Below are 55,071 nucleotides of genomic sequence, written 5' to 3' on the forward strand. Positions count from 1 at the left end.
TCCGACCCAGGAGGCCAACTGGAAACACGCCATGACCACCCGACCACGCGCGCGCATCACGCTGGGCGACCTGACCCCGCGGCAGGACTACTGGATCCGCATGCGAGGGGTGGGCGTCAACGGCAACGGGCGCTGGACCGATCCGGTGAACATGCTCGTGATCTGATCGACGTCATGGGGTGGTGGCCCGGGCGGGTGGTCCTTGCTGTGTGATGATTCTTCGACGACCCGCACAGGCCCCACGAACAGCCAATCGGCTTGGCCGCGTTGACACGCGACGCGCGTGCGCCGGCCAAGCCCAGGGAGTGACATGAACGACAAGAGCCGCCTCAGCGAGAGCGACATCTGCGACAAGTTCATCCGCCCAGCCATCGAGCGCGCAGGCTGGAACGGCATGGACCAGATCTACCGCGAGTACCCGCTGCGCGCCGGCCGCGTGGTGGTGCGCGGCCGCAAGGCCCGCCGCGACGCCTCGACGGTGCTGCGCGCCGACTACGCGCTGTTCTACAAGCTCAACATCCCGCTGGCAGTGGTCGAGGCCAAGGACGCCAGCCACGCAGTCGGCGCCGGCATGGCGCAGGCTATCAACTACGCCGCTTTGCTCGACGTGCCCTTCAGCTTTGCCAGCAACGGCGACGGCTTCATCTTCCGCGATGCCACGCTGGCCGATGGGGTGCTGGAGCGCTACCTGACGCTCGATCAGTTCCCGTCGCCGGCCGAACTGTGGGCCAAGTACTGCGCCTGGAAAGGCTGGACAGCCGAGGTGCGCAAGGTCGCCGAGTTCGACTACGCGCCAGCCAAGACACCGCGCTACTACCAGCTCAACGCCATCAACCGCACGGTCGAGGCGATTGCACAAGGGCGCCAGCGCGCGCTGCTGGTCATGGCCACCGGCACCGGCAAGACCTACACCGCCTTCCAGATCATCTGGCGGCTGTGGAAGAGCTGCGCCAAGAAACGCATCCTGTTCCTGGCCGACCGCAACATCCTGATCGACCAGACCATGGTCAACGATTTCCGCCCCTTCAAGGGCGCGATGGCCAAGCTGAGCCCCAATGCCAAGGGCGTCGAACGCGTCGATGCGCAGGGCCGGGTGGGTGTCGAGGACGTGACGCTGGCCGTCAACAGAACCACCAAGCAGGTCGACACGAGCTACGAGATCTACCTGTCGCTCTACCAGGCGGTCACCGGCACCAGCGACGAGAGCAACATCTACAAGCAGTTCTCGCCCGACTTCTTCGACCTCATCATCGTCGACGAATGCCACCGCGGCAGCGCCGCCGAAGACTCGTCGTGGCGCGAGATCCTCAGCTACTTCAGCAGCGCCACCCAGGTCGGCCTGACCGCCACGCCCAAGGAGACGCAGGACGTTTCCAACAGCGACTACTTCGGCGAGCCGATCTACACCTACAGCCTCAAGCAGGGCATCGAGGACGGCTACCTCGCGCCCTACAAGGTGGTGCGCATCGATCTCGACCGCGACACCTTCGGCTGGCGCCCGACCGAGGGCATGACCGACAAGCTCGGCAACCTGATCGAAGACCGCGTCTACACCGGCGCCGACATGAACCGCCGCCTGGTGCTGGAGCGCCGCGACGAGGTGGTGGCCGCCAAGATCACCGAGTATCTGAAGGCGACCGATCGCGAAGCCAAGACCATCGTCTTCTGCGAGGACATCGACCACGCCGCGCGCATGCGCCAGGCCCTGAGCAACGCCAATGCCGACATCTGCCAGACCCAGCCGCGCTACGTGGTGCAGATCACCGGCGACAACCCCGAAGGCAAACGCGAACTCGACAACTTCATCGACCCGGAGAAGACCTACCCGGTGATTGCCACCACGTCCAAGCTGATGAGCACCGGCGTCGATGCGCAGACCTGCAAGCTCATCGTGCTGGACCAGAACATCAAGTCGATGACGCTGTTCAAGCAGATCATCGGCCGCGGCACCCGACTGCGCGAAGACCTGGGCAAGACCTGGTTCACCATCCTCGACTTCAAGCGCGCCACCGAGCTGTTCGCCGACAAGGATTTCGACGGCGAGCCGGTGCAGGTCTACGAGCCCAAGGGTGACGAGCCTGTCGAACCGCCCGAGGTGGCGGATCCGGGCGATCCGGCGGGACAGCCCGATGCCGGTGAAGAAGGTGCAGGCGATCCGCCAACCGGAACCGATCCGCCGCTCGGCCCCTTCGGTGGCGGCGACGATGCGCCACCTCGCAAGTACGTCATCGGCGGCCAGGTCAACGTGCAGGTGGCTCGCGAGCGGGTGCAATACCTCAACGCCGACGGCAAGCTCGTCACCGAGAGCCTGCGCGACTACACCCGCATCAACCTCGCCAAGCGTTTCGACTCGCTCGACCAGTTCCTGCAGACCTGGAACAGCGCCGAGCGCAAGGCCGTGCTGATCGATGAACTGGAGCGCCAGGGCGTGTTCCTCGACGCGCTGGCCGACGAGGTGGGCAAGGACCTCGACCCCTTCGATCTGCTGCTGCACGTCGCCTACGATCAGCCGCCGCTGACACGCCGCGAGCGCGCCCGCCGCGTCAAGCAGCGCAACGTCTTCACCGACTACGGGCCGATGGCGCGCAAGGTGATCGACGCGCTGCTCGACAAGTACGCCGACGAAGGCATCGCCACCATCGAGGGCCAGTCGGTCTTCAACGTGCAGCCCTTCAACCAGTTCGGCAGCGCCACTGAAATCATCAAGAGCTTCGGCGGCCGGCCCCAATACCTGCAAGCCCTGAACATCCTGGAGCGCGAGCTTTACGCGCCCGCTCATTCCTGATCCCTGATTTCTCCTGAACCCGATCCCGCATGTCCAATCTCTCTGCTGTCATCAAATCCATTCAAGACGTCATGCGCCAGGACAGCGGCCTTGACGGCGACGCCCAGCGCATCTCGCAGCTCACCTGGCTGCTGTTCCTGAAGGTGTTCGACGCGCTCGAAGAAGAACTCGAACTGACCCGCGACGGCTACAAGAGCCCGATCCCCGAGCGCATGCGCTGGCGCAACTGGGCGGCCGACGCCGAGGGCATCACCGGCGATGCGCTGCTGAGCTTCGTCGACAACGAACTCTTCGTCACGCTCAAGGGCCTGAGCGCCGACCCGCTGCGCAACCCGCGCGGCTACGTGGTGCGCGGCGTGTTCGAGGACGCCTACAACTACATGAAGAGCGGCCAGCTGCTGCGCCAGGTGGTCAACAAGCTCAACGGCATCGACTTCAACCGCCAGAGCGAGCGGCACCAGTTCAACGACCTGTACGAGAAGATCCTCAAGGACCTGCAGAGCGCGGGCAATGCCGGCGAGTTCTACACGCCGCGCGCGGTCACGCAGTTCATGGTCGACATGGTGAACCCGCAGCTCGGTGAACGCGTGTTCGACCCGGCCACCGGCACCGGCGGCTTCCTGGTCTGCGCCATCGAGCACCTGCGCCGCCAGGTGCACAACACTGAGCAGGAGGCGCAACTGCAGAACAGCATCCTGGGCGTGGAGAAGAAGCAGCTGCCGCACATGCTGTGCGTCACCAACCTGATGCTGCACGGCATCGAGGTGCCCAGCCAGGTGCGCCACGACAACACGCTGGCCCGGCCGCTGCGCGACTACGGCGCGGCCGACCGGGTCGACGTGGTGCTGACCAATCCGCCGTTCGGTGGCATCGAGGAGCCGGGCATCGAACAAGGTTTTCCGGCCGACGTGCGCACCAAGGAAACCGCCGACCTGTTCCTGGTGCTGATCAAGCAGCTGCTCAAGCACAACGGCCGCGCCGCGCTGGTGCTGCCCGACGGCACGCTGTTCGGCGAAGGCGTGAAGACGCGCATCAAGGAGCAGCTGCTCGCCGAGTGCAAGCTGCACACCATCGTGCGCTTGCCCAACGGCGTGTTCGCGCCCTACACCGGCATCAAGACCAATCTGCTGTTCTTCACCAAGGGCGCGCCGACGCAGGCCATCTGGTACTACGAGCACCCCTATCCGGCCGGCGCCAAGAGCTACAACAAGACCCGGCCGATCCGCATCGAGGAGTTCGACGCCGAGAAGGCCTGGTGGGGCAGCGAGGCCGACGGCTTTGCCGCGCGGGTGGAAAACGAACGCGCCTGGAAGGTCGACATCGCAGTCATCAAGGCCGCCAACTTCAACCTCGACCAGAAGAACCCGCACGCGCCCGACGCGGTGAGCCACGACCCCGACCAGCTGCTGGCTGACTACACCCGGCTGCAGGCCGAGTCGCAGGGGCTACGCGACCAGCTCAAGGCCATCCTGGCGCAGTCGCTGGGGGCGCGGGCATGAGTGCGGTGCTGGAGGCGCGTGAACCGCGCGCGAGCTACCTGGCCGCGTTGCAGCCGCCCCTGGTGCGGCAGTTCGATCTGCTGGCCACTGCGCCCGGTGGCGTGGCGCGACTGCGCGAATTGATCCTGACGCTGGCGGTGCAGGGCAAGCTGGTGCCGCAGGATGCGAGCGACGAGCCGGCGAGTGTGCTGCTGCAGAAGATTCGGGCGGAGAAGAATCGGTTGATTGCGGCGAAGGAAATCAAGCGAGATAAGCCGCTGGCACCGATAAGCGATGAAGAAATATCGTTTGATGCCCCACGTGGGTGGGAATTGGTTCGTTTGGGCGACTTGGTGAATGCCAGTGAAGCGGGCTGGAGTCCAAGTTGTGCTGGTTCTCCACGCCGTGCCGGGCATTGGGGTGTATTGAAAGTCAGCGCAGTTTCTTGGGGGAAATTTGATCCCGAAGCCAACAAAGAATTGCCCGCTGATCTGCAGCCGAAACCAGAATACGAAGTGCGGTCCGGCGATTTTTTGCTATCTCGGGCCAACACGGAAGAACTTGTCGCGCGTTCAGTTGTCGTTGGTGCTGTCGATCCGCGTTTGATGCTCAGCGACAAGATCATTCGGCTGGACGTTGCAAATCCAATTCATCGCGGTTTCCTCAACTTTTGCAACAACGAAAAAAGTGCTCGTACCCATTACGCAGCTAATGCGTCAGGCACAAGCAGTTCGATGAAAAACGTTTCGCGCGAGGTTGTTCTGAATCTTCCAATCGCGTTGCCACCCCTCGCCGAACAATCCCGCATCGTCACCCGCGTCGAAGAACTGATGCGGCTGTGCGATGCGCTCGAAAGCCAACGCCAGCTCGAAACCGCGCAGCACGCCCAACTGCTGAACACCCTGCTGGGCACGCTGACCGACAGCGCCTCGCCCGACGAACTGGCCGCCAACTGGCAGCGCGTGAGCGATCACTTCGACCTGTTGCTCGACCGCCCCCAAGCCGTGGACGCGCTGGAGCAGACCATCCTGCAACTCGCCGTGCGCGGGCTGCTGGTGCCGCAAGACCCGACCGACGAGCCGGCGAGTGTGTTGCTGCAGAAGATTCGGGCGGAGAAGGATCGGTTGATTGCGGCGCGCAAGATCAAGCGGGACAAGGCGTTGCCTATTATTTCTGACAAAGATGGACTCGATGATCTGCCAGAAGGATGGGTCGTGGTTCGGCTGGGTGCAATTATGGAGCTTGTATCTGGTCAGCATCTTGGTCCCGCTGAGTATGCAGAGGGTCTTGACTCTGGGATTCCATATTTAACCGGCCCAGCTGAATTTGGTCCCCAATCGCCCAGCCCAACCAGATCAACTGTAGAGCGGCGCGCCATTGCGATTTGGGGGGATATTCTCATCACAGTTAAGGGTTCCGGCGTTGGAAAACTCAATGTGGTTGCGCATTCGGAGATTGCGATAAGCCGCCAATTGATGGCGGTTCGCTCGATTGGCGTGAATGATGCGTTCCTCTTTATTGTGCTCAAAACGCTTGAGATTAAGTTCCAGATGCAGTCAGTCGGCATAGCTATTCCTGGCATTGGTAGAGAGGATGTTTCTCACTCAATTCTTGGCCTACCACCCCTCGCTGAACAAGCCCGCATCGTCGCCCGCGTCACCCAACTCCGCAGCCACTGCGCCGACCTGCGCCAACGCCTGTCAGCCCGTCAGGCCATCCAAAGCCATCTGGCCGAGGCGCTGGTGGAGGTTTGAGTCATGCCCCTCATCAAGAACGCGTTATCCATCACCATCGCCATCGAAGCAGAAGGCGTCAACGAGCTGTGGCTCGACGATGCCGACAAGATGAGGTCCGACGACTTGCTCTCCGAGCTTTTGGCCCATATCGACAAGGCGCTCTGAGCATGGTCTACGAATCCCTGCCCAACCTGAAGCCAACATGCTCGGCGATGGCCTGGACCGGGAGCCATCTTTGAGCGGCGACCGCTACGTCTTTCATGTCGGCCCCGATGGCTCGGAGCCTGATGGCGGCGAAGATATTGAGGGCGCCCTCATTCTCCCAGCGGACTTTCCATATCCCGAATTGCTGGCGCTCGGCGATTTCATCGCGGCCGCCGATGTCTTGACCCCGGGTTACATACCACCGCCAGTGGGCCTGTGCCATCCGGATGGGTTCATCTACGAGAAGAACTTCGAAGACATTAAGACTGTCTTGCTGCCCGACCGGAACGTCGCGTCGCGCTTCGCGCAAATTGCAAAGGGCGCCCTCGTTGACGATGCTGTCCGACCAGTCGCCGCGCTGCTGGCGTTCTCACATTTCCTCGACATCGAGGTTGAGCCGTCCGTTGCCTTCCACGAGCTAGCCCACAAGCAAGGCAACGCGATAGCCAATGAAGAACTCGCATGGCTGCGGCAGGCCGACAACGCAAGTGCCCACGCAAAAATGGATGTGGCCCTCGGGCGCGTTGAGCGTCTCGTCGGCCTCGCGCAGCCTGCGTCTATTAGCGAGCTTGATCTCGCCTTCCCGCTGCGTCGCTGGCGACGTAACTACATCGTGACGTTGAAGATCGGCGAGCTTGAGCTGGCTGGCCTCCCGCACCTGGACCGCATATTGGCGCTCCTAGACTGGATGCATCGGGATTTCATCGTCGCCGGGCCAGCAGCCATGCTTGCGTGCATATATTTCGCTCCTAATTCGCCGCCGCGCAAGGGTCTGCTCAAACAATTGCAATCGGCCGACCGAGCTCGGGCCATCGAGGGGGCGAAGAACGCCGCATGGGACATTACCCACCTCAGCGATTTCGTACATCGCGTCAACGAGGCGGCCGACGGATCGACTCGATACCTCTTCGCAAGCCTGGACAGAACTCTGCACTACATCGCACGAAGTCTCTTTGACTTTGGGGCCGACGGCATCCGGCAGGACAACATCATCTGCGAACTCGGCAAGTGGTGGCCCCAAGAGCACGCTCGCGCCATCGCCGAGCGAATGGCTGACTTGTTTGAAAGCATCGACCAGCAGGAGCGAGTGGCGCGGCGCCCGCAAGCCGCTGGGTTCGTTGACAGCTTGATCCATAGCGGGGAGGCGGCGCTCCTGCAATGGTCTCCGACATCAGGCGCCGACAAGAAGCCCAACACCTCAAAAGAATCATGATCGCTCTACCATGAAAATCACCGAACTGACCCGCCGGGACATCATCGACTCCATTGCCTCGGAAACGGCCAGTTGGTCTGGGCGTCTCGAAGAACCCGAGTTTCTGGGGCGGCTGTTCGATCTTCAAAATCTGCCCTCGACTGACAGCCGCTTTCCGGACGCGGCGGGCGACATCTGGCAGCACCGCGTCAACAACTACGACTGGGATGCCGACTGGGTATTTCACGACAACCGCTTCAACCTGGCCCATGGGGACGACGATGCGTTTCTCCGGTTTCTCTGCGAGATGCTGCATCCTGTCGTCCGGCCCGACGCCACCGAGGCCGAGCGGCTGCGCCAGATGTTCAACCAGTTCCTTCGGGAGGATGGATTTGAGCTGGCCGAGCGCACACGCATCTCCGGCCGTCCCGTCTATGTCGGCCGCTTCATTGGCATCGGGCAGACGCCAGGCTTGGCGGCGGCCCGCGAGACGCTCGCGGGAACCGACCCTGGATATGTGAGCCAGCAAATCACGCGTATGGAATCCGCCGTCAGCAACGACCCCGGCCTGGCCATCGGTACTGCCAAAGAACTGGTCGAAACCTGCTGCAAGACGATCTTGATCGCGCGGGCTGTCGAATTCTCGAAGAGCGCGGACATTCCTGAGCTGGTGAAGCTGACCGCCAAAGAGCTGGACCTGACGCCAGCCGACATCCCGGAGCAGGCCAAAGCAAGCGAAACCATCAAGCGCCTGCTAAGCAACCTCGCCAGCATCACGCAAGGCGTCGCAGAGCTGCGCAACCACTACGGGACAGGGCACGGCAAGGCCGCCGGAGCCAAAGGCCTTCAGCCGCGCCACGCCAAGCTCGCTGTCGGCGCCGCTTCAACGCTGGCGGTCTTTCTGGCCGAGACCCACAACGAACGCGCACCCTAACGGCGCCAGGCCTGGACTGGACGCGGAGCCACCCGAATATCATTGAGAGCTGACCTTGCCCCTGGAATCCATATCCCATAGCCGAGTCACAGCCCGCCACGACACATGCTGACCATGAGCACCGCCGCGCCCGCACTGCCCCGCCGCAAGCTGCCCATCGGCATCCAGACCCTCGCCAAGCTGCGCGAGGAGGGCTGCTACTACGTGGACAAGAGCGGCCTGGTGATCGACCTGATCGAGTCCGGGTCGTACTACTTCCTGAGCCGGCCGCGCCGCTTCGGCAAGAGTCTGCTGGTCGATACCTTCAAGGAGCTGTTCGAGGGCAACCGCGCGTTGTTCGAGGGTCTGGCTCGGCTACCCCAACCGCGAAGTCGAGGTGAGCCTGAACCGCGTGCTGCTGCCCAGCTACGGTGTGCCCGAGCGCGTCGTGCTGCAGTCGCGGCTGTCGCTGCTCGATGCCCTGATCCAGATCGACCCCCTGGCCATCGAAACATCGCTGCGGGCGCTCTTTGCCGGCATTCCGAGCGACTGGTATCGCCGCAACCCGTTGGCCGGCTTCGAAGGTCACTACGCCAGCGTGTTCTACAGCCACCTCGCCGGGCTGGGGCTGGATCTGCGGGTCGAAGACGCCACCAACCACGGCCGCATCGACCTGACCGTGGTCTTGTCCGGACAGGTCTTCCTGTTCGAGTTCAAGGTGGTGACCGACGCGCCCGAGGGTCAGGTGCTGCGGCAGATCCACGAGAAGGGCTACGCCGAGAAGTACCTGGGCCAGGGATCGGACGTGCACCTGATCGGGGTCGAGTTCAGCAAGACGGCGCGCAATGTCGTCGGCTTCGAGGTCCGGACGGTCACGCAGTGATCCCGGTCACAGGCGGGTCCCGGCACGGGTCGAGGAACAACTGATCTCGACTCCGGGCCCGGTCGCTGCCTGAACCGGAAGTTCAGGCCAGCCCCAACGGCGGCCTCCTTCCCGGCCTGCCCGCATCGGGTCAGACTGCGCTCCACACACCCAGCCAGGAGATGCGAGATGAACCGATTGAACACCGTCCTCGTTGTCGGCGCGCTGGCCCTGTTGACGGCCTCGGTGTCAGCGCAAACCCCGTACCCGAGCAAGCCGATCCGGCTGATCGTGCCGATTGCCGCCGGCGGTCCGAGCGATGCCGCGGCCCGCGCACTGGCCAAGGGCTTGACTGCCGGGCTCGGCCAGGAGGTGCTGGTCGAGAACCGCCCGGGCGCCAACACCGGCCTCGGCGCGGGTGCCGTGCTGAACGCCCCTGCCGACGGCTACACCCTGCTGTTCGCGCTGGCTTCCAATGCCGGGCTGCCGCACCTGAGCAAGGCGTCGCCGTACAAGTCGCTCGCCGAGTTCTCGCCGGTGTCGACGATCGGCGGCAACACGCAATGCCTGGTGGTGCCCGCCAGCGTGCCGGCCCGGACGCTGGCCGAGTTCGTCGCGTTTGCCAAGGCCAGCGCGAAGCCGCTGATGCGCGGCGCCAACAACGTCTCGGAGGACATGGTGGCCGGCCAGATCACCGGCGCACTGGGCTTCACGCTCGAACGCGTGCCCTACAAGGGTGGCCCACAGATGCTGCCGGACTTGCTGGAGGGGCGCCTCCAGGCGGCGGTGCTGCCGGTCGGCTTCAGCGCCCCCCATGTGCGTTCAGGGCGGCTGGTGATGCTCGGCTGCAGCATGGGCGAACGCATCGCCGCGCTGCCGGCGGTGCCCACGCTCGCCGAGTCCGGCGTGGCCGCTGCCCCGCTGATCACGGCGCACTTCGTGCTCGGGCCGCCGCGACTGCCGGCGGAGATCGTCGAGCGCCTGGCTGCAGCGGTGCACCAGGCCGCGGCGACGGCCGAGTTCAAGCACGAGATGGAGCGCCTGCTGATCGTCGGCGCCGTACGCTCGCCGGCGCAGACCCGCGAGCTGATGGGGCAGGCCGAGGCCCAGTACGTGCAGTACGTCCGCGAGACCGGCGCCAGCATCGACTGAATCGAGGTGCTCAGCGATGGGTCAGCCAGCTCGACGCACGCCGGCCGCTGCCGTGGTGCCATGCCGGCCGGCCATCGACGCTGGACTGCCCTCTGGCACTCGTCAACTGCGCCAGTTCGGTGCAGCAGGTGACGACGAAATCTGCGAAGACGCGCAGGCGTTGGGTGCGCCGCAGTTCGGGCCTGAAGTAGATCGCCAGCGGCGGCGGATCCATCATTTCCCAGTCGAGCAGCACCGGCGCCAGGCGGCCGCTGGCCAGGGCGACTTGCACGGTGGCGGGCGCGGCGCGTATCACGCCACCGTCACCCAGGGCCAGTTCGACCAGGTTGTCGCGATGATTCGAATGGAGCCAGCCGCGCACGATCACCTGCTCGATGACCTCGCCCTGCTGGCCGGCCTGGCCCACTTGACCCACCTGGCCGACGTGACGATAGCGCCAGAGGTCCAGCAGCTTGCCGTAGGGATTGCGATAGCACAGGCAGTTGTGGCCGGCCAGCTCGCTCGGGTGGCGCGGGATGCCGTGGCGCTGCCAGTAGGCGGGCGTGGCCACGGTGACCTGCGGCATCACCGGCAGTTCGCGCCGCACCCGGTCGCCGGCCTCGAACCAGCCGTGCAGAACGAGGAGGTCGCAGTCGCGGGCGGCAGCCTCGTCCAGGTGCGTGATGGCGCGCAGGTCGAGCGTCAGATCCGGGTAGTTGTCGTGAAAGGCGTGCAGTGCCGGCACGATGCAGTGCTGCAGGAAGAAGGGCGTGCCGCCGACCACCAGCGTGCCCTGCGGGCGCTGGCGCGCCTGCCGTAGCCCGTCGTCGGCCGCTTGCAGTTGCGCCAGCAGCGGCGCGCAGGCTTCGGCGTATTGCAGGCCGTCGGCGGTGAGCGTGAGCCCGCGGCTGCCGCGCTGGAACAGCGTGGCGCCGAGCTGCGCCTCGAGCGCGCCCACCAGCTTGGCCACGGCCTGCAAGCTCACGCCCTGCTGGCGCGCCGCGGCCGAAAGACTGCCGGTCTGCGCGGCCGCGAGGAAATAGTGCAGCGCCTTGAGTTTGTCCATCTTCGAAGGAGTGTGACGTGAACACGCAGACATTGGCAACCGCGGAGCAACGCGCCGCCGCACGTCAACTGGTTGAACTGATCGGCGGCAACTGGGCCACCCAGGCCATCGGCGTGGCGGCACGGCTGGGTCTGGCCGACCACGTGGCGTCGGGCGTGACGCAGGTGGACGCGCTGGCCCGAGCCTGCGCCTGCGATGCGTCCGCCTTGCATCGACTGCTGCGCGGCCTGGCGGCGTTGGGCGTGCTGCGGCTCGACGACGACGACGACGGCGGCCGCTGCAGCCTGACCCCGACCGGCGAACTGCTGCGCCGTGATGCCGTGCTGGGCCTGAACGCGCACGCGCAGTGGTGGTCCCAGCAGGCCTGGGCGGTCTGGTCCGACCTGATGGGCAGTGTGCGCACCGGGCAGAGCACGCGCCAACGCGAGCGCGGCCAGAAGGGCTTCGATCACCTCGACGCTGATGCCGAGTCCGCACACCTGTTTCACCGCTCGATGGTGGAGTTGACGCGGCTGGTGGCGGTCGACCTGGCGCGCTCGCCGGCACTGCCGGACGCGGGTGTCGTCATCGACCTGGGGGGTGGCCACGGCGAGCTGCTGGCCGAGGTGTTGCGCGCCCGACCTGGTTTGCGCGGCGTGCTTTTCGACCTGGATCACGCGGTCGATGGCGCGCAGGCCCACCTGCGCGAAGCCGGCGTTGCCGAGCGTGTGACGGTGACATCGGGCGACTTCTTCGCGGCCTTGCCGCGGCCGGTGGACGTGGTCCTGCTCAAGAGCGTGCTGCACGACTGGAACGACGGCGATGCCGTGCGCATCCTGCAGCGCGCACGCGACGCGCTGGCTCCCGATGGCCGGGTGCTGGTGATCGAACGTCTCATGCCTGACCGGGTGGAAGACCTGCCGGCGCATCGCACGACCACGCGCAGCGACCTCAACATGCTGGTCGGCCTGGGCGGCCGCGAACGCACCGCCGAGGACTATGACGCCCTGCTGTCGTCGGCAGGGCTGTCGCGGCGGCGCACGCTGGCCGCGGCGGCGGCGTTCTCGGTGATCGAGGCGGTTGCTCAGGCCCCCGCCCGAAGGCAGGGGCCGCCTTGCATCAAGGTGTGACGGTCAGCTTGAAGGTGGCGTGACAGGTCACGCACTGCCGGGTCGTGAGGGCCAGGGGAGCCAGCACCGATTGCACGCTGGCGTCGGGCCGGGAGGCCTCGCGCGCGACGGCCATGAACTGCTGGTGGGTGGGTTTGGCCAGCGCGAACCATTCACCGGGCATCTTGTCGTGCACCGCCTTGCCCACGGCATCGTGTTTGCCGCCCTTGGGCCCCATGGTGGTGGCAATCGCGCTCACGGTGGCGAAATCCTGGGTGGACAAGGCCTCCTGGATGCCGTTGACGGCTTTCATGAAGTCGTTCATCTCGGTCATCAGGTGGGCGTGTTCCACGGCGCTGACGGAGATCGACTGGCGCTGGGTGACGCTGTAGCTCGACGCGTCGGGCAGGTTCGTCTGGGCGTTGAGCGGGGTCGCGCCCAGCAGCAGCAAGGACGTGGCAATCAGGCTGCCGGTGGCAACTCGCAGGGTTCGAATCATGGTGTTCTCGAAAAAATGGGATGCAGCGGGACGCACGGCCTGATGTCGGCCATGTGTCACTCGAATGTCGATCGGGGCCGCCGGCGCGGGGCCGGGCGGCTCAGGCGCTGCGTCGGGGGCGCGGCTCTGGCGGCGTGATGGCCAGGCTGTTCAGCCGGGGGGTGTCGGTGTCGGGGCTGGCTTGGCGCAGCGACAGCCTGATGGCCATGTGGCTGTGGCCGGGCAGCGAGGGTTGTGCGGCGGTCACGCAGTGCCCGATGCTGTCGCAGTCGACAGATGCGTGGCGTTGGTGGGCCACTCGCGATGGCCGGTCGGCTGCGTGATGCGGTGCTGTGGCGTGATGCGCGCCCGCCTCGCCATGCCGGTGCCCCTGCTGTTCGTGGTGCGCCATCTGGCTCAACAGATGCAGGGTCACGGCCGCACCCTGCAGGGTCAGCAGGGCACACAGCAACAAGCCCAGCAGTCGGGTCCAGATCAGGGTCACGGGTTTCAATGTGAAGCGCGCGGAGGGTCGCGCGGCGGGGCGACCCTGAATGTTAATGGCGCACGGCCCGGATCCTGTCTTTTCAGCGCCCGCAGCAGGCTGACGGCTCCGGACACCTACCGCTGGCGCAGCACATCCAGCTCCGTCACGGCCTCGGCCGCATGCCCCCACGATCGCCGGATGAAGGTCAGCACCGCCGCCACCTCGGCATCAGACAGCGCCTGCGGCGGCATCCCGTAAGGCTGCGGGTTGGCGGCCGTGGCCGGCGCGAAGCCGCCGTGCAGCACGCTCAGGATCAGGTTGACGGGCGTGGCCAGGTCGACCGCGGGATTGCCGGCCAGCGGCGGGTAGGCGCCCGGCGCGCCTTCGCCGCGGCTGCCGTGGCATTGCGCGCAGTGCTCGATGTAGAGCTTTTCGCCGCGCGCCATCTGGCCGGCCGGCGCGGGCTCGGCGTGCACCGGTGGCAGCGGTTGGCGCGGCAGGCTGCGCAGATAGACGGCCGTCGCCTGCAGGTCGGGCAGGGTCCAGTGCTGGGTGCTGTTGAACACCACCTCGGCCATCGGGCCGCTGGCCGTGCCCTGGGCGGACCGGCCGGTCTTGAGCAGGTCGATCACCTGCTGCGGGCCCGACTCGCCTTGTGCGGCCGGCCCGAGTGCGGGGGCGTACCAGGACTGCATCGGCATCGCGCCGCCGGCCAGGTCGAGGGCGTCCCGGCTGGCGCCCAGGCGGTTGCGCGGCGCGTGGCACGCGGCGCAGTGGCCGAGGCCGCGCACCAGGTAGGCGCCGCGGTTCCATTCGTCCGAACGGGTGGTGTCGGGGCTGAAGCGGGCGGGCTTGAAATAGAGCGCCCGCCACACCGCCAGCGCGGCCTGGGTGTCGAACGGGAAACGCAGCGTGTGCGCCCGGTTGGGCTGCACCACGGGCGGCAGGCTGCGCAGGAAGGCGAACAGCGCGTCGGCGTCGTCGCGGCGCACGAGGGTGAACTCGGTGTACGGAAAGGCCGGATTCAACCGCCGGCCGTCGCGCGATCGGCCGTTGTGCAGGGCGCGCCAGAAATCGTCGGCGCTCCAGCGGCCCAGGCCGGTGTCGGCATCGGGCGTCAGGTTGCCGGCGTAGACGGTGCCGAACGGCGTGGCGATGCCGTGCCCGCCCGCGTAGGGCGCGCTGCCGCGCGCGGTGTGGCAGCCGGCGCAGTTGCCCACGCGGGCCAGGTAGGCGCCGCGCGCGAGCTGGCCAGCGGGATCTTCGGTCGACGCGGGTGGCGCGCCGATCGCCTCGCCGTCGTCGTTCAGGTGACGCACGGCGGCCACCGTGAGGGCCGCGGCGATCAGCAGGATCGACGCCAGAAGGGTGCGCCAGCGCCGGCGCGGGTTGGAGCGGTCGGCCGCGCTCATGGCGACACGCTGCCGCAGCGCATCGGCAGCGCCTGCGGCAAGGCTTGCGCGGGGCGCGTGTCGGCCGGCAGCGGCTGGGCCGCCAGCCAGTCGGCCACGGCGACGATGTCCTGCTGCGGCAGACGCTGGGCCAGCGTCGCCATGCAGTCGGGTGAGCGGGCCTGGCGCGTGCCGTTGCGCCAGGCGCCGAACTGCGCGATCACGTAGTCGCGCGGCAGGCCGAGCAGCCCGGGAATGGCCGGTGCGACGCCCGTCAATTCGCGGCCGTGACAGCGCGTGCAGGCGGGCAGATCGCGTGTGGCGTCGCCCTGATCCATCAACTGGCGGCCCCGTGCCATCGACGCCGCGCTGCCCCGCGGTGCGGGCGGGGTGGCGACATGCGGCAGGTCCAGCGACGCGAAGTGCCCCGCCAGCGCCCCCAGGTAGTCGTCGCTCAGCGGCGCCAGCAGCCGGGCCATGCCCTCGTGCCGGCGCCGGCCGTCGCGGAAGTTCAGCAGCTGCTGGTGCAGATAGCCGGCCGGCTTGCCGGCGATGCGCGGCACATAGCCGTCCGGTGTGGCGCGGCCTTGCGGGCCGTGGCAGCCGGTGCAGGCCAGCGCACGCTGGGCCAGCGTGTCGGGCACGGTCAACGGATAGGCGGGCGGTTCGGCGGCCTGTGCAACGCTGGACGCGGCCAGCGCGGTCAGCCAGCGCAGGGCCGTTGGCAGTCGGATCATGGAATGAGAAGGCAGAGAACAGGAGAGGGTGGTGAAACCGGCCGCCGATGATGACGCAAGCCGATCGGATCGGTCAGGTGCAGATCGATGCAACTTCGATCGGATCAGCGGGGGCGCACAGCTGCGGGGATGCGCAAGGTCAAGGCGTGAACGGGCGGTCGCGCCCAGACTGGGCATCGACACCTTGATGGAAAGCGTATCGCTTCGATCGCATGTCCTACGCCCTGCAACTCGTCAACGGCGGCCTCGGCAACCTGGCGGCCTACTTGGCGGCGCACGTGCTGCTGTGTCTGCTGCCGGCGTTTTTCATCGCCGGGGCGATGGCGGCGCTGATCCCCAAGGCCAGCATCACGCGCTGGCTCGGCCGCAACACGCGCCGCCACGTGTCGTACCCGGCCGCGGCTGCGGCGGGCTCGCTGCTGGCGGTGTGCTCGTGCACGATCGTGCCGCTGTTCGCGGGCATCCACAAGAAGGGCGCCGGGCTGGGGCCGGCGATCACCTTCCTGTTCTTCGCGCCGGCCGGCAACATCCTGGCGCTGGCCTACACCGGCAGCATCCTGGGGGCCGAGTTCGCGTTCGCCCGCTTCCTGCTGTGCCTGCTCTTCGGCATCGGCATCGGCCTGCTGATGGCGCTGCTGTTCCGGCGCGACGATGCCAGCCACGACGCCCGGACCGACGCGCTGTTCGCCGACCAGGCCCGCATCGGCCCGGCCGCGGGCGGCGTGCTGCTGGCGCTGGTGGCGGTGCTGATCGCCGGCACCTTGAAGGTGGCGCCGCTCAACGCCACGCTCGCCACCTTGCACCTGCCGCTGTCGTGGGCCGAGCCCTGGCAGGCCACGCTGATGCGCTGGGTGCCGTTCGACGCCGCCCGCGGCGAGGAGGGCGTGAGCGTGCAGGGCTCGCTGCTGATCGTGCTGCTGGTGGGCATCGGCATCACGGCCTGGAAGGGACTGGAGAACATCGTCGAAGGGCCCAACCGCTGGACCTGGCTGGCGCTGGCGCTGGCCGGCACCACGCTGCTGGCGGCCGCGCTGCGGCTGGTGCCGGGCGCCGGCGGGCTGGCTGTCGTGCTGACCGGGCGCGTGTTCGCGGTCGCGCTGGCGCTGGCGGCGGTGCTGTACTTCGCCCGCCAGCTCGATGCCGACAACCGGCAGGCCTGGCTGTGGGAGTCGTGGCGCTTCGTCAAGCAGATCTTCCTGCTGCTGGTGATCGGCGTGTTCCTGGTCGGCGTGATCCGCCAGCTGATCGAGCCCGCGTGGATCCGCACGCTGGCCGGCCGCAACGACCTGCTGGCCAATGCGGTGGCGGTGGGGTTCGGCGTGTTCATGTACTTCCCGACCCTGGTCGAGGTGCCGGTGGCGCGCATGTTCCTGGACCTGGGCATGCACCGCGGCCCGCTGCTCGCCTACCTGATGGCCGACCCCGAACTGAGCCTGCAGAGCATGCTGATGGTCGCCGCCGTGATCGGCCGGCGCCAGACCGTCGCCTACGTCGGCCTGGTGGCGGTCTTCAGCATCTGCGCCGGGCTGCTCTACGGCGCCTGGGTCGACGGCCTGATTCCCCACCTGTGACTCCTCGAGATCGGAGAACCCTCATGCTGACAGTGAAGATCCTCGGTTCCGGCTGTGCCAACTGCCGCAAGCTCGAAGCCGTGGCGCGCGAGGCGGCCAGCGCGGCCGGCGTCGCCGCCGAGTTCGTCAAGGTGACGGACATGAAGGCCATCATGGCCTACGACCTGCTGTCCACGCCGGGCCTGGTCATCGACGACAAGCTGGTCAGCAGCGGCCGCATCCCGACCCAGGCCGAAGTGCGGCAGTGGCTGACGGCCTGATGCGGGTCGATGCGCCAGAATCCGCGGCCAGCCCGCGGTGCGGGCCATCGACACAAAGGACACGCCGTGATCGTGCTTCGCGGGCTCGCCCTGCTGCTGTTGTTCCAGGCCGCCGGCGAGGGGCTGACGCATGTCTTTTCTCTGCCGTTCCCGGGCCCGGTGGTCGGGCTGGTGCTGCTGCTGCCGGCACTGAACTGGGCGCCGGTGCGCGAGCCGGTGTCGGCCGCGGCCAACCTGCTGCTGGCCAACCTGTCGCTGCTGTTCATCCCGGTGGGCGTGGGTGTCATCACGCACCTGCAGCTGGTGTCGCAGTACGGCCTGCAGCTGGTCGCGGCGATCGTGGGCTCGACGGTCATCGGCCTGGCGGTGACGGCGCTGGTGCTCGACCGCCTGCTGCGTGGCGATGCGCAGCCGGGAGCGGGCGATGACTGATTTCGTGCAGCTGTGGGTCTACCTGTCGTCGACGCCGCTGTTCGGCCTGACCGCCACGCTGGTCGCCTACGTCGTGGCCAGCGCGCTGCACGAGCGCCTGGGCCGCCCGCCCTGGGCCAACCCGGTGCTGTGGTCGGTGATCTGCATCGGCGGCGTGCTGCTGGCCACCGGCACGCCGTACCCGACCTACTTTGCCGGCGCGCAGTTCGTGCACGTGCTGCTCGGCCCGGCGGTGGTGGCGCTGGCCTGGCCGCTGTGGCAGCGCCGCGTCGAGGTGCGCCGGCGCGGTGTCGCGCTGACGATGGCCGCGCTGGTCGGCGGTGTGGCCGCGGGTGGCAGCGCGGTGGCGCTGGCCTGGGCCTTCGACCTGCCGGTCGAGGTGCTGCGCTCGCTGTCCGCCAAATCGGTCACCGCGCCGGTGGCGATGGGCATCGCCGAGCGGGTCGGCGGCGTGCCGGCGCTGGCGGCGGTGTTCGCGGTGATCACCGGGCTGGTGGGCGCGCTGCTGGGTCGCACGGTGTTCGGGCTGCTGCGCGTCGACGCGTGGGCGGTGCGCGGTTTTGCGCTCGGCACCACCTCGCACGGCATCGGCGCGGCGCGGGCGCTGCAGGTGCATGCCGACGCCGGTGCCTATGCCGGCATCGCGCTGGGCCTGCAGGTGCTGCTGGCGGCGCTGCTGATCCCGCTGCTGTTTCGCTGGTTCGGCTGACGCTTCTCCGTATGATGGCCGCATGCTCTCGATGCACGGCGCCACCTCGGCCCTGATCGCCCGAAACGAATCCTGGGTCAGAAAGCAGGCCAGCGCCCTGGTGCGACGGCTGCCGTCCAACGTCGAGAAGGCCGATCTGATCCAGGTCGGGCTGATCGCGGTGGCGCAGTCCGCGCTGGGCTTCAAGTGGGAAGGCGACCCCGACAGCGAGGAGGCCAAGGAGGCCTTCGTGCGCTACGCCCGCATGCGCGTCAAGGGCGCCATGCTCGACGAGCTGCGCCAGATGGATCACCTCGGGCGGGCCCAGCGGCGCAAGTTCAAGGTGATCCAGATCGCCCGCGAACGCTGGCGCGCCCGCCACGGCAGCGACCCCGGCCTGGCCGAGCTCGCCGGCGTGTGCGGCATCGCCGTCGACGAGATCTCGATGCTCGACCAGGCCGCGCTGATGGCGCAGGCGCAGAGCCTGGACGACGACCCGGACCACGAGAACCGCGAACCGGCCCATGCGGCCACGCCGCGCGACGAGGTCGAGGCGCGGGTCGACACCGCCATCGTGATGCGCCGGCTCGAGAAGTTCTTCGCCACCTTGCCCGATCGCGAGCGCCAGGTCATCGACGCCTACCTCGGCATCGGCATGTCGCCGGTCGAGCTGGCCGGCGCGCTGCGGGTGTCGCCGTCGCGGGTGTCGCAGATCTTCAAGGCCGTGTGCCACCGCATCGCCCATCATTTCGGCCATGCCGACCAGCGTGCGCCGGGCCGCGTGGCCGCTGAGGTGGCCACGCCGTTCGACGAGCTGGTGGCCCTGCGCGAGGCCGAACTGGCGCGCGCGGCCGACGCTGCCGGCCCGTGGGGCTCGTTGATGGAGGATGCGCTGACGATGCCCGAGGAGCGCTTCGGCAACGGCAAGGCGGCCGGCGGCGACACCGGCAGCCATCCCGGCGGCCCTGAACCGCGGCTGGTGGTTCGCGGCAACACGCGCTGGGGCTGATCGGCGGCGTGCCCGCCCGCCCGGCCGTTCAGCGCAGGCCGCCGGGGCCGGCCGGGCGCAGCAGCCGGTTCGGCTGCACGTAGTCGACGTCGGCGCGCTGGCCGATGCGATCGCGCAGCGCTTGCGTCAGGCCGGCCATGTCGTAGCTCAACAGCGTGGCGCCGCCGGCATCGGCGTGCAGGCGCGGCCGCAGCAGCTCGCCCGTGGCCATGCGGGCGGCGATGGCCCGGGGCGAGGCTTGTGCGGCCAGCTCGATGCGCACCGAGGCCTGCTCGGGCGGCAGGCCCGGTGGCGGCGGCACCGGTGTCGCGCGGGTCACGCCGGGCTCACGCGCCGCACGTTGCGCCAGCGATCGCTGCAGCGCCTCGCGATCGATCGCCAGCAGCGCCTCGCGGCCGGACGTCACCTGCACCAGCGTCAGCGGCACGCCCAGTTCGCGCGACAGGCGCGTGGCCAGCGGCGCCGCCGATGCCAGCGGGCGCTGGCCGTTCAGCACGGCGGCCAGTGCGGCGCCGGGGTCGCTGCCGTCGCGGAACTTGACGATCAGGTCACCCGCCACGGTGGCTGCGGCCGTCTGCGCGGCCGCGGGTGAGGCGGGCAGCAGGGCCGACGGCAGTGCCAGGGCCGCCGGCAGCCACAGCGCCTGCGCCGTGGCCAGCGCCCGCACGAACGATCGTGATCCGTCTGCCAGCCGGTGGCGGGCCCGGCCGGGCCGATGGGTGGGGGTGTTCATGGTCAGCCTTCAACGCTGCAGCCGCCCGGCAGGTTGTCGGTGCGACGCGCCCAGCGCGCCCAGGCCAGGCCGTAGCCCAGCGTCAGCGCGACCAGCGCCGCCGGCGCGAGGCCGTCATGCACCAGCGGGAACAGCGCCGGCGCCTGCACGCCGACCCAGATCACGCCGACCAGCCGGCACTGGTTGAGCAGTGTCACCAGCACCAGCCCGAGCAGCATGCCGGCCAGCCTGGGCGCGGATCGGGCCGGGTGCAGGGCGATCGCCGCCAGCAGCAGCGCCGCGGGCAGCAGTGCGGTGCAGCTCTGGTGCACCTCGGTGACGAAACCCCCGGCGTGCATCACCAGCGAGCCTTCGCGCACCAGATGCACGCCGATGCCGTCGAGCCAGGCCAGCGCGACGTCGGCGGTGGCGGCATTGAGCGCGACGAGGTGCAGCGCCTCGGCCGGCTGTTCGAGCAGCAGGTGTAGCAGCAGATACAGCCCCAGCAGGGCGGCGGCGTGCCGGCCGCTCAGCCAGCGGTTCGGCGTCGCCATGCCAGCACGGCCCCGGCCAGCAGGCCAAGCGCCAGCACCAGGGGCTGCGGCAAGGCCGCGCTGCGCGCCGGCACGGTGATGGCCGTGCTGGCCTGGTTGCCATCGGTGCTGGCGGTGATGGTGGCGTTGCCCTGTGCCAGCGCGCTGACGGTGGCGGTCAGGCGGCCGTTGGCATCGGTCGTGCCTTCGGCCGGCATCACGCTGACCACGGCGGGGTTGTTCGAGCTCAAGGTCACGTTCTTGCCCGCCAGCGGCGCGCTGCCGGCCGTGACCGTGACCAGCAGCGCCGCGTTCTGGCCGATGGCGACGTTCATGGCGAGGGGCGCCAGCACCACCTCCGTCGGTGGGGGCGGCGGGGGCGGCGCGCCCGGTCCGAGGGCCGCGCGGGCGTTGAGCAGGCCGGCACCGCAGGGTTGCGGGCAGTCGGTGGCGCTGCGCGGCAGGGCCGAGGCTTTCAGCGCGTCACGCACCTGCACCGGGGTCAGTGCGGGCTGGTTGGCCAGCATCAGCGCGGCCACGCCGGCCACGTGCGGGCTGGCCATCGAGGTGCCGTTGTAGCGCGCGTAGCCGCCTTGCACCATCGACAGCACGCCGTCGTTCTGGCCGTCGCCGTTGTCGTCGCGGGCGGTGTCGCCGCCGGGCGCCAGGATGTCGATGCGCGCACCGTAGTTCGAATAACGCGTCACCAGCCGGCCGCGGAAATCGCTCGCCGCCACCGTGATCACGCCGTTGCAGCTGGCGGGCACGAAGCCGGCCGCGTCCGAGGCCTCGTTGCCCGCGGCCACCACCACCGTCACGCCGCGTGCCAGCGCGTCGTTGATGGCCGACTGCGTGGCCGGCGAGGCCGAACACGGCGTGCCGCCGCCCAGGCTCAGGTTGATCACCCGCGCCGGCGTCGGGTTGAGCGGCACGCCCGGCACCGGCAGGCCGGCGGCCCAGCGGATGCCGTCGTTGATGTCGACCATCGTGCCGCCGCACTTGCCGAGCACGCGCACCGCCTGCAGCTTGACGTTCCAGTTGACGCCGGCCAGGCCGACGCCGTTGTCGGTGTGGCCCACGCCGACCGTGCCGGCCACGTGGGTGCCGTGCCAGCTGTCGGGTTGCGCGGTGCTGCCGGCACCGCATTCGCCGGCGGCGCTGGCGTCACCGGGGTCGGTCGGGTCGCTGTCGCGCCCGTCGCCGTCGTTGGCGATGAAGGGATCGCCGATCATGTCGAAACCGGCCACCCGATTGGGCGAGCCGGTGATGTCGGGGTGCGCGCTCAGGATGCCGGTGTCGATCACCGCCACCACCACCGCGGCCGAGCCCTTGTTGCTGTCCCAGACCTGCGGCAGGTTGATGCCGCCGGGCGAGCGGCCGGCGCCGCTGCCGTTGTCGAAGTAGTGCCACTGCTGGGCGTAGCCCGGGTCGTTGGGCACCGCGCTGATCTGGAACAGGTAGTTGGGCTGCGCGTAGGCGACCTCGGGCCGCGCCGCCATCTGCTGCACCAGTTCGAGCGTGCGGTCGGTGACGGCGCCTGCGCCCATCGAGCGCGCTGCGGTGGGCGTGACGCGGTAGATGCGCTCGCCGCCCGAGGTCAGCGCCTGGGCCGGCTCGATCTGCAGCCGTGCCATCTCGCGCGCGGCCATCGGCGCGGCGCGCACGCCGGCTTTCAGCTTGACCACCACCTGGCCGGGCACGAAGGCCGGCGTGATGCGTTTCTCCAGCAGGCGCTGCACGTCCACGGGTGCCATCGCCACCACCGGCACGCCGGCGGGCTGCGGCGCACGCGCTGCCGTCGGGGCCGAAGCCGCCGGCGGCGTCACGGTGGGCTGGGGCTGGCAGCCCGGCAGCAGTGCCGCCGTGGCGGCGACGGCCGCCACGAGGGCAAGGGGACGGTTGATCATGCGGGGCTCCCTGTGGTCTGCAGTCGATCCGAAACTGCAAAAGACTATAGACCGCCGGCCCGCACCTCAGCTGAAGAACAGCCCGATCATGCCCAGCGTGAGCCCCGGGAAGAACAGCAACAGCAGCAGCCGCAGCATGTCCGACGCCAGGAAGGGCAGCACGCCCTTGTAGGTCTCGTGCATCGGCACATCCTTGGCGATGCTGTTGACGACGTAGACGTTCAGCCCTACCGGCGGCGCCGTCAGCCCGATGCCCACCGTCATCAGCACCAGGATGCCGAACCAGATCGCCTTGGGCTCGGCGGCCAGGCCGAACAGCTCCAGGCTCATCACGGCGGGGAAGATCACCGGGATGGTCAGCAGCATCATCGACAGCTCGTCCATCACGCAGCCCAGCAGGATGTAGAGCGCCAGGATGGCGCCCACGATCACCAGCGGCGCCACCGGCAGGTGGCCGACCCATTCGGCGATGCGCGCGGGCATCTGCGTGAGCGCCAGCGCCGAGTTCATCATGTCGGCGCCGAGGAAGATCATGAACACCATCGCCGAGGTCTCGGCGGTGCCCAGGAAGCTGCGGATGATGCCGGCTCGGTCGAGTTCGCGCCGCACCAGCGCGGCCAGGAAGGTGCCCACCGCGCCCACCGCGGCGGCTTCGGTCGGCGAGAAGATGCCGCCGTAGATGCCGCCGAACACGGTCACGAAGATCAGCGCGATCGGCCACACGCCCAGCAGCGCACGCCAGCGCGCGGCCCACGGCAGCGGCTCGCTGGGCGTGGCCAGTTCGGGCCGCCAGCGGCAGACCAGCGCGATCACCGCCAGGTAGCCGATCACCGCCAGCAGCGCCGGCAGCATCGCGGCGGCGAACAGCTTGCCGATGTTCTGCTCGGTCAGGATGGCGTAGACCACCAGCGGCACCGACGGTGGCACCAGGATGCCGAGCGTGCCGCCGCTGGCCAGCGCGGCGGTGGTGAGGCGGCCGTGGTAGCCGTGCGCCTTCATCTCCGGATAGGCCACCTGCGTGATGGTGGCCGAGGTGGCGACCGACGAGCCGCAGACCGCGCCGAAGGCCGCCGCCGACAGCACGGCCGCCATCGCCAGCCCGCCGCGGATGTGACCGACAAACGCCGCCGCCGCCTTGAACAGCGCCCGCGACAGCCCGCCCTGGGTGGCGAACTGGCCCATCAGAAGGAACAGCGGGATGACCGACAGGTCGTACACCGTCAGCCGCGCCACCGCGCTGCCCTTGAGCATGTTGAGCAGCGCCATGTCGTTGGTCAGCACCCAGTAGCCGAGCGCGCCGGGGATGAACATGGCCGCGGCGATCGGCACCCGCAGCGCCATCAGCACCAGCATGCCGGCGAACATCAGCAGGCCGATCTCACCTGGGTTCATGCCGCGCTCCCGTCCACATGCGCGTTCAGCCCGCGCAGCAGGCGCTGGGCCTGCCACAGCGCCACCAGCGCGGTCAGGCCGAGGCCGGGGGCCAGCATCAGGTAGCTCCAGCCCATCGGCAGGCCGAGGATCATGGTGGTCTCGCCGGCCTCGCTGACGGCGATGGCGCCGGCGGCCGTGCGCAGCGACAGCAGCGCGCACATCAGCGCCAGCAGCAGCGCGCCGATGCCGTCGAGCGCGCGCACGCCACGCTGCGGCAGGCGCTGGGTGAAGAAGTCGACCACGATGTTGGCACCGTGCAGCTGGCACCACGGCAGGCACAGCGAGATGCACAGCGCGATGCCGAACTGCGTCAGCTCCACATCACCCTGGATCGGCTGCGCAAACAGCGCCCGCCCGGCGATGCTGACCACGACCATCAGCGCCACGCCGCTGGCCACCGCGCCACCGGCGAGGGCAAAGAACCAGGCGATGTGCCTGAGAAGTCGGTGCATGGGGGCTCCGTCCGTGTTGATGGCCCACGAGACGACGCGCCCGGAGGGCGCGTCGAGACGGGCTCAGGCAGGGCCGCGGCTCAGGCCGCGGCCGGGTCTCACTTGCGGTACTTGACCAGCAGGTCGCGCGCGTCCTGCAGCATCTGCTTGCCGGGCATGCCCTTCTTGTCCATGTCGGACGTGAAGCTTTCGTACAGCGGCGCCGAGGCCTTGATCCAGTTGTCGAGCTCGGCCGCGGGGATCATCGTGAAGGTGTTGCCACGCTCCTGCGCCGCCTTGCGGCCGGCGGCCTGGCTGCCGTCCCAGATCTTGCCGATCGCCTGCGAGTAGGCGGCGCCGCTGTTGGCGTCGATCACCGCCTTGAGCTCGGGGCTCAGGGCGTCGTACTTGGCCTGGTTCATCGCGAACACGAACACCGCGCTGTAGAGCGCCGCGCGGCTCGGGTCGGTCTCGGAGTGGTACTTGACCATCTCGTGCAGCTTGAGCGAGGGCATCACCTCCCACGGCAGCAGGAAGCCGTCGATCGTGCCCTTGCTGACCGAGTCGACGATCGCCGGCAGCGGCATGCCCACCGGGGTGGCGCCCAGCGTCGACAGCAGCTTGTTGGTCTGGCGCGTGGGCGCGCGCATCTTCAGGCCCTTGAAGTCGGCCATCGTCTTGACCGGCTTGTCGCGGGTGTGGATGAAGCCCTCGTCGTGCACCCAGATCGCCAGGATCCTGGTGCCCGGGAACTCTTTCAGCGCGTACTTCTGCAGGTAGTCCCAGGCGGCGCGTGCGCCCACTTCGGCCGAGTTGGTCATGAACGGCAGCTCGAACACCTCGAGCGCCGGGAAACGCCCGGCCGTGTAGCCCGGCAGCGTGATGATGACGTCGGCCACGCCGTCCTTGACCTGGTCGACCAGCTGCGGCGGCGTGCCGCCCATGCTCATGGCCGGGAAGATCTGGCACTTCATCTTGTTGGCCGATTCCTTGGCGATCTTGTCGCACCAGGGCGTGATCACGTTCACCGAGGCCATCGCCTGCGGGTTCCAGATGTGGTGGAACTTGAGCGTGACTTCCTGTGCCAGGGCGGCGCCCGAGAGGGCCAGGCCGGCGGCGATCGCCAGGCCGGTGCGGAGCAGTGATTTCATGGGAGCGTCTCCGTTCTTGAATGTCGGGATGGTGGCCGGCCGCGGTGCGGCAGCCAAGCGTGGAAACACCAGCGACCGGCGATCGGCAACCCGCGCCGCGCCCGGCCTCACAGGTCGAGCACCAGCCGGGCCGATTTCGAGCGCGAGCAGCAGGGCAGGAACTGGTCGTTGGCGGCCTGTTCCTCGGGTGTGAGGTAGAGGTCACGGTGATCGGGCGTGCCTTCGAGCACGCGCGTCAGGCAGGTGCCGCAGACCCCTTGTTCGCACGAGGTCATCACCGCCACGCCGGCCTCGGCCAGCGCGTGCACGATGCTCTGCCCCGGCGGCACGATCACGATGCGGCCGCTGCTGGCGAGCTGCACCTCGAAGGCCGCATCGCCCGTCAGCGCCGCCACCGGCTCGGCGCCGAAGTATTCGTAATGGATCTGCGCGGCCGGCCAGCCGCGATCGCGCGCGCGGCCGAGCACCGCGTCCATGAAACCTTTCGGACCGCAGACGTAGACGTGCACACCGGCCTCGGGCTGGCCGAGCAGGGCGTCGAGATCGAGCCGCTGCGCCGCGTCGCCATCGTCGAAATGCCGCTGCACGCGGTCGGCGAAACGCGACGCGTCGATGCGGCCGACGAAGGCGGTGCGCTCGCGCGATCGCGTGCAGTGGTGCAGCTCGAAATCGGCGCCGATCACGGCCAGCCGCTCGGCCATGCACAGCAGCGGCGTGATGCCGATGCCGCCGGCCAGCAGCAGGCTGCGGCGCGCCTCATGGGCGAGCGGAAAATGATTCTTGGGTGCGCTGATCTGCAGCCGGTCACCCTCGTGCACCGCGTCGTGCAGCGCCACCGAACCGCCGCGCGAGGCGGCATCACGCAGCACGCCGATCAGGTAGCGGTGGCTCTCGCCGGGGTCGTTGCACAGCGAGTACTGGCGCACCACGCCGCCCGGCAGGTGCACGTCGACGTGCGCGCCGGCCGAAAACGCCGGCAGCGCGCTGCCGTCGTCGGCCACCAGCTCGAAGGTGGCGATGTCGAGCGCCTCGACGGCCTTGCGCGCCACGCGCACGGTGAGCAGGCCGGGGCTCACCAGCTGCTCTCTGGCGCGCCCGATGGCGCACGTTCTTCGGCGATCTTGCGATCGATCACGCGCCGCGCCTGCACGCCGCCCGAGTCGATGTTGAGGGCCAGCAGCTTGCGATCGGGCCAGCGCGTCAGGTTGGCCTGCTGGCGCTCCAGCATCTCCCGGTCCTCGGCAAAGATGCGGCCCTGGCCGTCGCGGATCTGCGTCGTCAGCGACGGGTCGTGCGGCTTGAAGTGGCGCGCCATGCCCCAGAAATACCAGATCGAGCCGTCGGTCTCGGGCGTGATGAAGTCGACCACGATGCTCGACGCCTTGACCTCGGCGGGCGCCGCGTGGCCGCCGTGGCCGGCCAGCGCCACGCCGACCTCGATCAGCACGTGGCTGGGCGGCGTGAAGTGGCAGATCTGCCAGCGGTCGACCGGCTGGTCGTCGGGCAGGCCGTTCATGCGCAGCGCCATCTTCCAGAACGGCGGCGCCTCGATGCCGTTCATGAAGCGGCTGGTGATGACCTCGTCGCCGTCGACGCGGGTGCTGCACGGCACCTCGTCGATCTCCTTCTGGCCGATGCTGGTGGCGTGCACGTAGGTCTCGTGCGTCAGGTCCATCAGGTTGTCGATCATCAGCCGGTAGTCGCAGCCGATGTTGTAGAGCCCGCCGCCGTAGGCCCACTCGGGGTGGTCGGCCCAGGGCAGGGCGGGCAGCAGCGCGGCGTCGGCGCGGGCCGCGTCACCCGGCCAGACCCACACGAAGCCGTGGCGCTCGATCACCGGAAAGCTGCGGATCGCCGGGAAGCCGCGCACCCGCTGGCCCGGCATCGCGATGGTCTTGCCGTCGCAGCCCATCTCGAGGCCGTGGTAGCCGCACACCAGCCTGCCTTCGCAGACGCGGCCGAGCGACAGCGGCGCGCCGCGGTGCGGGCAGAAATCCTCCAGCGCGGCGACCGCACCGCTGCCGTCGCGGTAGAACACCAGCGGCTCGCCGCAGATCGTGCGGCCGAGCGGCTTGTCGGCGAACTCGTCGGGCGTGCAGGCCACGTACCAGGCGTTGCGGGCAAACATTGCGGGTGTCTCCGGATGCAATATTGGATCCAATGATGTCAATCTCGGCTCAACAATCAAGCGGGATTCCCCCATGTCGGAATTGAGAACGGATGTATTGGATCCAATCGAGCCGCCGGCCGGCCCGGATGCCGCCGATTCGATCAGCGTGCTGACGGCGCTGCGGCAGTTCATCGTCAAGGGCCGCTACGCCGCCGGCGAGCGGCTCACCGAGGTGGCGGTGGCGCAGGCGCTGGGGGTGTCGCGCACGCCGGTGCGGCTGGCGTTTCGCACGCTGGCGCAGGAGGGGCTGCTGCAGATGGCGGGCAAGCGCGGCTATCTGGTGCGCGCGTTCTCGGCGGTCGACGTGGCGCATGCGGTCGAGGTGCGCGGCGTGCTCGAAGGCCTGGCTGCGCGCCATCTGGCCGAACAGGGCATGAGCGCCGAGGTGCGCGCGCGCCTGCTCGACTGCCTGCGCGAAGGCGAGCAGGTGCTGCGTCCCGGCCACCTGAGCGACGACGCCATCGGCGCCTGGAGCCGGCTCAACGCGGCCTTCCACGGCACCCTCGTGCGGGCGCTGGGCAGCAGCGTGATCGCCGACGCGATCGCCCGCAACGACCACCTGCCGTTCGCTTCGGCCGACTCGATCGTCATCGACCGCGACGCGCTCGGCCGCGAGCTCGACAAGCTGCGCGTCGCCCAACTGCAGCACCGGCTGGTGTTCGACGCGCTGGAGCGGCGCGAATCGGCGCGCGTGGAGGCGCTGATGCGCGAGCACGCGCAGGTGGGCCTGCGCTACGGCGGCTTGCTCGGCAGCGCGATCCCGGCAGTTTGACGCGCAAGACGGGTGCTCGGGCAGGCCCGGCTGCTTGTTGCGGCGACGCATTCGTGCTGTGAATTTTCGTTTCCCGATTCCTGCGGCACTGCTAATCTGCACCGAACCGTTCATCGGCCGACTCGCTTGTCTTGCATGCCGTGGCGTCGATGCGGGGCCAAGGCAAGCAGTCGGTCCGATCCCGAACAAGAAGAAAAACGAGTGCCGCGCTTGTTGCGCAGCGCCTGCGAAGTTCCTCGACCTGCCGGAGTTGACCGTGAATCATCGAATCCACACCCCGAACCTTGCCGGCCTCGTCACGGCCGGTCTGTGTGCCCTGCTGCTGTCAGGCGCCGCACACGCCGCCGACGACGCCGCGGCCGCCGCCCTGGCCAAGAAGAGCGATTGCCTGAAGTGCCACTCGGTCGACAAGAAGAAGGACGGTCCGTCCTTCAAGGAAGTGGCCGGCAAGTACAAGGGCAAGGCCGATGCCGAAGCCAAGCTCCACACCCACCTGACCACCAATCCCAAGATCAAGATCGACGGCGTGGAAGAAGAACACGTGGCCTTGAAGACCAAGAACGAGGCCGAGATCCGCAACGTGGTGCAGTGGATCCTGTCGCGCTGACGCGCGCGTCGACAACTTCTTTCGAAAGCCTCGCATGGCCGACAGCCCGGGCGCATTGCGCCGCCTCTGGAATGCGCTGCGGCGCCCCAGCGCCACCTTCTCGGTGCTCACGCTCCTGTTGACCGGGTTCGCCTCGGGCATCGTCTTCTGGGGCGGCTTGAACACCGGCATGGAGGCCACCAACACGATGGCGTTCTGCATCTCGTGCCACGAGATGCAGAGCACGGTCTACGTCGAGTACAAGGAAACGATCCACTATTCGAATCGCAGCGGCGTGCGTGCCGTGTGCGCCGACTGCCACGTGCCCAAGGACTGGGTGCACAAGGTGGCCCGCAAGATCCAGGCGTCCGGCGAGGTCTACGGCAAGATCGTCGGCAGCATCGACACGCCCGAGAAGTTCGAGGCCAAGCGTGCCGAAATGGCGTCCCATGTCTGGAAGCGCATGAAGGAGACCGATTCTCTGGAATGCCGCAATTGCCACACCGCCACGGCCATGAGCCCGGACAAGCAGACCGACAAGGCCAAGGCCCGTCACGCCAAGGGCTTTGCCGAAGGCAAGACCTGCATCGACTGCCATTACGGCATTGCGCACAACGAGCCCGAAGGCCCGGGTCCGCAGGAACTGTTCGGCGCCAAGCAGTAGGACGGGCCCGTCAGGGCCTGGATGCTGCCGACGCGGCCGAGGCCGCTGCCACGGCGGCTTCGTTGGGGTTGATCACCCCTGGCGTGCTCGGGTCGGCCGGCGCTTCCTTGGGGGCACCGATGTGCTGCTCGACCTCGGGCAGCGTGTGCGCGATGCCCTTGTGGCAGTCGATGCAGGTCTGGCCCGCGGTGAACGCCACCTGGTGACGGGTGGCCGCGCGGCTGTTCTGCTCGGCGTAGTCCATGTAGGTGAAGTTGTGGCAGTTGCGGCACTCGCGGCTGTCGGTGCGCTTCATCCGGTCCCATTCATGCTGGGCCAGCACGGCACGCTTGGCGTTGAACTTCTCGGGCGTGTCGATGCTGCCCAGGATCTTGTGCAGCACCTCGTTGCTCGCCTGGATCTTGCGGTAGATCTTCGGGCCCCATTCCTTGGGCACGTGGCAATCCGGGCAGGTGGCGCGCACGCCGGTGCGGTTCTGGTAGTGGATGGTGTTGCGGTATTCGACGAACACGTTCTCCTTCATCTCGTGGCACGAGATGCAGAACTCCTCGCGGTTGGTGTATTCCATCGCGGTGTTGAAGCCGCCCCAGAACACGATGCCCGCGCCGAAGGCGCCGATCAGCATCAGCGTGCCCGGCAGCCAGAGCCATTTCCACAGCCGTGCGACGAGTCCGCCCTGCGCAGTCGATGAAGTCTTGTTGTTGTCAGCCATCGTGATCTCCTGGTCGCCGGGTCACTGCAGCCCACGGGCGCGCTGGAAGGTGTTGTCGATCAGCGGCCGGGCGTCGGTCTGCGGCACGTGGCACTGGGTGCAGAAGTAGCGGCGCGGGCTGATGTTGTCGAGTTCCTGTCCCTCGCGGGTGCGGAAGTGCGTGACGCTGACCTTGGTCGCACCGCTGACCTTGGTCTTCTGCCAGGCGTGGCAGTCCATGCACTTGTTGTAGTTCTTGGTGATCTGGTAGCCCGCCGTGGTGTGCGGGATCAGCGGCGGCTGCTGCACGAAATCGCGGTCGGCCGGGCCGTGGTCACGCTCCTGGCGCGCACCCTCGGGCGGGTTGTCCTGGTTGAGCGGCGTGCCGCCGCGCAGGCCCTGCAGCTTGACGGGGGCCGATGCGGGCGCGTCGGCTGCGCTGGCCAGGTCGGCACCCATCCACACCAGTCCGGCGGCCAGAACGAGCTTGGCCAGTTGTCGCGCCATTTGTGGCATCACGGTGTTCATCAGTCTCTCCGGGTATCTCGTCGGTGGGTGAAGGTAAAGACATCGGGGCCGCAGACATCGATGCAGCGGCCACAGTTGGTACAGGCCGGGTCGGCGATCACCGGGAGTGCGCCGCCCTTGCCCTTGAGGGCGATCGGGATCACCTGCGGCTCGGGGCAGACCGCATAGCAGTCGGCGCAGTCGTTGCACCGGCTGCTGTGGCGCGCGCTCACGCGCACCACGCTCTTGTGGCCGATCAGCGCGTAGGCGGCGCCGACCGGGCAGAGGCTGCCGCACCAGCCGCGCGGCGCCACCAGCAGGTCGAACAGGAACACCGCCGCGGTGATGCCCCAGGCCACGCTGCCGCCGAAGATCAGCGCGCGCTGCGTCATCGAGACCGGGTTGACCGTCTCCCACACCGCCATGCCGCTCGCCGCGCTGGCCAGCAGCACGGCGCCCAGCAGCCAGTGGCGCAGGTTGTTGCGCGGCGCGCGGCCGCTGCCGATGTTCAGGCGCCGGCGCAGCCACGCGGCGCTGTCGGTGACGATGTTGACCGGGCAGACCCACGAGCAGAACACCCGCCCGCCGACCAGCGCATAGAACGCGATCACGATCGCCGCGCCGATCAGCGCGCTGAGCTCGGGCAGGTGGCGCGTAGCCAGCACCTGCGCCAGCACGAAGGGGTCGGTGAGCGGCAGCACGTCGAGCGTCAGGCTCGACGCCAGGTTGCCCTTGACGATCCACACGCCCGCCATCGGACCGAGCAGGAACAGCGTGAAGATGCCCAGCTGGCTGGCGCGGCGCAGCAGGAGGAAACGGTGCGCCAGCCACCAGCCCTTCATGCGCACGGCTTCGCCGGCGCTCATCGCCGCACCTCGGGCGTGTTGAAGTGCGGCACGTCGGTCTGGTTCTGCGACTCCCAGCCCTTGCGGTAGTGGTGGCCGAGTTCACCGCGCGCGATCGCCACCGGCAGCACCTTGATCGCGGCCTGTTCGAGCACGCAGCTCTTCTCGCACTTGCCGCAGCCGGTGCAGGCCTCGGCGTGCACGGTGGGCAGCAGCATCGCGTGGCGGTCGCTGCGCGGGTTGTGGATGTTCTCGAGCGTGATCGCCTGGTCGATCACCGGGCAGACGCGGTAGCAGACGTCGCAGCGCAGGCCCAGGAAGTTCAGGCAGTTCTCCTGGTCGATCAGCACCGCCACGCCCATCTTCGCCTTCGTGATCTCGGTCAGCGCGGGGTCGAGCGCGCCGGTCGGGCAGGCCTTGACGCACGGGATGTCCTCGCACATCTCGCAGGGGATCTCGCGCGCCACGAAGTAGGGCGTGCCGATCGCCACGTCGCGCGCCAGGCCGTCGCCCCAGGCGCTGAGCTTGAGGTTGGCCGGCGGGCAGTCGCGCACGCACAGGCCGCAGCGGATGCAGGCGCCCAGGAACTGCGGCTCGTCGATCGCGCCGGGCGGGCGCAGCGCCTGCGCCGGGCGCGCCAGCGCAGGCCGTCCGGCCAGCGCCGCACCGCCCGCGATCAAGGCGGCGGTGGTGGCACTGGCGGCGCCTTGCAGCACCTCGCGACGGCTCAGTTTCACGATCGGTCTTTCAGCGGGTTCAGGCGCGCACGACCTTCACGGCGCATTTCTTGAAGTCGGTCTCTTTCGAGATCGGGCAGGTGGCGTCGAGCGTGAGCTTGTTGATCAGCTTGCCTTCGTCGAAGAAGGGCACGAACACCAGCCCGCGCGGCACCTTGTTGCGGCCCTTGGTCTCGACCGCCAGCAAGATCTCGCCGCGGCGCGATGCGATCTTGACCTTCATGCCGCGCTGCAGGCCCCGTGCCTTGGCGTCGTCGGGGTGCATGAACAGCTGCGCTTCGGGCACGGCGCGGTGCAGTTCGGGCACGCGCCGCGTCATCGTGCCGGTGTGCCAGTGCTCGAGCACGCGGCCGGTGCACAGCCAGAGGTCGTATTCCTTGTCCGGCGACTCGGCCGCCGGCTGGTAGGGCAGGGCGAAGATGTTCGCGCGGCCGTCCTTGTGGCCGTAGAACTTGACGCCCTCGCCCTTCTTCACGTACGGGTCGTAGCCCTCGCGGAAGCGCCACAGCGTCTCCTTGCCGTCCACCACCGGCCAGCGCAGGCCGCGCACCTCGTGATAGACGTCGAACGGTGCCAGGTCATGACCGTGGCCGCGGCCGAACTCGGCGTACTCCTCGAACAGGCCCTTCTGCACGTAGAAGCCGTAGGCCTTGGACTCGTCGTTGGTGTAGTCCTTGATGTACTTGGCGTTGACCTTGGTCAGGTCGGCCAGCGGGTACTTGTCGACCTTGCCGTTCCTGAACAGCACGTCGAACAGCGTCTTGCCCTTGACCGCGGGCTTCTTGGCGATCAGCTCGGCCGTCCAGACGTCCTCGATCTTGAAGCGCTTGCTGAACTCCATCATCTGCCACAGGTCGGAGCGGGCCTCGCCCGGCGCGCTGACCTGCTGGCGCCACACCTGGGTGCGGCGCTCGGCGTTGCCGAAGGCGCCTTCCTTCTCGACCCACATCGCTGCCGGCAGCACCAGGTCGGCGGCCATCGCGGAGGCGGTCGGGTAGGGGTCGCTGACGACGATGAAGGTCTTCGGGTTGCGCCAGCCCGGCAGGATCTCGCCGTTGATGTTCGGCCCGGCCTGCATGTTGTTGTTGGTCGTGACCCAGTAGCACTTGAGCTTGCCGTCCTTCAGCGCGCGGCTCTGTGCCACCGCGTGCAGGCCGATCTTGTCGGGGATCGTGCCCTCGGGCAGGCCCCAGATCTCCTCGGCGTGATGGCGGTGCTCGGGGTTGGTCACCACCATGTCGGCCGGCAGGCGGTGCGCGAAGGTGCCGACCTCGCGTGCGGTGCCGCAGGCGCTGGGCTGGCCGGTCAGCGAGAACGGGCCGTTGCCCGGCTGGCTGATCTTGCCGGTCAGCAGGTGGATGTTGTAGACCATGTTGTTGGCCCAGGTGCCACGCGTGTGCTGGTTGAAGCCCATCGTCCAGTACGACACCACCTTGACCTTCGGGTCGGCGTACAGCTCGGCCAGCGCCTTGAGCTGCTCGACCGTCACGCCGGAGATCTCGCTGACCTTCTCGGCGGTGTATTCGGAGACGAACTTGGCGTACTCGTCGAACGAGATCGGCGTGCTGTCGTTCGGGTTGCCCTTGGGCTTGCCGTCGGCGCCGGGGTAGCCGTTGGAGGTGGCGTCCTTCTCGAGCGCGTGCCCGGGGCGCAGGCCGTAGCCGATATCGGTGGCGCCCTTCTTGAAGTTGATGTTCTTCTTGACGAACTCGGTGTTGACCTTCTTGTTCGTGATGATGTAGTTGGCGATGTAGTTCAGGATCGCCAGGTCGGTCTGCGGCTTGAAGATCATGGCCTGGTCGGCCAGGTCGAAGCTGCGGTGTTCATAGGTCGACAGCACCGCCACCTTGACGTGCGGGTTGCTCAGGCGCCGGTCGGTGATGCGGCTCCACAGGATCGGGTGCATCTCGGCCATGTTGCTGCCCCACAGCACGAAGGCGTCGGACTGCTCGATGTCGTCGTAGCAGCCCATCGGCTCGTCGATGCCGAAGGTGCGCATGAAGCCGGTCACCGCGCTGGCCATGCAGTGGCGCGCGTTCGGGTCGAGGTTGTTGGAGCGGAAGCCCGCCTTCCACAGCTTGGCGGCGGCGTAGCCTTCCCAGACCGTCCACTGGCCCGAGCCGAACATGCCGATGCCGGTCGGGCCGTCGGTCTTGAGCGTCTCTTTCCACTTGGCTGCCATGATGTCGAAGGCCTCGTCCCAGCTCACCGGCACGAAGTCGCCTTCCTTGTCGTAGACGCCGTTCTTCTTGCGCAGCAGCGGGGTCTGCAGGCGGTCGCGGCCGTACATGATCTTGGACAGGAAGTAGCCCTTGATGCAGTTGAGGCCGCGGTTGACCGGCGCCTCGGGGTCGCCCTGCGTCGCCACGACCTTGCCTTCCTGCACGCCCACCATCACCGCGCAGCCGGTGCCGCAGAAGCGGCACGGCGCCTTGTCCCAGCGCACGGCCACGTCGGCGGCGGTCTTGGGCGCGGCGGTGCCGTTGGCGGCTTCGACCACGATCGGGATGCCTGCGGCAGCAGCGCTCGCGGCCAGGGCCTGGGCCTTCAGAAAGTCACGGCGATTCGATTGCATGATGGCGTCTCCGCCGCGTGGCACATGCGCACGCGGGCTGGGTGGGTGTGAGTCTGGGATCGGGTTCAGACGGTCAGCACGCATGCTGACCCACAGCGTCATTGCTGTCCTTGAACCAGTTCAAGTCGGCGCGCGGACCTGCGCGCCATCGGTTCGGATCGGATCAGGTCGGGCCGGCCGGCTGGCCGGCGATCTCGGCCAGGCTGCGACGCCAGGCCTTGAAGTCGACGCCTTCTGCCCCTGCGGGCGCGGGCGAATCGGGGCCGGAGTATTCGTAGACCAGCGATGTGTTGAGCACGTCGGGCCACAACGCGATCGCCGCCAGCTGTTCGGCAGCGGTCTTGACGAGGCCGTCGACTTCGCAGTCTTCGAGCACGATCACGAGCCGGCCATCGCCGGGGTTCAGCGCCAGATCGACACCCGCGCAGCCTTGCAACTGCTGCGCGACATCGGCGACGTTGCCGATGCGGGTGCGGATGATGGCGCCAAGGATGCTCATGTTCGTGATTTCGGTCAAGTTCGACAGGTTCGACTGTGTCAGCTGATCGCCCGGGTCGATTTGACGGGGATCAACAAACCACCGGTGCAGGTTATTCCCATCCGCCGTGGCATGCCATCCGGGTTGACGTCGGTGGGGTTGTTCGCGCCGGCCGCGCATTTGTCGCAAAGCCGCCAAATGCCTCGGCGGTGCGGTTGCCGTGCAAGGTGCGATCGCCTCTTGTCGAGGCAAGTGCTTGATGTGGCGGGGCTTTCCGGCCTGGCATCGAAGCTGCAACAGCTCGCTCGAACCGCCGGTTCGACCCGTTGCCCAGCCAGGAAACCCGCATGTCCGCATCCCTCAAAGCCAAGATCGCCGAAGTGTTCGACGAGCCCGGTTGCGACAAGAACCAGGCCAAGAGCGAGAAGGAACGCAAGAAGGGCTGCACCAAGCAGCTCACGCCCGGCGCCGCGGCGGGCGGCTGCGCCTTCGACGGCGCCAAGATCGCGCTGCAGCCGATCGTCGACGTGGCGCACCTGGTGCACGGCCCGATCGCCTGCGAGGGCAACAGCTGGGACAACCGCCACAGCGCGTCGTCGGGTGCGACCACCTACCGCACCGGCTTCACCACCGACATCAACGAACTCGACGTCATCTACGGCGCCGAGAAGCGCCTGTTCAAGGCCATCCGCGAGATCATCGAGAAGGTGAATCCGCCGGCGATCTTCGTCTACCAGACGTGTGTGACCGGCCTGATCGGCGACGACATCGAGGCGGTCTGCAAGCGCGCCACCGAGAAGTTCGGCAAGCCGGTGATCCCCGTCAACGCACCCGGTTTCGCCGGCCCGAAGAACCTGGGCAACAAGCTCGGCGCCGAGGCGCTGCTCGACCACGTGGTCGGCACCATCGAGCCCGAAGTCACCACGCCGTACGACATCAACATCATCGGCGAGTACAACCTGAGCGGCGAACTCTGGCAGGTCAAGCCGCTGCTCGACGCCTTGGGCGTGCGCATCCTCAGCTGCATCTCGGGCGATGGCCGCTACGCCGAGGTGGCCTCCGCGCACCGTGCCCGCGCCAACATGATGGTGTGCTCCAAGTCGATGATCAACATCGCCACCAAGATGGCGCAGCGCTGGGGCATCCCGTATTTCGAAGGCTCGTTCTACGGCATCAGCGACATGAGCACCACGCTGCGCGAGATCGCCCGGCTGCTGGTTCAGACCGGCGCACCGAGTGATCTGAAGGACCGCACCGAGGCGCTGATCGCGGTCGAGGAAGCGCGTGCCTTCGAGCGCATCCGCGCCTACAAGCAGCGGCTCGCGGGCAAGAAGGTGCTGCTGATCACCGGCGGCGTCAAGAGCTGGAGCGTGGTCTCGGCGCTGCAGGAAGCCGGCCTCGAAGTGGTCGGCACCAGCGTCAAGAAATCGACCCAGGAAGACAAGCGCAAGCTCAAGGACATCATGGGCGACGATGCCGACGCCCACATGATCGACGACATGACGCCGCGCCAGATGTACGCGATGCTGCGCGACGCGAAGGCCGACATCATGTTGAGCGGCGGCCGCAGCCAGTTCGTCGCGCTGAAGGCGCGCATGCCCTGGATGGACATCAACCAGGAACGCCACCACGCCTTTGCCGGCTACGAAGGCATGGTGACGATGATCGCGGAGATCGACAAGGCGCTCTTCAACCCGATGTGGGCGCAGGTGCGCACACCCGCGCCGTGGGAGGCGGTCGACCCGCTGCTGGTCGAGCAGGACGCCGCGCAGCTGGCGGCCGAGGCGGCACCGGCCTGAGCGTCACCGCAGGGGCTGCGGGCGGGCACACAGCGCGGCGAACACCGGCGCGTCGAGCGGCCTGGCGTAGCGGAAGCCTTGCACCAGGTCGCAGTGCTGCGCGACGAGGGCGCTTTCCTGGGCCGCGCTCTCGACGCCTTCGGCCACGACGGTGAGCCCGAGGCCATGGCCCAGGCCGATGATGGCGCGCGTCACGGCTGCGGCGGCCGCATCGTGCTCGATGTCGGCCATGAAGGATCGGTCGATCTTCAGCTTGCTGACCGGCAGGCGCCGCAGGTGGCCGAGCGAGGTCTGGCCGGTGCCGAAGTCGTCGATCGCCATCGAGACGCCGAGCGCGCGCAGCTGCCCGAGCCGCTGCAGATCCGACTCGGCATGGCGCGTGATGTAGGACTCGCTGATCTCGAGCTCCAGGTGGCACGCCGGCAGGCCGGTGCGCGCCAGCACCGAGCTCACCGTGTCGACCAGGTCGTTGCGCTGGATCTGCATGCCCGACAGGTTGACGGCGATCACGCCCGGATCCAGCCCGGCGTCGAGCCACTGGCGCGCCTGGCGACAGGCCTGTTCGAGCACCCAGGCGCCGATGGGCACGATCAGACCGCTGTCCTCGGCGATGGGGATGAAGGTGGCGGGCGAGACCGAGCCCAGCGCCGGATGCGTCCAGCGCAGCAGCGCCTCGGCGCCTGCGAGCCGTCCGTCGGGCAGGGCGAAGACCGGCTGGTATTGCAGGCTCAGCTGGTTGCGCTCGAGGGCCTGGCGCAGCTCCCGCTCCAGCCGCATGCGGTCTTTCGCGGCGTCGTTGAAACGCGGCTCGAAGAAGCGGAAGTCGCCACGGCCGGCCGCCTTGGCCTGGTACAGCGCGAGGTCGGCGTACTTGAACAGGCTGGTGATGTCCGACGCATGGTCGGGGAACAGGCTGATGCCCACGCTCGCGCCCACCGACAGGCGGTGTTCCTCGAGCTGGAACGGATCGCGGAACGCATCCAGGATGCGCCGCGCCGCCAGCTCCACGCCGGCGCTGGTCTCGACGTGCTCCAGCAGCACGATGAACTCGTCGCCGCCGAGCCGGGCGATGGTGTCGGAGTCGCGCAGCGTGCCCTGCAGGCGCTGGGCCACCGCACGCAGCAGGCCGTCGCCGACCGGGTGGCCCAGGCTGTCGTTGATGTGCTTGAAGCGGTCGAGGTCGAGGAACAGCACGGCCAGCCGCTTGCCGTCGCGCATGGCGCGCGCCAGTTCGTGCTGACAGCGGTCCATCAGCAGCGCCCGGTTGGGCAGGCCGGTCAGCACGTCGTAATAGGCCAGCTGGTGGATGCGCTGCGCCGAGGCCTTCTGTTCGGTGATGTCGTGGAAGATGCCGATGTAGTAGGCCACCGCGCCGGCCGGGTCGTGCACGGCGGCGATGCTTTCGCGCACCGAGATGATCCGGCCGTCCTTGCACTGGTTCATCAGCTCGCCGTCCCACTTTCCGCATGCCTGCAGCTCGGCCCACATCTCGCCATAGAAGCCCGGCGAGTGCAGGCCGGACTTCATCAGCCGCGGCGTGTCGCCGACCGCCTCTTCGGCGGTGTAGCCGGTGATGGCGGTGAAGGCCCGGTTGACCTTGCGGATGCGGCCGTTGGCATCGGCGATCAGGATGGCGTTGAGGCTGTTGTCGAACACGCTCGCAGCCAGTCGCATCTCGTCTTCGGCCTGGCGGCGTTCGGTGATGTCCTGCACGGTGCCGACGCTGCGCAGCGGCCGGCCGTCGTCGCCGTGGAAGGTGGTCGAGCGCAGGTGCACCCATTTCATCTTGCCGCCGGACGTGACGATGCGGAACTCGATGTCGCAGGGCCGGTGCTCGGCGCTCGCAGCGGCCTGCGCCGCGACCACCCGCGCCCGTTCGTCGGGATGAACGGCCGCGAGAAAGTCTGCCTGCGAGTACACCGATGCGCCGGCTGCATCGTGCGACGCGTGCGGCTGCGCGGTGATGTCGAAGATGCGGGCCATCTCGACCGACCAGGTCATCGCGCCGGTGTGTGGCACGAGATCCCAGCTGCCGACGCGGGCCACGTGTTCGGCCTGGTTGAAGCGCGCATCGCTGGCGCGCAGGTGCTGCTCCTGCCGCTTGAGCTCGGAGATGTCGGTGCCGCTGAGCACCGCGCCTTCCTCCTTGTTCTGGGCGCTGTAGAGCATCGCCGCCTCGACCAGGTGGTAGCGGTAGCTGCCGTCGCGCATCGCGAACTGGTGCTCGGCCCGGTAGCCGCCCTGGCGGCGCACGGTCTCGAACAGCACCGAATGGACCTGCCACGGCAGGTGCGGCAGCGCCGCCTCGAGGGCGGCGAGATCCTGCGGATGCAGCAGCAGGTCGACGCTGCTGCCCTCGGGCAGTGGCGCCAGATCGTTCTGGCAGTGGCGGTTGCGCTGTCGCAGCCGCCCTTGCGGATCGAGCGCGATGACGACACCGCCGACGGTGTCCATGACGCGCTGCGCGAAGGCCGAGAGCGCCTGCTCGCGGCCATGGGCGTCACGCAGCGCGTTGCGTTGCCGCTCCAGTTGGACGAACATCGATTCGGCCTGTTCGGAGCCTGCCAGCAGCTGGGATTCGAGCGCGGCGTTGGCCAGCCGCAGGGCCTCGATCTCCAGGCGCAGCGCGGCCGCCTCGTCGAGCGGCGCGCAGCGGGTCGCCGCGGTCGGCGCCGGCAGCGTGGGATGGAGCGAACCCATGGTCAGATGCAACAGGGACAGCGGTGCGGCGGGCGGCCTTCAGCAAGGCGCTGCATCGTCGCTCATCCAAAGCCGGATCTGCACCACGGCCGCATCGACGGCCTCGGCCACCGCCGGCGACAGGCTCATGCGGAACGGGCTCACGTCGGCCATCTCGGCGGTCAGGATGCGCAGCGCGGGCCGTGGCTCGCCGCTGGCCTGCAAGGCCCGCAGCACGAAGCCCAGGCCCATGCCGTGGCCGACGATCGACGCTTCGGTCGCCACCGCCGACACATCGAGTTCGCGCAGCCGGCCCGGCTGGCCGTGCGGCGCGGCGGCGTCGATGACGATGGCGGCCTCGCAGTCGAGCAGCAGCGACAGCGCGTCGAGCCCGCGCGTGCCGATCTGATGCAGTTCCCACGGCCGCGGCAAGGGCTGCGCGAGCAGACGCCGGCCCACGGCCGGGCCGAAGCCGTCGTCGCCGTGCAGCTCGTTGCCGAAGCAGAGCAGGTGTCGTCGCATGGGCTGTCTCACGCGCCAATCGTCAGCTGTCGGCCACTGTCGACGAAGTGCACCGTGCAGACCAGGCAGGGGTCGTGCGAGCGGATCAGGTGGCCGATCTCGATCGGGTCGTCGGGGTCCTGCACTTTCAGCCCCACCAGGCTCGACTCCCAGTGCCCCGGCACGCCGTCGCTGTCGCGCGGCGAGGCGTTCCAGGCCGTGGGCGTGACGATCTGGTACTTCTGGATCACGCCGTTTTCGATCCGCACCCAATGCCCCAGCGCGCCGCGTGCGGCCATCACCAGGCCGCAGCCCTGGCCGTCGACTTCGGTACCCGGCGCGGGCGGCACGAAATGCGGCTCGCCCAGATGCGCGCCCAGCTCGTCGAGCATGCGGCGTGCCTGGCGCAGTTCGAAGCCGATGCGCCGCACGCGCGAGAACTGGCGCAGCCAGGCGCCCGCGCCCTCGGTGGCGTGCAGGTCGCGCACCAGCGCGTCGCCGCCGATCAGCAGCTCGGCCAGCGGGCCGGTCTGCACCACGCGGCCGCCATAGCGCGGCGCCTTGGCCCAGCTGTAGCGGTCGCTGTCGGGCTGGTAGTCGGGCACCGTCTCGCCCTCGTAGGGATGGCGCCCGCCTTCGTAGGGCTTGAACCAGGAGTGGCGCACATGCTCGGTCACCAGCGAAGGGTCGAGCGGCTGGACCTGGCCGCTGTCGCTGTCGTAGAAGCCGCCTGGCAGCAGGTGCGCGTCATAAGGTGGACCCCAGCGCTGCGGGTCGCACCAAGCGCCGAACGAGATCATGTGCGGCGTGCCGATGCCCAGCCGGTGCATGCCCTGCGAACGCAGGAAGCGGGTGATCAGCCCGAGCGCGGCGTTGGCCGGGCCGGGGCGCTCCAGCCACTCGAACAGCGCATCGGCCGAGCCGAGCGCCATCCATTCGTCCAGGCCGGCGCCGATGATGCGCTGCTCGTACCAGCGCTGCAGCTGGTCGATGACCGAACGGCAGGCGATCAGCCGGCGGGTGTCCGGCGGCGTCACCACGCCGCCGGGCAGCATGTAGGACGAATGCGGCCACTGGCCGCCGAAGTGCGCGACGATCTCCAGCACGCGGCGTGTCATCGCCAGCGTCTCGCGGTAGATGTCGCCCTTGAACGGCTCGAAGGCCCGCATCATCGGCTCGAACAGCACATCGCCCGCGTAGCGCGGGTGGCACAGGTCGGGCGCGAAAAACAGGAAGGTCTGCCGCAGGTCGTTCTGCAGGCCTTCGGCGATCAGGCACAGGTTGCGGATGCGCGTCGCGTTGGGTGGCACCGGCGTGTTCCAGGCCTGTTCCAGCGCCAGCACGCCCGCATACAGATGCGCCGTGCCGCAGATGCCGCACACCCGCGGGGTGATCACCATCGCGTCGCGCGGCGTGCGCCCGAGCAGGATCTGCTCGAAGCCGCGGTACATCGTGCCGGCGGTGCGGGCCGCCACCACCACGCCGTCTTCGAGCGTCACCTGGATCGACAGGTCGCCCTCGACCCGGTTCAGGTCGACGTTCAGTTCGATGCGTGCCATGTGCGTGCTCCAGCTGTGGACGTCAAGGTTCCATCTTCTTGTTGCGCACCCGCGGCGGGGCGGCCGAACGCGCCAGGTTCTTGTAGGCCATGTAGCGCGGCCGCTCCACCCCCAGCGGCAGCCGGATCGGCACGTCGCCGATCTTCTCGGTGCTGAACAGGTCGCCGTCGTGCGGGAAGTTCGGCGAGGTGCAGCCGAAACACGGCACGCCTGCGCGGGTCTTGCTGCTCACGCCGTTCCAGAGGTCGGTGTTGCAGACCGCGCGTGTCAGCGGCCCCTGGCAACCGAGGTTGAAGAACATGCAGGCCTTGCCGCCGGGCGTGCTGTCCTCGATGTTGTACTCGTGGTATTCGTTGCGCGTGCAGCCCTGGTGCACCATGGTGCTGAAGTGCGAAACCGGGCGATGGATCGCGTCCAGCTCGAGCGGCAGGCCGGCCGCCAGCGCTGCCAGGGTCTGCGTCATCGCGTGCGGATGGGCCGGGCAGCCGGCCACGTTGATCACCGGCATGCCGCTGCGCGAGCGCCAGCCCGGCCCGAGCAGCCCGCCGGGCTGTTCGTGGTCGAACTGCAGGCCGGTGCAGTCCGACGGGTTCGGCGGCGCCGCGTGGATGCCGCCGTACGCGGCGCAGGTGCCCATCGCCACCACGGCGCCGGCCTTGGCGGCCAGGTCGCGCACGAGGTTCATCTTGGCGCCGCCGCGCCACGGGTCGTAGAGCCCGGTGCCACGCGGCCCGGTGATGATGCTGCCTTCGACGCACAGGATGTCGAGCGCCTGCTCGCCGGCCAGGATCTGGTCGATGACCCGGTCGAGCCGCCGGGCATGCCCGTTCGAAAGCGAGGGGTGCCACAGCAGCTCGATCGAATAGCTGTCGAGCAGCTGTTCGAGGCTGGGCGAGTCGGCGCTCAGGATGGCCAGCGAGTCGCCGCCACACGAGCCGGTCTGCAGCCAGAGAAGTGTCGCCATCGGGAGTCTCGGAAATGGGGGGGATCAGCCAATATCAGGCCATGGCTTCGGCCTTCGGCACGAATACTTGAACGGCATCCGCAAGAGCCGTCTGCCATCTTCGTCGATTTGATCTGTGTCACGGGTGCCCATGCTTTGCAGCCCACCGGTCCGAGTGGCTGTTTTGTGTCAAACCAGCCAAACAGTGCCATGTGTGCTTTCTTCCGTACTCCATGATGACCCCAAGTGCCTGTCAGACAAGGACTTTCTGATCTGGCATCGTTCGTGCGACGACTCCGGCAAGCCCCGCTTCCGAAAGTCCTGCAATGGCCCACGTCGTCGAATCGAAGAAGTCCTGCGCGGTCAACCCGCTCAAGATGAGCCAGCCGCTCGGTGCTGCCTACGCCTTCATGGGGCTGGCGAGCTGCATGCCGGTGATGCACGGCTCGCAGGGCTGCACCTCGTTCGGCCTGGTGCTGCTGGTGCGGCATTTCAAGGAGGCGATCCCGCTGCAGACCACCGCGATGAACGAGACCACCACCATCATGGGTGGCTACGACAACATCGAGCGCGCCTTGCTCAACATCCGCAGCCGCGCCAAGCCGCAGCTGATCGCGATCTGCTCGACGGGGCTGACCGAAACCAAGGGCGACGACGTCGAGGGCTACCTGACGCTGGCGCGCAAGAAGCACCCCGAGCTCGCCGACACCGCGATCGTCTACGTCAGCACGCCCGACTACGCCGGTGCGTTTCAAGATGGCTGGGCCAAGGCCGTGACGACGCTGGTGTCGCAACTGCCGCACACCGATCTGCCGCGCCTGCCGGACCGCATCAACGTGCTGCCGGGTTGCCACCTGACGCCGGGTGACATCGAGGAGTTGCGCGAGCTGATCGAGGCTTTCGGGCTGAAGCCGACTTTCGTGCCCGATGTGTCGGGCTCGCTCGACGGCCACATACCCGACGACTGGCTGGGCACCACGCTCGGCGGCACGTCGCTGACGGACATGCAGCAGCTCGGCGCCGCGGCCCACACGCTGGCGATCGGCGAGCAGATGCGCCCGGCCGCCGAGGCGCTGCAGAAGCGCTGCGGCGTGCCGTACACGCTGTTCGACCGGCTCACCGGCCTGACCGCCACCGACGCACTGATCCGGCATCTGACCACGCTGTCCGGCCGCCCCGTGCCCACGCGCATCAAGCGCCAGCGCAGCCAGCTGGTCGACGCGATGCTCGACGGCCATTTCCACTTCGGCAACGTCAAGATCGCGCTCGGTGCCGAGCCCGATCTGCTGTGGGCCATCGGCAGCTTTTTGACCGAGATGGGCGCCGGGCTGGCGGTGTGCGTGACCACGACCGCCTCGCCGCTGCTGGCACGTTTGCCGAGCAACGAGGTCATCGTCGGCGATCTCGAGGATTTCGAGATGGCCGCCAAGGCCGCCGGCTGCGACCTGCTGATGACGCACTCGCATGGCCGCCAGGCGGCCGAGCGGCTGGGCAAGCCGCTGTTTCGCCTGGGCATCCCGACCTTCGACCGCATCGGCAATTCGCACAAGTGCTACGTGGGCTATCGCGGCACGCGCAACTTCGTCTACGAGGTCGGCAACGTGCTGATGGATCACACCCCGCGCCACGGCCCCGACGCCTGGCCGCTCGGTGAACAGGCGCTGGCGGCGGCGCGTGGCGAGGCGGCGGTCAGCGTCTGATTTCAAGCTTCCAGCAACCACCCAGGAGCCCCCGATGAAAATCGCTTTTGCCACCCAGGACCAGCAGCGCGTCGACGCGCATTTCGGCTGGGCCAAACACCTGGCGGTCTACGAGATCGACGCCGACGGCTACAGCTTCGTGCAGGACTTCGGCTTCGGTGAAGACCTCGCCGAAGACGGCAACGAGGACAAGCTCGCGCCCAAGCTCGATGCCATCAGGGACTGCGCCATCGTCTACGTGGCCGCCATCGGCGGCTCGGCCGCGGCGCGCGTGGTGGCCACCAAGATCCACCCGGTCAAGGTGACGCAGCCCGAGCCGATCCTGGACATCCTCGACAAGCTGCAGGTCGTGCTCAAGGGTACGCCGCCGCCGTGGTTGCGCAAGGCCGTGATGAAGGGCCAGGAACCGGCCAACCGCTTTGAAGACGACGACGAACTCGCAAACGAACCCAAGGTGAAGTCATGACCGAAGCGACCGCAGTTGAAGCCCCCAGCGAAGAAGCGCTGCTCAAGGATCCGTTCATCGTGGAGCTGATCAAGCAGATCCGCGCCCAGGACACCCACGGCACCTGGGAAGGCAAGAGCGACGCCAAGCTGCTCGAGCCCTACATCCTCACCGCCGAACAGCGCCGCGCGCTGCCGATGATGGGCGACCCGGATCCCGACACGCTGTGGCGCCTGGACCTGTTCCACAACGCCATCGGCCTGTCGATCGAACGCGCCACCGGCTGCATGGTCAGCCCGATGATGAAGATGAGCCACGAGGGCTTCGGCCGCGCCGTGTTGACCGCGGGCCGGCTGATCGTCGTCAACCGCCATCTGCGCGACGTGCACCGCTTCGGCTACGCCAGCCTGGCCAAGCTCGCCGAGGCCGGCACCAGGCTGGTCAACGAAGGCGTGGGCATGGTCGAGAAGTACAAGGAAGTGGCCACCTACGGCTGAGGACGGAACGAGTAAAAACCATGGCTGACATCGACACCCTCAAGGCCGAGATCAAGAAACTCAACGCTCGCGCCACGCAGTCCAAGATGGACCTGCACGACCTGTCCGAAGACCTGCCGACGAACTGGGAAAAGATCTTGGACGTCGCCAGGACCGCCCACGACGCGCATGCCGCCCTGATGGCCGCGCGCAAGCAGCTGGCGGACGCAACCCCCGCGTGAGCGGGCCCGGGAGAGCACCATGAGCCACTTTTCCGTCACGCTGCCCAGCGGCGAAAGCTGGACCCCCACCTTCGTCCAGAACATCAACGAGGACACCTGCATCGGCTGCGGCCGCTGCTTCAAGGTCTGCCCGCGCGGGGTGCTCGAACTGGTCGGCCTGAACGACGAAGGCGAGCGCATCGCGGTGTCGTCCGACGAGGACGACGACGATGAAGAGTACGAGAAGAAGGTCATGACGATCGCGCACCAGGCGCTGTGCATCGGCTGCACCGCCTGCGCGAGGATCTGCCCGAAGAAGTGCTACACGCACGCTGCGGCCAACGCCTGAGGAGCACCGGCATGAACACGCTGACGCGCAAGGTCATCGGTCTGCGTTTGTCGGTGTCGCCCTCGGGCGTGCACGGCTCGTTGCCGGTGGGCGAGCGGCTGGCTCACTGGTCGGCCCTGATGGCGTGCGCTGCCGATGTCGACGCGCCCGAGGTCCAGGCATTGGCCGGCGTGCTGGCCACCGCGTTCGCCAGCCACGGCACGCACCAGCTGCCGCTCGCCGGCCTGGGCGCGGCCGCCACGCGCCGCCTGCTGGCGCGCTGGTTCCCGGGTGCCGAGCGGGTGCTGGGGCTGGAGTGGCAGGCGCTGGTCCAGGCCGCGGCGCGTGTCGAGCCGCGCTACGACGAGATCGAGGACCTGGTCGCGCTGCTGACCGACAGCGCCAGCGCCGCGGCCGGTTCGCGCGACGAGGCGCTCTGGCTGGCTCATGCCGTGAGCCAGGCCACGCTGGCCGACAACCACCTGTGGCAGGACCTGCACCTGCCCTCGCGGCGCGAGCTGAGCGCCTTGATGGCACGCTGGTTTCCGCAGCTCGCCGAGCGCAATCAACGCGACATGAAGTGGAAGAAGTTCCTCTACAAGCAGCTGTGCGACAAGGCCGAGCTGTCGATCTGCCGCGCGCCCAGTTGCAGCGTGTGCAGCGACTACGCCGTCTGTTTCGGGCCCGAGGACGCGGTGGCGGCCTGAAGGCCGCCCTGACGGCGACAATGCGGACTGTGACGACGAACCCTGCGAGTGACATGCGGCGCATCAACTGGATCACCGGCCTGGCGATGGCCATCGGGCTCGGCTGTTCGGCCGGCCTGGCGAACGCGGGCGAGGTGCAGGTGGCCGTGGCCGCCAACTTCGTCGGCCCGCTGGCGCAGATCGGCGCGGCGTTCACCGCGGCCACCGGCCACCAGCTGGTGGTGTCGTCCGGTGCCACCGGCCGGTTCTACAGCCAGATCAAGGCCGGCGCACCGTTCGAGGTGCTGATCGCTGCCGACGACGAAACGCCGAAGAAGCTGATCGCCGAGAACCTCGCCGTGGCCGGCAGCCAGTTCACCTACGCGATCGGCCAGCTGGTGCTGTGGAGCGCCCGGCCGGGGCTCGTCGATGCCCAGGGCCAGGTGCTGAGCAGCCAGGGCTTCGCGCATCTGGCGATCGCCAATCCCAAGCTCGCGCCCTACGGCGCAGCCGCCCTCGAAGTGCTGAGGGCGCGTGGTTTGCATGACGCGCTGGCGCCCCGGCTGGTGACGGCCGAGAGCATCGCGCAGGCCTATCAGTTCGTGTTCACCGGCAATGCCGATCTGGGTTTCGTGGCGCTGTCGCAGGTGCTGGTGCCCGGCAAGCCGGTGCCGGGCTCGCACTGGCGGGTACCGGCTTCGCTGCATGCGCCGATCCGCCAGGATGCGGTGCTGCTCAAGGCCGGCGACAAGAACCTGGCCGCCCGCGCACTGCTCGACTACCTGCGCAGCGCACCGGCCCGAGCCGTGATCGAGGCCTACGGCTACAGCCACTGAACGATGTTCTTCTCCGCATCCGACTGGCTCGCCATCCGCCTGACCGCCGAGCTGGCGGGGCTGACCACCGTCATCCTGTTGATCGTCGGAACGCCCGTCGCGTGGTGGCTGGCGCGCACGCCGTCGCGGCTCAAGCCGTTCTGGTCGGCGCTGGTGGCGATGCCGCTGGTGCTGCCGCCCACCGTGCTGGGTTTCTACCTGCTGCTGCTGCTGGGGCCGCAAGGCTGGGTCGGCCAGACCACCGAGGCACTCGGCCTGGGTCGTCTGCCCTTCAGTTTTGCGGGTCTGGTGGTCGCCTCGGTGCTGTATTCGCTGCCCTTTGTCGTGCAGCCGCTGCAGCAGGCCTTCGAGGCCATTCCGCAGCGCCTGCTCGAAGCCGCCGCCACCTTGCGCGCCAGCCCGTGGGATCGCTTCGTCACGATCGCCTTGCCACTCGCCCGACCCGGCTTCGTCACCGCCGCGGTGCTGGGCTTCGCGCACACGGTGGGCGAGTTCGGCGTGGTACTGATGATCGGCGGCAACATCCCCGGCAAGACCCGCGTGCTCAGCGTGGCGATCTACGACCACGTCGAGGCCACCGAGTTCGCCGACGCGCACCGCCTGGCTGCGGCGATGGTGGTGTTCGCGCTGGTGGTGCTGAGCACGCTGTACCTCGTCAATCGACCGGCACACCGGGACACTCACGATGGCGCGGCCCGCTGACGCCGCGGTGCCGGGCATCGAGCTGCGGCTCGCCATCGGTCGGCCCGGCTTCCGGCTCGATGTCGACCTGGCCTTGCCGGGGCGCGGCATCACCGCCTTGTTCGGGCCGTCGGGCTGCGGCAAGACCACGGTGCTGCGCGCGCTGGCCGGGCTGGAGCGGGCGCAGGGCCGGGTGGTGATCGCCGGCGAGGTCTGGCAGGACGACGCCACCGGTGTCTTCATGCCCACCCACCAGCGCCCGATCGGCTACGTGATCCAGGAGGCGGCGCTGTTTCCGCACCTCGACGTGCAGCGCAACCTGGTCTACGGCCGGCGCCGCATCGCCGCCGACCATCGCAAGATCGCGCTGGAGCAGGCGGTGGAGTTGCTCGGCATCGGCCACCTGCTGACGCGCAAGCCGGCCACGCTGTCGGGCGGTGAACGCCAGCGCGTGGCGATCGCCCGTGCCCTGCTCACCAGCCCGCGGCTGCTGCTGATGGACGAGCCGCTGGCCGCGCTCGACGCCTCACGCAAGGCCGAGATCCTGCCGTACCTGGAGCGGCTGCACGGCGAGCTGGCGATGCCGATCGTCTACGTCACGCATGCGATGGACGAGGTGGCGCGCCTGGCCGATCACCTGGTGCTGATGCGCGCCGGCAGCGTGCTGGCGGCGGGCCCCTTGTCCGAGCTGCTGGCTCGCACCGACCTGCCGCTGGCGCAGGCCGACGATGCCGGCGTCGTCATCGACGCGGTCGTCGCCGCGCACGATGCGCCCTATCACCTGACCCGGTTGCAGCTGCCCGCTGGCGGCCTGTGGATCGGCCTGGTCGACAAGCCGCCGGGCGCGCGTGTGCGAGCCCGCGTGCTGGCGCGCGACGTCAGCGTGGTGTGCGAGCCGCCGCAGGCCAGCAGCATCCTCAACGTGCTGCCGGTCACGCTCGAACACCTGCAGGCCGACGCGGGCACGGCCACCTTGCGGCTGCTGATCGGCCACATCGAGCCCGGCGCCGATGCCACCGGCGCCACCCGCCTGCTGGCCCGCATCACGCGCCGATCGAGCGAGGCGCTGCGCCTGCATCCGGGCGCGCACCTGTACGCGCAGATCAAGGGTGTGGCGTTGATGCGCTGAGTTCAGTGCAGATCGGTCGGGAGCACGGCGGGCGCCGCGTATTCGCGTCCGACCAGCGCCCTGGCGCGCAGGTAGGACAGGCGCACACGTTCAGTCATCGCATCGAGATCGACATGCCCCTGGGCATCACACGGGAAACTCACGGCCCGGCCAGTCTGGAACAGCGACTGGAAGCGGATCTCGAAGCCGGTCGAGCAGACGGTGACGGTCATGGAACTCATGATGGCCTCCTTGTAGCGAATCATGATCACCGGCGCGGTATGCGTCGTTTCAAGCCCTCGGTTCGGCTGAGCCGAGGCTCCTGTTTAACGCAGATTTGAAACCATTCGTTGACGCATGACAGCTGTCGTGTCCGGGTGGGTGAACATGAGCTGTTCGGATGATGTAGGCGTGGCTCGGAAGATGCAGGGCGCAGTCGCCTCGCGGGTGTCGGCCCCTGCGTCAGGGTTGCGACAAAACCGACAGCCTTGTCGACACCTTCACCACGCGGCCGGTGGCCCGTCCTGCCGCCTCTGAAATGCGCCAAGTGCCTGATCGCAGGCTGTTTTTCTGCACTGCAGCTCACGCTGAGAGCCATTGGCACGGTCCTTGAGATGCCTACGTCAAAGCCCCCTTTGACGGAGTCGAGCGATGGACCTGAAGCAGCCGGATGCCAAACCGATCTACCTGGACTACGCCGCGACCACGCCGGTCGATCCCCGGGTGGTGCACGCGATGCTGCCGTTCCTCTACGAGAACTTCGGCAACCCCGCCTCGCGCAGCCACGCCTACGGCTGGGCCGCCGAAGAGGCGGTCGAGATCGCCCGCGAACACGTCGCCCGCCTGATCGGCGCCGACCCGCGCGAGATCGTCTGGACCTCGGGTGCGACCGAATCGAACAACCTCGCCATCAAGGGCGCGGCGCAGTTCTACGCAGCCAAGGGCCGGCACCTGATCACCGTCAAGACCGAGCACAAGGCGGTGCTCGACACGATGCGTGAACTCGAGCGCAGCGGCTTCGAGGTCACCTACCTCGACGTGATGGAAGACGGACTGATCGACCTCGAGGTGCTGAAGGCGGCGATCCGCCCCGACACCCTCCTGGTCTCGGTCATGTACGTCAACAACGAGATCGGCGTGATCCAGGACATCCCGGCGATCGGCGCGCTGTGCCGCAATCGGGGCGTCCTGTTCCATGTGGATGCGGCGCAGGCCAGCGGCAAGGTGGCGATCGATCTCGCCACGCTGCCGATCGACCTGATGAGCCTGTCGGCGCACAAGACCTACGGCCCCAAGGGCGTCGGTGCGCTGTACGTTCGGCGCAAGCCGCGGGTGCGCATCGAGGCGCAGATCCACGGTGGCGGCCACGAACGCGGCATGCGCTCGGGCACGCTGCCCACGCACCAGATCGTCGGCATGGGCGAGGCCTACCGGCTGGCGCGTGACTTCATGGGTGCCGAGAACGAACGCATCCGCGGCCTGCGTGACCGCCTGCTGGCGGGCCTGCAGGCGATCCCCGAGGTGCGCATCAACGGCCACCTCGAGCAGCGCGTGCCGCACAACCTCAACATCAGCTTCACCTTCGTCGAAGGCGAGTCGCTGCTGATGGGCATGAAGGGCATCGCGGTGTCGTCCGGCTCGGCCTGCACCAGCGCCAGCCTGGAGCCCAGCTACGTGCTGCGTGCGCTCGGCCTGTCCGACGAGGTGGCGCACAGCTCGGTGCGTTTCTCGGTCGGCCGCTTCAGCAGCGAGCAGGACATCGACACCGCGATCGCCAAGGTCAAGCACACCGTCGAGCGCCTGCGCGACCTGAGCCCGCTGTGGGACATGCACTGCGCCGGCATCGACATCCGCACCGTGCAATGGGCTGAACACTGATCCCGATCCTTCTTTCCATTCACTGGCTCATGGCATGAGCCTGAGGAACCCCAAATGGCCTACAGCGACAAAGTCATCGAACACTACGAAAACCCGCGCAACGTCGGTGGCTTCACGGCCGAAGACGATGACGTCGGCACCGGCATGGTCGGCGCGCCGGCCTGCGGCGACGTGATGAAGCTGCAGATCAAGGTCAACCCGCTCACCGGGATGATCGAGGACGCCAAGTTCAAGACCTACGGCTGCGGCTCGGCGATCGCCTCGTCGTCGCTCGTGACCGAGTGGGTCAAGGGCAAGACGCTCGACCAGGCGCTGGCGATCAAGAACACGGCCATCGCCGAAGAGCTGGCGCTGCCGCCGGTGAAGATTCACTGCTCGATCCTGGCCGAAGACGCGATCAAGGCGGCGGTGGCCGACTACCGCCACCGCCACGACGCCCACATCGAGCAGCCCGCCTGCAGCCCGGCCAAGGCCGCGGCCTGAGCCTCTCCCGCATCGCTGTCAACGCAAATTTCCTGTTCAGGAGCCCGCACCATGTCCGCTTGCCAATCGCAACCCAACGCCGCCTCTTCCTGCTCGACCGGTGGCCTGCCGCCGTCGGCACCCTTCGTGCTGCCTGAAGGTGCCACGCCGCTGCGCATCAGCGACGCCGTGATCAGCAAGGTCGGCGCGATGATTGCCGAAGAGGGCGACCCCAATCTCAAGCTGCGCATCTTCGTGACCGGCGGCGGCTGCTCGGGTTTCCAGTACGGCTTCGCCTTCGACGAAGAGGCCAAGGCCGACGACACCTGCGTGGCCGCCGGCGGCATCAACGTGCTGGTCGATGCCTCGAGCATGCAGTACGTGATGGGCGCCGAGATCGACTACGAGGACAGCCTGGAAGGCTCGCGCTTCGTGATCCGCAATCCGAATGCCGCCAGCACCTGCGGCTGCGGCAGTTCGTTCTCGGTCTGACCGGGAGGCCGTCATGACTGTCACCGTCACCCCCAAGGCTGCGCGCCAGATCCGCAAGGCGCTCGATCAGCGCGGCAGCGGCTACGGCCTGCGCGTGGCTGTCAAGACCAGCGGCTGCTCGGGCTATGCCTACGCGCTCGAATTTGCCGATGCACCCGCGCCCGAAGACCTGAGCTTCGAGAGCGAAGGCGTGTTCGTGCTGGTCGACGCCAAGAGCCTGCCGATGGTCGACGGCACCCAGCTCGACTGGGTGCGCGACGGCTTGAACGAAGGCTTCCAGTTCAACAACCCGAACGCCTCGGCCACCTGCGGCTGTGGCGAGAGTTTCACGGTCTGACAACACACGGGGTATCGCATGGCACTGCTGCAAATCGCCGAACCCGGCCGCGCGGCGGCGCCGCACCAGCATCGGCTGGCGGTCGGCATCGATCTGGGTACCACCAACTCGCTGGTGGCCACGCTGCGCAGCGGTCTGCCCACGGTGCTGGCCGACGAGGCCGGGCGTTGCCTGCTGCCGTCGGTGGTGCATTACGCCGCCGATGGCGAGGTGCTGGTGGGCGACGCCGCCTGCGCGCTGGCACTCGGCGATCCGCAGAACACCATCGCCTCGGCCAAGCGCCTGATCGGCCGCTCGCCGGTCGACATCGGCCCCGGCACCGTGCCTTATGCGCTCACGCCGATGGGGCCGAGCGCGGTGGGCGTGGCCACCCGAGCCGGCCTGAAGAGCCCGGTCGAGATCGGCGCCGAGGTGCTGCGCACGCTCAGGAGCCGCGCCGAGGCCTCGCTGGGTGGCGCGCTGGTGGGCGCGGTGATCACCGTGCCGGCCTACTTCGATGACGCCCAGCGCCAGGCCACCAAGGACGCCGCGCAGCGCGCCGGCATCACCGTGCTGCGCCTTCTCAACGAGCCCACCGCCGCCGCGGTGGCCTACGGCCTGGACACCGCCAACGAGGGCGTCTACGGCGTCTACGACCTCGGCGGCGGCACCTTCGACGTGTCGATCCTGCGGCTCGCGCGCGGCGTGTTCGAGGTGCTGTCGACCAACGGCGACGCGATGCTGGGCGGCGACGATTTCGACGCCTGTCTGGTGCGCTGGTTCTGCAACCAGGACCCGCTGTTCGAATGGAGCGAGCGCGATGCCGCCGCCCTGAACGCCGCGGCGCGCAGCGCCAAGGAGGCGATGAGCAGCCAGGCCGAAGTGACGATGCGTTGCCAGCGCCACGACGGTGCCACGCAGATCGCCCGGCTGACGCGCGAGGTCTTCGAGGCGCAGACGCAGGCGCTGGTGGCCCGCACGATCGCGCCGGTCAAGCGCGCGCTGCGCGACGCCGGGCTGAAGGCCGGCGAGGTCGACGGCATCGTGCTGGTCGGCGGTTCGACCCGCATGCTGCACGTGCGCCGCGCGGTGGCGGATTTTTTCGGCCGCGAGCCCTACACCAACATCGACCCCGACCAGGCCGTGGCGCTGGGTGCGGCGATCCAGGCCGATCAACTGGCCGGCAACCGCGCCGCCGGTGACAACGGCCTGCTGCTGCTCGACGTCAATCCGTTGTCGCTCGGGCTGGAGACGATGGGCGGCCTGGTCGAGAAGATCGTGCCGCGCAACACCACCGTGCCGACCGCCCGTGCGCAGGACTTCACCACCTTCAAGGACGGCCAGACCGCGATGGCCATCCACGTGGTGCAGGGCGAACGTGAACTGGTGAGCGAATGCCGCTCGCTGGCGCGCTTCACGCTGCGCGGCATTCCGCCGATGGTTGCGGGCGCGGCGCGCATCCGCGTCACCTTCCAGATCGATGCCGACGGCCTGCTGTCGGTGAGTGCGAGCGAGCAGGTCAGCGGCGTGCAGGCGCATGTCGAGGTCAAGCCGAGTTACGGCCTGGCCAGCGACACCGTGGCACACATGCTGCGCAGCGCGATCAGCAGCGCCGATGCCGATGCCGCCGCACGCATGCTGCGCGAGGCCGAGGTCGACGCGCGCCGGCTGCTCGATGCGGTCGATGCGGCCATCAGCGTCGACGAGGCGCTGCTGCGGCCCAAGGAGCAGTTCCAGATCCTGCGCGCGATGCAGGACGTGGCCGATCTGCTCGAAGAGTGCGCCGAAAACGAAGGCGGCACGCGGGAGCTGCAGAAGGACATGCGCGAGAACCTGCGCCGCGCCACCGAAGGCCTGAATGCGGCCACCACCGCGTTTGCCGGGCGCCGCATGGACGCCCGCGTGCGCAGCGCGCTGAGCGGGCGCACGCTCGATCAGATCGCCGTCTGATCTCCGATCGCCCCCACTGGAGCCGCACCGACATGTCCGCCGCAGAAACCTTCGCAAGCCCGGCCAAGCCGATCAAGCCGCCCACCACGGTCAAGCTGCTGCCTCACCCCGAGCTGTGCCCGCAAGGCCTCGCGTTCGAGGCCCGCGCCGGCCGCAAGCTGGTCGATGCGCTGCTCGAACACGGCGTGGCGATCGAACATGCCTGCGAGAAGGTCGGCGCCTGCGCCACCTGCCACGTGCATGTGCGCGCCGGTGGCGAACACCTCGAGCCGGCCGACGACGAAGAAGAGGACCAGCTCGACGCCGCCTG

General features: G+C 68.4%; 58 protein-coding genes and 1 pseudogene (2 of these 59 running past the window's edge). 35 read left to right on the forward strand and 24 right to left on the reverse strand.

What is annotated here, in order from left to right; genetic code table 11:
• From LCHO_RS06535 to LCHO_RS06575, 10 genes and pseudogenes are all read left to right on the forward strand, one after another.
• A protein-coding gene (locus LCHO_RS06535) for a hypothetical protein (protein WP_012346339.1) crosses the window boundary here: on the forward strand, positions 1-166 show its final stretch. Its footprint begins 479 nt before the window's first position; 166 of the gene's 645 nt are visible here — the last part of the coding sequence; its start codon lies beyond the left edge, outside the window; the stop codon is at positions 164-166.
• Between the two features lie 144 nt (positions 167-310).
• Positions 311-2,785, forward strand: a complete 2,475-nt coding sequence (hsdR, locus tag LCHO_RS06540) for an EcoAI/FtnUII family type I restriction enzme subunit R (RefSeq protein WP_012346340.1) — start codon at positions 311-313, stop codon at positions 2,783-2,785.
• Positions 2,786-2,814: 29 nt separating this feature from the next.
• A complete protein-coding gene (locus LCHO_RS06545) occupies positions 2,815-4,284 on the forward strand; it encodes a type I restriction-modification system subunit M (protein ID WP_012346341.1) in 1,470 nt (489 codons plus the stop codon).
• On the forward strand, positions 4,281-6,017 hold the full coding sequence (locus tag LCHO_RS22670; RefSeq protein ID WP_012346342.1) for a restriction endonuclease subunit S: 1,737 nt from the start codon (positions 4,281-4,283) through the stop codon (positions 6,015-6,017). Before LCHO_RS06545 ends, LCHO_RS22670 begins: the two co-directional genes overlap by 4 nt.
• Positions 6,018-6,020: 3 nt before the next feature.
• Complete coding sequence (locus LCHO_RS23640) at positions 6,021-6,164, forward strand: hypothetical protein (RefSeq protein WP_012346343.1); 144 nt, start codon at positions 6,021-6,023, stop codon at positions 6,162-6,164.
• 37 nt (positions 6,165-6,201) lie between these two features.
• Entirely contained in the window at positions 6,202-7,416 is a 1,215-nt protein-coding gene (locus LCHO_RS06560; RefSeq protein ID WP_012346344.1) for a hypothetical protein, read from the forward strand.
• 10 nt (positions 7,417-7,426) lie between these two features.
• Positions 7,427-8,329 carry an abortive infection family protein gene (locus LCHO_RS06565; RefSeq protein ID WP_012346345.1) on the forward strand — a complete coding sequence of 301 codons (903 nt, stop codon included), beginning with the start codon at positions 7,427-7,429 and terminating at the stop codon, positions 8,327-8,329.
• Between the two features lie 114 nt (positions 8,330-8,443).
• A pseudogene (locus LCHO_RS23875) lies at positions 8,444-8,620 on the forward strand (AAA family ATPase); the annotation flags it as partial.
• An 85-nt stretch (positions 8,621-8,705) separates the two neighbouring features.
• Positions 8,706-9,191, forward strand: coding sequence for a PD-(D/E)XK nuclease domain-containing protein (locus LCHO_RS23880; protein WP_050757304.1), 486 nt, complete (start codon positions 8,706-8,708; stop codon positions 9,189-9,191).
• Positions 9,192-9,359: 168 nt separating this feature from the next.
• The gene (locus LCHO_RS06575; protein WP_012346346.1) at positions 9,360-10,322 is read left to right on the forward strand and encodes a tripartite tricarboxylate transporter substrate binding protein; all 963 of its coding nucleotides are present in this window, start codon (positions 9,360-9,362) and stop codon (positions 10,320-10,322) included.
• 10 nt (positions 10,323-10,332) lie between these two features.
• Here the strand turns inward: LCHO_RS06575 and LCHO_RS06580 are convergent, their stop codons facing one another.
• Positions 10,333-11,367, reverse strand: a complete 1,035-nt coding sequence (locus LCHO_RS06580) for a LysR family transcriptional regulator (protein WP_012346347.1) — start codon at positions 11,365-11,367, stop codon at positions 10,333-10,335.
• A 17-nt stretch (positions 11,368-11,384) separates the two neighbouring features.
• Between LCHO_RS06580 and LCHO_RS06585 the strand changes: the two genes are divergently transcribed.
• The gene (locus LCHO_RS06585) at positions 11,385-12,476 is read left to right on the forward strand and encodes a methyltransferase (protein WP_012346348.1); all 1,092 of its coding nucleotides are present in this window, start codon (positions 11,385-11,387) and stop codon (positions 12,474-12,476) included.
• Here LCHO_RS06585 and LCHO_RS06590 read toward each other — a convergent pair.
• From LCHO_RS06590 to LCHO_RS06605, 4 genes are all read right to left on the reverse strand, one after another.
• Positions 12,466-12,954 (reverse strand): hypothetical protein, encoded by a 489-nt coding sequence (locus tag LCHO_RS06590; RefSeq protein ID WP_012346349.1) that lies wholly within the window; start codon positions 12,952-12,954, stop codon positions 12,466-12,468. The genes LCHO_RS06585 and LCHO_RS06590 overlap by 11 nt on opposite strands.
• Positions 12,955-13,054: 100 nt before the next feature.
• On the reverse strand, positions 13,055-13,438 hold the full coding sequence (locus LCHO_RS06595) for a hypothetical protein (protein ID WP_043703968.1): 384 nt from the start codon (positions 13,436-13,438) through the stop codon (positions 13,055-13,057).
• A 116-nt stretch (positions 13,439-13,554) separates the two neighbouring features.
• Complete coding sequence (locus LCHO_RS06600) at positions 13,555-14,832, reverse strand: c-type cytochrome (protein WP_012346351.1); 1,278 nt, start codon at positions 14,830-14,832, stop codon at positions 13,555-13,557.
• Positions 14,829-15,548 carry a c-type cytochrome gene (locus tag LCHO_RS06605; protein ID WP_012346352.1) on the reverse strand — a complete coding sequence of 240 codons (720 nt, stop codon included), beginning with the start codon at positions 15,546-15,548 and terminating at the stop codon, positions 14,829-14,831. The genes LCHO_RS06600 and LCHO_RS06605 overlap by 4 nt, the downstream gene beginning before the upstream one ends.
• Positions 15,549-15,760: 212 nt before the next feature.
• Between LCHO_RS06605 and LCHO_RS06610 the strand changes: the two genes are divergently transcribed.
• The 5 genes from LCHO_RS06610 to LCHO_RS06630 all read left to right on the forward strand — a co-directional run bounded on the left by LCHO_RS06610 (position 15,761) and on the right by LCHO_RS06630 (position 19,508).
• Positions 15,761-17,119, forward strand: a complete 1,359-nt coding sequence (locus tag LCHO_RS06610; RefSeq protein ID WP_012346353.1) for a permease — start codon at positions 15,761-15,763, stop codon at positions 17,117-17,119.
• Between the two features lie 23 nt (positions 17,120-17,142).
• Positions 17,143-17,379, forward strand: a complete 237-nt coding sequence (locus LCHO_RS06615) for a thioredoxin family protein (RefSeq protein WP_012346354.1) — start codon at positions 17,143-17,145, stop codon at positions 17,377-17,379.
• Positions 17,380-17,445: 66 nt separating this feature from the next.
• On the forward strand, positions 17,446-17,811 hold the full coding sequence (locus tag LCHO_RS06620; RefSeq protein WP_012346355.1) for a CidA/LrgA family protein: 366 nt from the start codon (positions 17,446-17,448) through the stop codon (positions 17,809-17,811).
• On the forward strand, positions 17,804-18,520 hold the full coding sequence (locus LCHO_RS06625) for an LrgB family protein (RefSeq protein WP_012346356.1): 717 nt from the start codon (positions 17,804-17,806) through the stop codon (positions 18,518-18,520). The genes LCHO_RS06620 and LCHO_RS06625 overlap by 8 nt, the downstream gene beginning before the upstream one ends.
• A 22-nt stretch (positions 18,521-18,542) precedes the next feature.
• The gene (locus LCHO_RS06630) at positions 18,543-19,508 is read left to right on the forward strand and encodes a sigma-70 family RNA polymerase sigma factor (protein ID WP_012346357.1); all 966 of its coding nucleotides are present in this window, start codon (positions 18,543-18,545) and stop codon (positions 19,506-19,508) included.
• Between the two features lie 28 nt (positions 19,509-19,536).
• Here the strand turns inward: LCHO_RS06630 and LCHO_RS06635 are convergent, their stop codons facing one another.
• The 8 genes from LCHO_RS06635 to LCHO_RS06670 all read right to left on the reverse strand — a co-directional run bounded on the left by LCHO_RS06635 (position 19,537) and on the right by LCHO_RS06670 (position 27,804).
• On the reverse strand, positions 19,537-20,241 hold the full coding sequence (locus tag LCHO_RS06635; RefSeq protein ID WP_012346358.1) for a hypothetical protein: 705 nt from the start codon (positions 20,239-20,241) through the stop codon (positions 19,537-19,539).
• Positions 20,242-20,243: 2 nt separating this feature from the next.
• Entirely contained in the window at positions 20,244-20,774 is a 531-nt protein-coding gene (locus LCHO_RS06640; RefSeq protein ID WP_012346359.1) for a hypothetical protein, read from the reverse strand.
• The gene (locus tag LCHO_RS22000; protein ID WP_012346360.1) at positions 20,750-22,660 is read right to left on the reverse strand and encodes a S8 family serine peptidase; all 1,911 of its coding nucleotides are present in this window, start codon (positions 22,658-22,660) and stop codon (positions 20,750-20,752) included. Before LCHO_RS22000 ends, LCHO_RS06640 begins: the two co-directional genes overlap by 25 nt.
• A 66-nt stretch (positions 22,661-22,726) precedes the next feature.
• Positions 22,727-24,052, reverse strand: a complete 1,326-nt coding sequence (locus LCHO_RS06650) for a TRAP transporter large permease (protein WP_012346361.1) — start codon at positions 24,050-24,052, stop codon at positions 22,727-22,729.
• Positions 24,049-24,546, reverse strand: a complete 498-nt coding sequence (locus LCHO_RS06655) for a TRAP transporter small permease (RefSeq protein WP_012346362.1) — start codon at positions 24,544-24,546, stop codon at positions 24,049-24,051. Before LCHO_RS06655 ends, LCHO_RS06650 begins: the two co-directional genes overlap by 4 nt.
• Positions 24,547-24,644: 98 nt before the next feature.
• Positions 24,645-25,676: a TRAP transporter substrate-binding protein gene (locus LCHO_RS06660; RefSeq protein WP_012346363.1), complete on the reverse strand. Its 1,032-nt coding sequence runs from the start codon at positions 25,674-25,676 to the stop codon at positions 24,645-24,647.
• Positions 25,677-25,783: 107 nt separating this feature from the next.
• Entirely contained in the window at positions 25,784-26,752 is a 969-nt protein-coding gene (locus LCHO_RS06665; protein ID WP_012346364.1) for a PDR/VanB family oxidoreductase, read from the reverse strand.
• Positions 26,749-27,804, reverse strand: a complete 1,056-nt coding sequence (locus LCHO_RS06670) for an aromatic ring-hydroxylating oxygenase subunit alpha (protein ID WP_012346365.1) — start codon at positions 27,802-27,804, stop codon at positions 26,749-26,751. The genes LCHO_RS06665 and LCHO_RS06670 overlap by 4 nt, the downstream gene beginning before the upstream one ends.
• A 97-nt stretch (positions 27,805-27,901) precedes the next feature.
• On the opposite strand from LCHO_RS06670, the gene LCHO_RS06675 reads away from it, so the two are divergent.
• From LCHO_RS06675 to LCHO_RS06685, 3 genes are all read left to right on the forward strand, one after another.
• Entirely contained in the window at positions 27,902-28,618 is a 717-nt protein-coding gene (locus LCHO_RS06675; RefSeq protein WP_223210512.1) for a GntR family transcriptional regulator, read from the forward strand.
• 256 nt (positions 28,619-28,874) lie between these two features.
• The gene (locus LCHO_RS06680; protein WP_012346367.1) at positions 28,875-29,225 is read left to right on the forward strand and encodes a c-type cytochrome; all 351 of its coding nucleotides are present in this window, start codon (positions 28,875-28,877) and stop codon (positions 29,223-29,225) included.
• Positions 29,226-29,259: 34 nt separating this feature from the next.
• A complete protein-coding gene (locus tag LCHO_RS06685) occupies positions 29,260-29,868 on the forward strand; it encodes a NapC/NirT family cytochrome c (RefSeq protein ID WP_012346368.1) in 609 nt (202 codons plus the stop codon).
• Between the two features lie 10 nt (positions 29,869-29,878).
• Here LCHO_RS06685 and LCHO_RS06690 read toward each other — a convergent pair whose 3' ends face one another.
• The 6 genes from LCHO_RS06690 to LCHO_RS23645 all read right to left on the reverse strand — a co-directional run bounded on the left by LCHO_RS06690 (position 29,879) and on the right by LCHO_RS23645 (position 35,722).
• The gene (locus LCHO_RS06690) at positions 29,879-30,580 is read right to left on the reverse strand and encodes a NapC/NirT family cytochrome c (protein ID WP_012346369.1); all 702 of its coding nucleotides are present in this window, start codon (positions 30,578-30,580) and stop codon (positions 29,879-29,881) included.
• Between the two features lie 21 nt (positions 30,581-30,601).
• Positions 30,602-31,087 (reverse strand): nitrate reductase cytochrome c-type subunit, encoded by a 486-nt coding sequence (locus LCHO_RS06695; protein ID WP_012346370.1) that lies wholly within the window; start codon positions 31,085-31,087, stop codon positions 30,602-30,604.
• On the reverse strand, positions 31,087-31,932 hold the full coding sequence (napH, locus tag LCHO_RS06700; protein WP_012346371.1) for a quinol dehydrogenase ferredoxin subunit NapH: 846 nt from the start codon (positions 31,930-31,932) through the stop codon (positions 31,087-31,089). Before napH ends, LCHO_RS06695 begins: the two co-directional genes overlap by 1 nt.
• A complete protein-coding gene (napG, locus tag LCHO_RS06705) occupies positions 31,929-32,648 on the reverse strand; it encodes a ferredoxin-type protein NapG (RefSeq protein ID WP_012346372.1) in 720 nt (239 codons plus the stop codon). Before napG ends, napH begins: the two co-directional genes overlap by 4 nt.
• A gap of 19 nt (positions 32,649-32,667) precedes the next feature.
• Positions 32,668-35,223: a nitrate reductase catalytic subunit NapA gene (napA, locus tag LCHO_RS06710; protein WP_012346373.1), complete on the reverse strand. Its 2,556-nt coding sequence runs from the start codon at positions 35,221-35,223 to the stop codon at positions 32,668-32,670.
• Positions 35,224-35,386: 163 nt separating this feature from the next.
• A complete protein-coding gene (locus tag LCHO_RS23645) occupies positions 35,387-35,722 on the reverse strand; it encodes a chaperone NapD (protein ID WP_012346374.1) in 336 nt (111 codons plus the stop codon).
• 326 nt (positions 35,723-36,048) lie between these two features.
• Between LCHO_RS23645 and nifE the strand changes: the two genes are divergently transcribed.
• Complete coding sequence (nifE, locus tag LCHO_RS06720) at positions 36,049-37,500, forward strand: nitrogenase iron-molybdenum cofactor biosynthesis protein NifE (RefSeq protein ID WP_012346375.1); 1,452 nt, start codon at positions 36,049-36,051, stop codon at positions 37,498-37,500.
• 3 nt (positions 37,501-37,503) lie between these two features.
• On the opposite strand, the gene LCHO_RS24180 is transcribed toward nifE, so the two are convergent.
• Genes LCHO_RS24180 through LCHO_RS06740 form a run of 4 tightly spaced genes read right to left on the reverse strand, consistent with a single transcriptional unit; the run spans position 37,504 to position 43,203 of the window.
• Complete coding sequence (locus LCHO_RS24180) at positions 37,504-40,200, reverse strand: sensor domain-containing protein (RefSeq protein WP_012346376.1); 2,697 nt, start codon at positions 40,198-40,200, stop codon at positions 37,504-37,506.
• Between the two features lie 39 nt (positions 40,201-40,239).
• Positions 40,240-40,701 carry a hydrogenase maturation protease gene (locus tag LCHO_RS06730; protein ID WP_012346377.1) on the reverse strand — a complete coding sequence of 154 codons (462 nt, stop codon included), beginning with the start codon at positions 40,699-40,701 and terminating at the stop codon, positions 40,240-40,242.
• Positions 40,702-40,709: 8 nt separating this feature from the next.
• Positions 40,710-42,239, reverse strand: a complete 1,530-nt coding sequence (locus LCHO_RS06735) for a nickel-dependent hydrogenase large subunit (RefSeq protein ID WP_012346378.1) — start codon at positions 42,237-42,239, stop codon at positions 40,710-40,712.
• 22 nt (positions 42,240-42,261) lie between these two features.
• Entirely contained in the window at positions 42,262-43,203 is a 942-nt protein-coding gene (locus LCHO_RS06740) for an NADH-quinone oxidoreductase subunit B family protein (RefSeq protein WP_012346379.1), read from the reverse strand.
• 305 nt (positions 43,204-43,508) lie between these two features.
• Here LCHO_RS06740 and nifN point away from each other — a divergent pair, with 305 nt between their 5' ends.
• The 9 genes from nifN to modC are packed head-to-tail and all read left to right on the forward strand — an operon-like array spanning position 43,509 to position 49,684.
• On the forward strand, positions 43,509-44,882 hold the full coding sequence (nifN, locus tag LCHO_RS06745) for a nitrogenase iron-molybdenum cofactor biosynthesis protein NifN (protein WP_012346380.1): 1,374 nt from the start codon (positions 43,509-43,511) through the stop codon (positions 44,880-44,882).
• A gap of 34 nt (positions 44,883-44,916) precedes the next feature.
• Positions 44,917-45,348: a nitrogen fixation protein NifX gene (nifX, locus tag LCHO_RS06750; RefSeq protein WP_012346381.1), complete on the forward strand. Its 432-nt coding sequence runs from the start codon at positions 44,917-44,919 to the stop codon at positions 45,346-45,348.
• On the forward strand, positions 45,345-45,824 hold the full coding sequence (locus LCHO_RS06755) for a NifX-associated nitrogen fixation protein (RefSeq protein WP_012346382.1): 480 nt from the start codon (positions 45,345-45,347) through the stop codon (positions 45,822-45,824). The genes nifX and LCHO_RS06755 overlap by 4 nt, the downstream gene beginning before the upstream one ends.
• 20 nt (positions 45,825-45,844) lie before the next feature.
• A complete protein-coding gene (locus LCHO_RS06760) occupies positions 45,845-46,045 on the forward strand; it encodes a CCE_0567 family metalloprotein (RefSeq protein ID WP_012346383.1) in 201 nt (66 codons plus the stop codon).
• A 19-nt stretch (positions 46,046-46,064) separates the two neighbouring features.
• On the forward strand, positions 46,065-46,373 hold the full coding sequence (gene fdxB, locus LCHO_RS06765; RefSeq protein ID WP_012346384.1) for a ferredoxin III, nif-specific: 309 nt from the start codon (positions 46,065-46,067) through the stop codon (positions 46,371-46,373).
• An 11-nt stretch (positions 46,374-46,384) separates the two neighbouring features.
• Positions 46,385-47,059, forward strand: a complete 675-nt coding sequence (locus LCHO_RS06770) for a nitrogen fixation protein NifQ (protein ID WP_012346385.1) — start codon at positions 46,385-46,387, stop codon at positions 47,057-47,059.
• Between the two features lie 53 nt (positions 47,060-47,112).
• A complete protein-coding gene (gene modA / locus LCHO_RS06775) occupies positions 47,113-47,874 on the forward strand; it encodes a molybdate ABC transporter substrate-binding protein (RefSeq protein ID WP_012346386.1) in 762 nt (253 codons plus the stop codon).
• Between the two features lie 3 nt (positions 47,875-47,877).
• Complete coding sequence (gene modB, locus LCHO_RS06780) at positions 47,878-48,576, forward strand: molybdate ABC transporter permease subunit (protein WP_012346387.1); 699 nt, start codon at positions 47,878-47,880, stop codon at positions 48,574-48,576.
• Entirely contained in the window at positions 48,560-49,684 is a 1,125-nt protein-coding gene (gene modC / locus LCHO_RS06785; protein WP_012346388.1) for a molybdenum ABC transporter ATP-binding protein, read from the forward strand. Before modB ends, modC begins: the two co-directional genes overlap by 17 nt.
• Positions 49,685-49,686: 2 nt before the next feature.
• On the opposite strand, the gene LCHO_RS06790 is transcribed toward modC, so the two are convergent.
• Entirely contained in the window at positions 49,687-49,905 is a 219-nt protein-coding gene (locus tag LCHO_RS06790) for a hypothetical protein (RefSeq protein WP_150105424.1), read from the reverse strand.
• Positions 49,906-50,314: 409 nt separating this feature from the next.
• Between LCHO_RS06790 and LCHO_RS06795 the strand changes: the two genes are divergently transcribed.
• The 6 genes in view from LCHO_RS06795 to LCHO_RS06820 are tightly spaced (at most 54 nt apart) and all read left to right on the forward strand, a layout consistent with a single transcriptional unit that may run on beyond the window.
• Positions 50,315-51,541, forward strand: coding sequence for an IscS subfamily cysteine desulfurase (locus LCHO_RS06795; RefSeq protein ID WP_012346390.1), 1,227 nt, complete (start codon positions 50,315-50,317; stop codon positions 51,539-51,541).
• A 54-nt stretch (positions 51,542-51,595) separates the two neighbouring features.
• The gene (iscU, locus tag LCHO_RS06800; protein ID WP_012346391.1) at positions 51,596-52,024 is read left to right on the forward strand and encodes a Fe-S cluster assembly scaffold IscU; all 429 of its coding nucleotides are present in this window, start codon (positions 51,596-51,598) and stop codon (positions 52,022-52,024) included.
• Positions 52,025-52,075: 51 nt separating this feature from the next.
• Positions 52,076-52,495, forward strand: a complete 420-nt coding sequence (erpA, locus tag LCHO_RS06805) for an iron-sulfur cluster insertion protein ErpA (RefSeq protein ID WP_012346392.1) — start codon at positions 52,076-52,078, stop codon at positions 52,493-52,495.
• 13 nt (positions 52,496-52,508) lie between these two features.
• Entirely contained in the window at positions 52,509-52,832 is a 324-nt protein-coding gene (locus LCHO_RS06810; RefSeq protein WP_012346393.1) for a HesB/IscA family protein, read from the forward strand.
• An 18-nt stretch (positions 52,833-52,850) separates the two neighbouring features.
• Positions 52,851-54,761, forward strand: coding sequence for a Fe-S protein assembly chaperone HscA (hscA, locus tag LCHO_RS06815; protein ID WP_012346394.1), 1,911 nt, complete (start codon positions 52,851-52,853; stop codon positions 54,759-54,761).
• Between the two features lie 32 nt (positions 54,762-54,793).
• Positions 54,794-55,071: the 5' portion of a 2Fe-2S iron-sulfur cluster-binding protein gene (locus LCHO_RS06820; RefSeq protein WP_012346395.1), read on the forward strand. The gene runs 106 nt beyond the window's last position; only the first 278 of its 384 coding nucleotides appear in the window; the start codon lies at positions 54,794-54,796; its stop codon lies off the right edge, out of view.

Origin of the sequence: Leptothrix cholodnii SP-6 (assembly GCF_000019785.1) — a bacterium.
Taxonomy (GTDB): Bacteria; Pseudomonadota; Gammaproteobacteria; order Burkholderiales; family Burkholderiaceae_C; genus Sphaerotilus; species Sphaerotilus cholodnii.

Excerpts from the sequence above, each read along its gene's own strand:
- LCHO_RS23645 (WP_012346374.1), bottom strand. The coding sequence starts at position 35,722 with ATGAGCATCCTTGGCGCCATCATCCGCACCCGCATCGGCAACGTCGCC.
- nifX (WP_012346381.1), top strand. The coding sequence starts at position 44,917 with ATGAAAATCGCTTTTGCCACCCAGGACCAGCAGCGCGTCGACGCGCAT.
- LCHO_RS06545 (WP_012346341.1), top strand. The coding sequence starts at position 2,815 with ATGTCCAATCTCTCTGCTGTCATCAAATCCATTCAAGACGTCATGCGC.
- LCHO_RS06655 (WP_012346362.1), bottom strand. The coding sequence starts at position 24,546 with ATGCACCGACTTCTCAGGCACATCGCCTGGTTCTTTGCCCTCGCCGGT.
- napH (WP_012346371.1), bottom strand. The coding sequence starts at position 31,932 with ATGAGCGCCGGCGAAGCCGTGCGCATGAAGGGCTGGTGGCTGGCGCAC.
- LCHO_RS06770 (WP_012346385.1), top strand. The coding sequence starts at position 46,385 with ATGAACACGCTGACGCGCAAGGTCATCGGTCTGCGTTTGTCGGTGTCG.
- LCHO_RS06730 (WP_012346377.1), bottom strand. The coding sequence starts at position 40,701 with ATGCGACGACACCTGCTCTGCTTCGGCAACGAGCTGCACGGCGACGAC.
- LCHO_RS06635 (WP_012346358.1), bottom strand. The coding sequence starts at position 20,241 with ATGAACACCCCCACCCATCGGCCCGGCCGGGCCCGCCACCGGCTGGCA.
- LCHO_RS06575 (WP_012346346.1), top strand. The coding sequence starts at position 9,360 with ATGAACCGATTGAACACCGTCCTCGTTGTCGGCGCGCTGGCCCTGTTG.
- LCHO_RS06760 (WP_012346383.1), top strand. The coding sequence starts at position 45,845 with ATGGCTGACATCGACACCCTCAAGGCCGAGATCAAGAAACTCAACGCT.
- LCHO_RS06600 (WP_012346351.1), bottom strand. The coding sequence starts at position 14,832 with ATGAGCGCGGCCGACCGCTCCAACCCGCGCCGGCGCTGGCGCACCCTT.
- nifN (WP_012346380.1), top strand. The coding sequence starts at position 43,509 with ATGGCCCACGTCGTCGAATCGAAGAAGTCCTGCGCGGTCAACCCGCTC.
- LCHO_RS06615 (WP_012346354.1), top strand. The coding sequence starts at position 17,143 with ATGCTGACAGTGAAGATCCTCGGTTCCGGCTGTGCCAACTGCCGCAAG.
- LCHO_RS06670 (WP_012346365.1), bottom strand. The coding sequence starts at position 27,804 with ATGTTTGCCCGCAACGCCTGGTACGTGGCCTGCACGCCCGACGAGTTC.
- erpA (WP_012346392.1), top strand. The coding sequence starts at position 52,076 with ATGTCCGCTTGCCAATCGCAACCCAACGCCGCCTCTTCCTGCTCGACC.
- LCHO_RS06560 (WP_012346344.1), top strand. The coding sequence starts at position 6,202 with ATGCTCGGCGATGGCCTGGACCGGGAGCCATCTTTGAGCGGCGACCGC.
- LCHO_RS06565 (WP_012346345.1), top strand. The coding sequence starts at position 7,427 with ATGAAAATCACCGAACTGACCCGCCGGGACATCATCGACTCCATTGCC.
- LCHO_RS06755 (WP_012346382.1), top strand. The coding sequence starts at position 45,345 with ATGACCGAAGCGACCGCAGTTGAAGCCCCCAGCGAAGAAGCGCTGCTC.
- LCHO_RS22000 (WP_012346360.1), bottom strand. The coding sequence starts at position 22,660 with ATGATCAACCGTCCCCTTGCCCTCGTGGCGGCCGTCGCCGCCACGGCG.
- LCHO_RS06605 (WP_012346352.1), bottom strand. The coding sequence starts at position 15,548 with ATGATCCGACTGCCAACGGCCCTGCGCTGGCTGACCGCGCTGGCCGCG.
- LCHO_RS06790 (WP_150105424.1), bottom strand. The coding sequence starts at position 49,905 with ATGAGTTCCATGACCGTCACCGTCTGCTCGACCGGCTTCGAGATCCGC.
- modA (WP_012346386.1), top strand. The coding sequence starts at position 47,113 with ATGCGGCGCATCAACTGGATCACCGGCCTGGCGATGGCCATCGGGCTC.
- LCHO_RS22670 (WP_012346342.1), top strand. The coding sequence starts at position 4,281 with ATGAGTGCGGTGCTGGAGGCGCGTGAACCGCGCGCGAGCTACCTGGCC.
- LCHO_RS06660 (WP_012346363.1), bottom strand. The coding sequence starts at position 25,676 with ATGAAATCACTGCTCCGCACCGGCCTGGCGATCGCCGCCGGCCTGGCC.
- napA (WP_012346373.1), bottom strand. The coding sequence starts at position 35,223 with ATGCAATCGAATCGCCGTGACTTTCTGAAGGCCCAGGCCCTGGCCGCG.
- modB (WP_012346387.1), top strand. The coding sequence starts at position 47,878 with ATGTTCTTCTCCGCATCCGACTGGCTCGCCATCCGCCTGACCGCCGAG.
- LCHO_RS06610 (WP_012346353.1), top strand. The coding sequence starts at position 15,761 with ATGTCCTACGCCCTGCAACTCGTCAACGGCGGCCTCGGCAACCTGGCG.
- LCHO_RS06810 (WP_012346393.1), top strand. The coding sequence starts at position 52,509 with ATGACTGTCACCGTCACCCCCAAGGCTGCGCGCCAGATCCGCAAGGCG.
- hscA (WP_012346394.1), top strand. The coding sequence starts at position 52,851 with ATGGCACTGCTGCAAATCGCCGAACCCGGCCGCGCGGCGGCGCCGCAC.
- LCHO_RS06740 (WP_012346379.1), bottom strand. The coding sequence starts at position 43,203 with ATGGCGACACTTCTCTGGCTGCAGACCGGCTCGTGTGGCGGCGACTCG.
- LCHO_RS24180 (WP_012346376.1), bottom strand. The coding sequence starts at position 40,200 with ATGGGTTCGCTCCATCCCACGCTGCCGGCGCCGACCGCGGCGACCCGC.
- LCHO_RS06795 (WP_012346390.1), top strand. The coding sequence starts at position 50,315 with ATGGACCTGAAGCAGCCGGATGCCAAACCGATCTACCTGGACTACGCC.
- LCHO_RS06690 (WP_012346369.1), bottom strand. The coding sequence starts at position 30,580 with ATGGCTGACAACAACAAGACTTCATCGACTGCGCAGGGCGGACTCGTC.
- LCHO_RS06685 (WP_012346368.1), top strand. The coding sequence starts at position 29,260 with ATGGCCGACAGCCCGGGCGCATTGCGCCGCCTCTGGAATGCGCTGCGG.
- modC (WP_012346388.1), top strand. The coding sequence starts at position 48,560 with ATGGCGCGGCCCGCTGACGCCGCGGTGCCGGGCATCGAGCTGCGGCTC.
- hsdR (WP_012346340.1), top strand. The coding sequence starts at position 311 with ATGAACGACAAGAGCCGCCTCAGCGAGAGCGACATCTGCGACAAGTTC.
- LCHO_RS06650 (WP_012346361.1), bottom strand. The coding sequence starts at position 24,052 with ATGAACCCAGGTGAGATCGGCCTGCTGATGTTCGCCGGCATGCTGGTG.
- LCHO_RS06630 (WP_012346357.1), top strand. The coding sequence starts at position 18,543 with ATGCTCTCGATGCACGGCGCCACCTCGGCCCTGATCGCCCGAAACGAA.
- LCHO_RS06580 (WP_012346347.1), bottom strand. The coding sequence starts at position 11,367 with ATGGACAAACTCAAGGCGCTGCACTATTTCCTCGCGGCCGCGCAGACC.
- nifE (WP_012346375.1), top strand. The coding sequence starts at position 36,049 with ATGTCCGCATCCCTCAAAGCCAAGATCGCCGAAGTGTTCGACGAGCCC.
- LCHO_RS06640 (WP_012346359.1), bottom strand. The coding sequence starts at position 20,774 with ATGGCGACGCCGAACCGCTGGCTGAGCGGCCGGCACGCCGCCGCCCTG.
- iscU (WP_012346391.1), top strand. The coding sequence starts at position 51,596 with ATGGCCTACAGCGACAAAGTCATCGAACACTACGAAAACCCGCGCAAC.
- LCHO_RS06625 (WP_012346356.1), top strand. The coding sequence starts at position 17,804 with ATGACTGATTTCGTGCAGCTGTGGGTCTACCTGTCGTCGACGCCGCTG.
- LCHO_RS06590 (WP_012346349.1), bottom strand. The coding sequence starts at position 12,954 with ATGATTCGAACCCTGCGAGTTGCCACCGGCAGCCTGATTGCCACGTCC.
- fdxB (WP_012346384.1), top strand. The coding sequence starts at position 46,065 with ATGAGCCACTTTTCCGTCACGCTGCCCAGCGGCGAAAGCTGGACCCCC.
- LCHO_RS06735 (WP_012346378.1), bottom strand. The coding sequence starts at position 42,239 with ATGGCACGCATCGAACTGAACGTCGACCTGAACCGGGTCGAGGGCGAC.
- LCHO_RS23640 (WP_012346343.1), top strand. The coding sequence starts at position 6,021 with ATGCCCCTCATCAAGAACGCGTTATCCATCACCATCGCCATCGAAGCA.
- LCHO_RS06695 (WP_012346370.1), bottom strand. The coding sequence starts at position 31,087 with ATGAACACCGTGATGCCACAAATGGCGCGACAACTGGCCAAGCTCGTT.